41 protein-coding genes and 2 pseudogenes (2 of these 43 running past the window's edge) are annotated in these 57,671 nt (G+C 59.5%); 18 read left to right on the plus strand and 25 right to left on the minus strand.

Going from position 1 to position 57,671, the window contains the following annotated elements:
- From AC3WQS_RS23060 to AC3WQS_RS23090, 7 genes are all read right to left on the minus strand, one after another.
- Positions 1-1,051, minus strand: the 5' portion of a protein-coding gene (locus AC3WQS_RS23060) for a class I adenylate-forming enzyme family protein (protein ID WP_192712673.1). It extends 500 nt beyond the left edge of the window; 1,051 of the gene's 1,551 nt are visible here — the first part of the coding sequence; the start codon lies at positions 1,049-1,051; its stop codon lies beyond the left edge, outside the window.
- Positions 1,052-1,531: 480 nt separating this feature from the next.
- The gene (locus AC3WQS_RS23065) at positions 1,532-3,304 is read right to left on the minus strand and encodes a hydantoinase B/oxoprolinase family protein (protein ID WP_192712672.1); all 1,773 of its coding nucleotides are present in this window, start codon (positions 3,302-3,304) and stop codon (positions 1,532-1,534) included.
- A complete protein-coding gene (locus AC3WQS_RS23070; protein WP_192712671.1) occupies positions 3,304-5,382 on the minus strand; it encodes a hydantoinase/oxoprolinase family protein in 2,079 nt (692 codons plus the stop codon). Before AC3WQS_RS23070 ends, AC3WQS_RS23065 begins: the two co-directional genes overlap by 1 nt.
- 48 nt (positions 5,383-5,430) lie before the next feature.
- Positions 5,431-6,762: a purine-cytosine permease family protein gene (locus AC3WQS_RS23075; RefSeq protein WP_354541540.1), complete on the minus strand. Its 1,332-nt coding sequence runs from the start codon at positions 6,760-6,762 to the stop codon at positions 5,431-5,433.
- 218 nt (positions 6,763-6,980) lie between these two features.
- Positions 6,981-7,622: a response regulator gene (locus AC3WQS_RS23080; RefSeq protein WP_192712670.1), complete on the minus strand. Its 642-nt coding sequence runs from the start codon at positions 7,620-7,622 to the stop codon at positions 6,981-6,983.
- Positions 7,619-9,532: an ATP-binding response regulator gene (locus AC3WQS_RS23085; protein WP_192712669.1), complete on the minus strand. Its 1,914-nt coding sequence runs from the start codon at positions 9,530-9,532 to the stop codon at positions 7,619-7,621. Before AC3WQS_RS23085 ends, AC3WQS_RS23080 begins: the two co-directional genes overlap by 4 nt.
- Before the next feature lie 766 nt (positions 9,533-10,298).
- On the minus strand, positions 10,299-11,831 hold the full coding sequence (locus tag AC3WQS_RS23090; protein ID WP_192712668.1) for an aldehyde dehydrogenase family protein: 1,533 nt from the start codon (positions 11,829-11,831) through the stop codon (positions 10,299-10,301).
- Positions 11,832-11,892: 61 nt separating this feature from the next.
- Here AC3WQS_RS23090 and AC3WQS_RS23095 point away from each other — a divergent pair, with 61 nt between their 5' ends.
- A complete protein-coding gene (locus AC3WQS_RS23095) occupies positions 11,893-12,138 on the plus strand; it encodes a hypothetical protein (protein WP_492712529.1) in 246 nt (81 codons plus the stop codon).
- 284 nt (positions 12,139-12,422) lie between these two features.
- Here the strand turns inward: AC3WQS_RS23095 and AC3WQS_RS23100 are convergent, their stop codons facing one another.
- Entirely contained in the window at positions 12,423-13,793 is a 1,371-nt protein-coding gene (locus AC3WQS_RS23100) for a flavin monoamine oxidase family protein (protein ID WP_192712666.1), read from the minus strand.
- A gap of 62 nt (positions 13,794-13,855) precedes the next feature.
- Here AC3WQS_RS23100 and AC3WQS_RS23105 point away from each other — a divergent pair, with 62 nt between their 5' ends.
- The 10 genes and pseudogenes from AC3WQS_RS23105 to AC3WQS_RS23150 all read left to right on the plus strand — a co-directional run.
- Positions 13,856-14,461, plus strand: a complete 606-nt coding sequence (locus tag AC3WQS_RS23105) for a TetR/AcrR family transcriptional regulator (RefSeq protein ID WP_192712665.1) — start codon at positions 13,856-13,858, stop codon at positions 14,459-14,461.
- Between the two features lie 1,248 nt (positions 14,462-15,709).
- Positions 15,710-16,315 carry a TetR/AcrR family transcriptional regulator gene (locus AC3WQS_RS23110; RefSeq protein ID WP_192712664.1) on the plus strand — a complete coding sequence of 202 codons (606 nt, stop codon included), beginning with the start codon at positions 15,710-15,712 and terminating at the stop codon, positions 16,313-16,315.
- 1,085 nt (positions 16,316-17,400) lie between these two features.
- Complete coding sequence (locus tag AC3WQS_RS23115) at positions 17,401-19,236, plus strand: acyl-CoA dehydrogenase (protein WP_192712663.1); 1,836 nt, start codon at positions 17,401-17,403, stop codon at positions 19,234-19,236.
- Between the two features lie 276 nt (positions 19,237-19,512).
- The gene (locus tag AC3WQS_RS23120) at positions 19,513-20,202 is read left to right on the plus strand and encodes a TetR/AcrR family transcriptional regulator (RefSeq protein ID WP_192712662.1); all 690 of its coding nucleotides are present in this window, start codon (positions 19,513-19,515) and stop codon (positions 20,200-20,202) included.
- A gap of 1,343 nt (positions 20,203-21,545) precedes the next feature.
- Entirely contained in the window at positions 21,546-22,148 is a 603-nt protein-coding gene (locus AC3WQS_RS23125) for a TetR/AcrR family transcriptional regulator (RefSeq protein WP_192712660.1), read from the plus strand.
- Positions 22,149-22,417: 269 nt separating this feature from the next.
- Complete coding sequence (locus AC3WQS_RS23130; RefSeq protein ID WP_192712659.1) at positions 22,418-23,956, plus strand: APC family permease; 1,539 nt, start codon at positions 22,418-22,420, stop codon at positions 23,954-23,956.
- Positions 23,957-23,964: 8 nt separating this feature from the next.
- The gene (locus AC3WQS_RS23135) at positions 23,965-25,644 is read left to right on the plus strand and encodes an amidase (protein WP_354541539.1); all 1,680 of its coding nucleotides are present in this window, start codon (positions 23,965-23,967) and stop codon (positions 25,642-25,644) included.
- A gap of 215 nt (positions 25,645-25,859) precedes the next feature.
- A complete protein-coding gene (locus AC3WQS_RS23140) occupies positions 25,860-25,994 on the plus strand; it encodes a hypothetical protein (protein WP_354541538.1) in 135 nt (44 codons plus the stop codon).
- 762 nt (positions 25,995-26,756) lie between these two features.
- Positions 26,757-28,190 carry an amidase gene (locus AC3WQS_RS23145; RefSeq protein ID WP_492712528.1) on the plus strand — a complete coding sequence of 478 codons (1,434 nt, stop codon included), beginning with the start codon at positions 26,757-26,759 and terminating at the stop codon, positions 28,188-28,190.
- A gap of 109 nt (positions 28,191-28,299) precedes the next feature.
- Positions 28,300-28,937: pseudogene (locus AC3WQS_RS23150) on the plus strand (helix-turn-helix domain-containing protein); the annotation flags it as partial.
- Between the two features lie 85 nt (positions 28,938-29,022).
- On the opposite strand, the gene AC3WQS_RS23155 reads toward AC3WQS_RS23150, so the two are convergent.
- The 3 genes and pseudogenes from AC3WQS_RS23155 to AC3WQS_RS23165 form a co-directional block, all read right to left on the minus strand.
- Complete coding sequence (locus tag AC3WQS_RS23155; RefSeq protein ID WP_192712656.1) at positions 29,023-29,736, minus strand: helix-turn-helix transcriptional regulator; 714 nt, start codon at positions 29,734-29,736, stop codon at positions 29,023-29,025.
- 40 nt (positions 29,737-29,776) lie between these two features.
- Positions 29,777-30,154, minus strand: a pseudogene (locus tag AC3WQS_RS23160) (integrase core domain-containing protein); the annotation flags it as partial.
- Positions 30,155-31,045: 891 nt separating this feature from the next.
- On the minus strand, positions 31,046-31,696 hold the full coding sequence (locus tag AC3WQS_RS23165) for a TetR/AcrR family transcriptional regulator (protein ID WP_192712654.1): 651 nt from the start codon (positions 31,694-31,696) through the stop codon (positions 31,046-31,048).
- A 456-nt stretch (positions 31,697-32,152) separates the two neighbouring features.
- Between AC3WQS_RS23165 and AC3WQS_RS23170 the strand changes: the two genes are divergently transcribed.
- Both AC3WQS_RS23170 and AC3WQS_RS23175 read left to right on the plus strand, forming a co-directional pair.
- Complete coding sequence (locus tag AC3WQS_RS23170; protein WP_492712572.1) at positions 32,153-33,352, plus strand: saccharopine dehydrogenase family protein; 1,200 nt, start codon at positions 32,153-32,155, stop codon at positions 33,350-33,352.
- A gap of 71 nt (positions 33,353-33,423) precedes the next feature.
- Positions 33,424-33,876, plus strand: coding sequence for a MaoC family dehydratase (locus AC3WQS_RS23175; RefSeq protein WP_192712652.1), 453 nt, complete (start codon positions 33,424-33,426; stop codon positions 33,874-33,876).
- Positions 33,877-34,491: 615 nt separating this feature from the next.
- On the opposite strand, the gene AC3WQS_RS23180 is transcribed toward AC3WQS_RS23175, so the two are convergent.
- The 3 genes from AC3WQS_RS23180 to AC3WQS_RS23190 all read right to left on the minus strand — a co-directional run bounded on the left by AC3WQS_RS23180 (position 34,492) and on the right by AC3WQS_RS23190 (position 38,476).
- Positions 34,492-35,691, minus strand: coding sequence for an acetyl-CoA C-acyltransferase (locus AC3WQS_RS23180; RefSeq protein WP_192712651.1), 1,200 nt, complete (start codon positions 35,689-35,691; stop codon positions 34,492-34,494).
- A 231-nt stretch (positions 35,692-35,922) separates the two neighbouring features.
- Complete coding sequence (locus AC3WQS_RS23185) at positions 35,923-37,719, minus strand: acyl-CoA dehydrogenase (protein ID WP_192712650.1); 1,797 nt, start codon at positions 37,717-37,719, stop codon at positions 35,923-35,925.
- Positions 37,720-37,744: 25 nt separating this feature from the next.
- Positions 37,745-38,476, minus strand: a complete 732-nt coding sequence (locus AC3WQS_RS23190) for an SDR family NAD(P)-dependent oxidoreductase (protein ID WP_192712649.1) — start codon at positions 38,474-38,476, stop codon at positions 37,745-37,747.
- 251 nt (positions 38,477-38,727) lie between these two features.
- Between AC3WQS_RS23190 and AC3WQS_RS23195 the strand changes: the two genes are divergently transcribed.
- Positions 38,728-39,339, plus strand: coding sequence for a TetR/AcrR family transcriptional regulator (locus tag AC3WQS_RS23195; protein WP_192712648.1), 612 nt, complete (start codon positions 38,728-38,730; stop codon positions 39,337-39,339).
- A gap of 1,378 nt (positions 39,340-40,717) precedes the next feature.
- On the opposite strand, the gene AC3WQS_RS23200 is transcribed toward AC3WQS_RS23195, so the two are convergent.
- From AC3WQS_RS23200 to AC3WQS_RS23225, 6 genes are read right to left on the minus strand one after another with little or no spacing between them, the layout of a single operon-like run.
- A complete protein-coding gene (locus AC3WQS_RS23200; RefSeq protein WP_192712647.1) occupies positions 40,718-41,884 on the minus strand; it encodes a saccharopine dehydrogenase family protein in 1,167 nt (388 codons plus the stop codon).
- Positions 41,881-43,383, minus strand: a complete 1,503-nt coding sequence (locus AC3WQS_RS23205) for a class I adenylate-forming enzyme family protein (protein WP_492712527.1) — start codon at positions 43,381-43,383, stop codon at positions 41,881-41,883. Before AC3WQS_RS23205 ends, AC3WQS_RS23200 begins: the two co-directional genes overlap by 4 nt.
- A 57-nt stretch (positions 43,384-43,440) precedes the next feature.
- Entirely contained in the window at positions 43,441-44,235 is a 795-nt protein-coding gene (locus tag AC3WQS_RS23210; protein WP_192712645.1) for an ABC transporter permease, read from the minus strand.
- The gene (locus AC3WQS_RS23215) at positions 44,235-45,125 is read right to left on the minus strand and encodes an ABC transporter permease (RefSeq protein ID WP_192712644.1); all 891 of its coding nucleotides are present in this window, start codon (positions 45,123-45,125) and stop codon (positions 44,235-44,237) included. The genes AC3WQS_RS23210 and AC3WQS_RS23215 overlap by 1 nt, the downstream gene beginning before the upstream one ends.
- Positions 45,122-46,144, minus strand: coding sequence for an extracellular solute-binding protein (locus AC3WQS_RS23220; RefSeq protein WP_192712643.1), 1,023 nt, complete (start codon positions 46,142-46,144; stop codon positions 45,122-45,124). Before AC3WQS_RS23220 ends, AC3WQS_RS23215 begins: the two co-directional genes overlap by 4 nt.
- Positions 46,141-47,238 (minus strand): ABC transporter ATP-binding protein, encoded by a 1,098-nt coding sequence (locus tag AC3WQS_RS23225; protein WP_492741552.1) that lies wholly within the window; start codon positions 47,236-47,238, stop codon positions 46,141-46,143. Before AC3WQS_RS23225 ends, AC3WQS_RS23220 begins: the two co-directional genes overlap by 4 nt.
- Before the next feature lie 163 nt (positions 47,239-47,401).
- Between AC3WQS_RS23225 and AC3WQS_RS23230 the strand changes: the two genes are divergently transcribed.
- The 3 genes from AC3WQS_RS23230 to AC3WQS_RS23240 all read left to right on the plus strand — a co-directional run bounded on the left by AC3WQS_RS23230 (position 47,402) and on the right by AC3WQS_RS23240 (position 50,714).
- Complete coding sequence (locus tag AC3WQS_RS23230) at positions 47,402-48,028, plus strand: TetR/AcrR family transcriptional regulator (RefSeq protein ID WP_192712641.1); 627 nt, start codon at positions 47,402-47,404, stop codon at positions 48,026-48,028.
- 95 nt (positions 48,029-48,123) lie between these two features.
- Positions 48,124-49,275: a saccharopine dehydrogenase family protein gene (locus AC3WQS_RS23235; protein ID WP_192712640.1), complete on the plus strand. Its 1,152-nt coding sequence runs from the start codon at positions 48,124-48,126 to the stop codon at positions 49,273-49,275.
- Positions 49,276-49,484: 209 nt separating this feature from the next.
- Positions 49,485-50,714 carry a hypothetical protein gene (locus AC3WQS_RS23240; RefSeq protein WP_192712639.1) on the plus strand — a complete coding sequence of 410 codons (1,230 nt, stop codon included), beginning with the start codon at positions 49,485-49,487 and terminating at the stop codon, positions 50,712-50,714.
- 325 nt (positions 50,715-51,039) lie between these two features.
- Here AC3WQS_RS23240 and AC3WQS_RS23245 read toward each other — a convergent pair whose 3' ends face one another.
- From AC3WQS_RS23245 to AC3WQS_RS23265, 5 genes are all read right to left on the minus strand, one after another.
- Positions 51,040-52,191, minus strand: a complete 1,152-nt coding sequence (locus tag AC3WQS_RS23245; protein WP_192712638.1) for a hypothetical protein — start codon at positions 52,189-52,191, stop codon at positions 51,040-51,042.
- Positions 52,188-53,465: a hypothetical protein gene (locus AC3WQS_RS23250; protein ID WP_492712526.1), complete on the minus strand. Its 1,278-nt coding sequence runs from the start codon at positions 53,463-53,465 to the stop codon at positions 52,188-52,190. The genes AC3WQS_RS23245 and AC3WQS_RS23250 overlap by 4 nt, the downstream gene beginning before the upstream one ends.
- A 301-nt stretch (positions 53,466-53,766) precedes the next feature.
- Positions 53,767-55,203 (minus strand): pentapeptide repeat-containing protein, encoded by a 1,437-nt coding sequence (locus AC3WQS_RS23255; RefSeq protein ID WP_192712636.1) that lies wholly within the window; start codon positions 55,201-55,203, stop codon positions 53,767-53,769.
- A gap of 238 nt (positions 55,204-55,441) precedes the next feature.
- A complete protein-coding gene (locus tag AC3WQS_RS23260) occupies positions 55,442-55,636 on the minus strand; it encodes a hypothetical protein (RefSeq protein ID WP_492741554.1) in 195 nt (64 codons plus the stop codon).
- A gap of 485 nt (positions 55,637-56,121) precedes the next feature.
- A complete protein-coding gene (locus AC3WQS_RS23265) occupies positions 56,122-56,463 on the minus strand; it encodes a helix-turn-helix domain-containing protein (protein WP_492712525.1) in 342 nt (113 codons plus the stop codon).
- A gap of 870 nt (positions 56,464-57,333) precedes the next feature.
- Between AC3WQS_RS23265 and AC3WQS_RS23270 the strand changes: the two genes are divergently transcribed.
- Positions 57,334-57,671, plus strand: the 5' portion of a protein-coding gene (locus AC3WQS_RS23270; protein WP_192712634.1) for a hypothetical protein. The gene runs 487 nt beyond the window's last position; the window shows 338 of its 825 coding nt (coding positions 1-338); it begins with the start codon at positions 57,334-57,336; its stop codon lies off the right edge, out of view.

The following is a 57,671-nucleotide window of genomic DNA, read 5'->3' on the forward strand; positions in this document are numbered from 1 at the left end:
CGGGGACTTCGTTGCCTTCTGGGTCACGGATGGAGCAGTGCACACCGGCAACTGGGTAGCCGACCGTGTCACCGTGGTCTCTGATTTCTTCGGCGGGTAGCAGGTGAGTAGCCGAGGTGAACTCGGTGAGTCCGTAGGCGTGAAAAAGGTTCAGTTCTGGCCAGCGTTCGAAGAACTCGGCGCTCCACGCTGGCGGCATTCCAGCGCCCCCGACGATGGCGTGCCGGCAGGAGCCAAGAATTACGTCAGCGTGTTCGGTGAGCATGAGCATGCGGTAGATACTCGGGACGGAGGCCAGGTGGGAGGGAGGCCGCCGGGTCATGGCATCGATGGCGGTAGTGGTGCGGAACCGAGGCACGAGATCGACCTGACCGCCGATGACCAGCATGAATCCGAGTTGGTCGACATAGCCGGTGTTGTGGAATAACGGAACTAGGATGGTCGAGACCGCGCGCTCGCGGAACGGCATCCACGGCACGTACACACTCGCCGAATCGACCAAGGAGCCGTGAGATATCGAAGCCGCTTTGGGGTCTCCGGTGGTTCCCGAGGTAAAGCTCAGCAGGGCGAGGGTGTCACGGTCTGCTGAGCTGGGGGCGTTCCAACGGTGATCGCAGGGCATCCCAGCGAATGCGTCGGTGACGTCACCTGAACCCAGTGCGTGTATCCGAGTTCCCGATTCGGTTATCTGTGCGGTGGTGAGTACCGCGAATTGAGTGTCGTCGACGAGGACGATGCGGGGTTCGACGAGCTCGATCAGTGGGCGGAGTTGTTCGGACCCTAGGCGCGAGTTCAAGGGCACGATCACCGCGCGCATACGTAGCGCCGCGAGGAAGGCTACTACCCAGGCAGGGGTGTTGTTGCCTGAGAGTACGACCCGATCTCCCGGCCGGACACCGGCAGCGGATAGGCGTGCGGCGGTGGTGTCGATGAGTGAGAGGAGTTCTGCATAGCTGATTTCGGTGTCGAATGAGGACACGGCGATCGCGTTGGGGGTGTGGGACGCCCAGTGTTCGACGTGGTCGGTGATGCTGTTGAGTGGATTGCTCATAAAGGGCCGCCTGTGTGGTGGAAAGCTGGACGAGCGGGGATAGGGCGCCGTCAGACTCGGTGCGCAGCGAATGCAGTGAAGTATCGCAGAACTTGTATACAGCGAGCCCAGTTCGGTGCGGAACAGGTTTGCCGGATCACTTTTTTGGGGGGACTACCCTCGAAACGCATGATTCCTCTCGGTCGTTCAGAGTGAGAATTAAGTCGGCGTACGAGACGTGCTTGGTTGCTTCCTCGCGCATAAATGCATTGGTAGACAAACATTTATGCACACTTTGTTGCCGCGGGCAGCACCATTGATGGGAGAGATCTGGTCAGACAAAGCCGTCAGTAGTTCGCCTGCGAAAGCGCACGCGAACCTACGATTCCGGACGGTTCACAACCCATCTCCCCGCGCCAATCGCATTCTGCTGGCATAGAACCCGTATTCCGAACGATCGTCGTCAAAGACATAAATTTGAGGACCGTGAGGTGGAGCAGATCACGCTCCACGTAGCGCTGAGGTATCGGCGCTATCAACCGCCAGTCCCGTTTCGGTACGTACGATTGCCACTCCATAGGTGGTGCGTGCGACGTTGATGCTGACCCAGCCTTCGATGACATCATGTAACACGGCGTCCTGACAGCGGTCGAATGGGCGTCCGTAACCTCCGGCTGAACTATCCACACCGCGCACGGCCTGCCCGGGCTCGAGCTCGAACGCGGCATTGGCAGGTAGCGGTGATTCGGTGCCGTCAGCGTTCTCGATCCACGCTTCGGCACGCTGTCCGTCGTGGCCACCGAGAACCCCCTTCGGTGAGGTTTCCTGGCCGTCGCACGGGAAGATCACCGTCACCGGAGTGTCCTTTGCCGCGTAACTGACCTCTAGACTCGGCCCCCCTCTGAACTCGCCGGCGCCTCCGCTGTCTTGCCGAATCAACATGTGGCGGTACTGGATCGGCATCTTCACTTCGTCAATTTCGATGGAGTCCCGATACATCAGTCCGCTGACCACAGGCAGGCCGAAGGTGACCCATCCATCTGCTCGGGCGCTGGCAGGGCCGCCGTTGGCGGACACGATGATCTGGTTCACGAATGGTTCGTTGTCGTAGCGAGAGTCTTTGCCCGACAAGGTAGCCATAGCTGGCCCCATCCCTACAGCCGCCTCCGATACACCGAAAGGGGCGCCCAGCTGAGCGAACGAGCTGCCGATCATGTTGATGAGACGATCGGTGAGGTTGGTAGTCGCCAGGGAGCAGCTGTGCGGAAACTTCGGTATACCGACGGCCGCACCGTGTTTCAGAAGTACTTTCACTCTGCGGAAGGCGCCCGAATTCTTTGGGACTTCTCCGCCGATGGCGTTGAACAACCCGGCAAAGACTGCCGCCATCGTTGTAGCCTCGGTCATGTTGAGCCCGCAGTTCAGGTTGTCGGCGTTGTCGCGGAGATCGACCTCGATGAGTCCCTGGTCCGGGTCGATGGTGATCGTGGACCGGATCTCGAGCCCCTCGGGAAGGTAGGGATCGAATGCGTCGTGGCGTCCGGTGTTCGTCAGTGTCCGGCGGGGGAGTTTGGCGATTTCGTTGGCCATCCGCTGCTCGGAGTAGTCGAGCCAGTCGGAGATGAAAGCTTTGATTGTCTCCACTCCGTACTTCGCGCAGAGTTGCTTGAGTCGCCGCTCGGCGGTGCGGGCCGATCCCACGGCCGCCAGATAGTCGCCATACCATTGCGCGGGTACTCGGATGCGCGAGGCGCATATTTGGAGGATGTCGTCGTTGTCGGCGTAGTCGCGTTGCACCTGGACGGTGGGGAATATGAGTGCGCCTTCCTCGTAGACGTCCCTAGCTTCGGCATGGTAGGTCGTTGCCAGGGAGTTCCCGATGTCCGCTTGATGCGCTTTTGCGATCGCGGTGAAGAGATGTTCGCCTTCGAAGAACACGGGCACGAGGATCGTGTGGTCAGCGGCGTGGGATCCACCTTTGTACGGATTGTTGTCGAGGTAGGCATCGCCTTCTTTGAGATCGGGATGGCGTTCGCGCAGTGCTGCTGTCTGCAGTTGCGAGCCGAAAATGTGGACAGGAAGCCCCTCTGCACAAGCGAGCAGTTGGTCGTCAGCAGTTGTTATGGCGCACGAGAAGTCGCGCGCACTGTTGATCACTGCTGATCGGGCCGATCGGAGCAATGTGTTGGTCATTTCCCGTACGACGCTGTCTAGGCGGTTTGCCAGGACAGCGGTAAGGACCGCATCAAACGTGGTGGTGGGTGTGGAGGTCATCAGTGCGCTCCGTCTGTGTGCAGGATGTAATTGCGGCTGGGGCTGATCTGTGCGCTCATCCCCGGGAAAACTACAAGGGTGGTAGTGGGCTCTTCGATGATTGCGGGGCCCTGAATAGTGGTGCCGATATCGAAATGCTCAGGTCGGTAGATCGCCGTTGGTATCGGTTCTGTCCCGCCGAAGTAACACGACCGTTGACCGGGGGTGCTCGTCGCCTCATGAACGAGAGCGGCATGGTCTCGGGTGGAGGGAATTTCAACGGTCAGTCGGGCTTTCCAATTGATGACTTCGACCGCTGAACCGGCATCGCGAATCGCGAAAATACGTTCGTGAGCTTGGTGAAATTCCTCGACGAAGCGCGCGACATCTTCGTCCCCGGATGTGAATCGAGCGAAGGGTAGGGGCGCGTCTACATCCCACACCTGGCCCTGGTATCGAGCCTCGGCGAAGTAGTCGATGGAGGATAACCGACCTCGGAGACCGGCGCGTTCGAGGAATTCGTTGAGTCGACGGTCGAGTTCTTCGAGGGTCCGATTGACCGAATGGGTATCGAAGCGGTTGGTGGACGTGATGAACGCCTTCGCCTCTTCCTTGACGATGTCGGCGAAGTGCATTCCGGTGGCTGACAGCGCGGACGCGAGTCGGGGTAGGACGATGTTGCGGGCGCCGAGTTCGGAGGCGATTTGCATGATGTTGATTCCTGCGGCGCCGCCGCCTGCAACGATCGTGCTCTCTGCTGGGTTCAGCCCTTGGGCCGTGGTGACCTCGTGCACGGCCTTGACCATCGAATCGCTGGCGAGTGAGAGAATGCCCCAGGCGGTTTCGTACCGCCCGATGCCAAGTTGCGCAGCGAGGCGGTCCACTGCTTTCTCAGCAGAAGTGCGGTCGAGTTGCATACGGCCGCCCAGGAAGTTGTCGGGGTTGAAGTAGCCGAGCACAGTCGCGGCATCGGAGACAGTGGCGTCGACTCCTCCGCGCCCGTAGCAGGCCGGTCCTGGTTCAGAGCCTGCCGATTGCGGACCCACGTGGAGTAGGCCGCCGTCATCGACCCACGCAATTGACCCGCCGCCCGCGCCGATGGAGCGGATGTCGACGGAGGAAATCCCGAGAAGGTCCCCTTCCCATATTCCGCCCAGCCAGGTGTCTCGGGAGTACACCAGTTGCCCGTCTCGACTCACGCCGACATCGAATGTTGTTCCGCCGGTATCGCATACGACCATGTCGCCACCGAGTCCCTCGCTGAGGGAATAGTTAACTCCCGCGATGGGCGCCATTGCCGGTCCTGACTTGGCAGTATGGATCGGCGACTCGATGACCTCGTCGATCCCCATCACTCCACCCATGCTCGTCGAGACGAGTAGCTGGCCCTGATAGCCAAGATTTGCGAGATCGTCTCGGAGCTCCCGGAAGTGGCCTTGCATGAGTGGTTTGAGCGATGCGTCGATCGCGGTCGCCGAGGTACGGCGGTACTCACGAATGATCGGTGCGAGTTGATGGGACAGGGTGTAGGGGATGCCCGGCAACTCATCTTCGATGAGTAGCCCGATGCGACGTTCATGTTCCGGGTTTACGATCGACCAGAGCAGCGATACGGCAATCGCCTCGTACCCCTCGTCGCCAAGTCGCTGCAGAATTGTGCGGACCGCCGCCTCGTCCAACGGCGTCGTCACCTCAGCTTCAGAGCTGATACGTTCGGGTACGCCGAAGGTGCGGCGCCGAGGAATGTACGGGTCGGGATAGTTGTGGCTGAAGTCGTGGCCGTCGAGCTTCCCACCTTCCTTCAGTACGAGTATGTCGGTGAAGCCTTCTGTGGCCAGAAGTGCTGTCTTCGCAACATTTCGAGTAACGATTGCGTTGGTCGCACGGGTCGTGCCGTAAATGAAAAGATTCGCGTTTGAAAGCACTCCCGACAGATCGGTGCCGATCTCGCTCGCTGCCGCGGCGATAGCCTGTGAGAGTCCACGGGAAACGCGGTCGTGCGTTGTCAGTGCTTTTCCTATGGTTTTTCTGCCGCGTTCGTCGTTAATGACGACATCGATGAATGTTCCTCCGGTGTCTGCGGAGATTTGGTAGGGCATCTCGAAACTTCCTTTGGCGAGGCGAACGTTGTTTGGGTTTGGGTTTAACTAATTGGCGAGGGCTGGTAGTAACGCACTGCGGTTACTGGCGAAAGTGCGCATCGAGCCGTAGATGGTCGCCGCGAGAATCGGTGTGACGAGGGCGCCGATACCTGGTCCCCAACCGATCCCTGACTGCAAGATCACCAGGCCCGCGGCGGTAGACACTGTCCAGGCAACGATTCCGGGGGGATAGAACCGGGCGAACCGCGACTCGGGGGTATGGGCGGGATCCGCACTCTCGCCGTGTCGGCGTGTCATCATGATGTGGGTCAACGCTATGCCGACCCAACCGGTGATAAGGACAGCCTGCCACGATAGTGCTACCAGCAGATATTGGACGACAGGTAGCAACATCATGAGGTAGATCGCCGCTCCGGTGACGATCGCCCACACCCACATCGGAGCAGAGATTCCGAGAACCCGTTTTCCGATCGACTGTAAGTTCGTGATCGCCAGGTGATAGTTGGCCGTATTGATACGGGTCTGTGAGACGAAAATGATGAGCAGTCCGACGACTCCGAGCATTTGAACGAGTCCGGTAGCAACACCTGTTTCGGTGGCCGCGATGCCAGGAATGGTGAAAGTGAGAAAGATTCCCACGACTGCGTTGACTCCGAATGCCAAGGCGTAGAAGAGATATCCGAAGGTGTATCGCTTATGGAATCGAATGTCCTCGGAACGGCCCATCGCGGCAAAGTCCATCGTATACATCATGAGTACCCACACGCCGATATAGGCAGCGAAGGCGGCGAGCCACCCTGGGCCACCGGATGCGACGGGCAACGCGGGCACGCTGTGTGTTATCCATTCCGAATCGGTGCCGTACTTGAAGCCCGCCCATACGACGGCCAGCAGCAATCCGCCCCAGTAAATCGGGAGCAGAATTCCATTAATGCGGTCCAGGAACTCCCGGACCCGACCGACCACGAGGGGCGTCGAGTAGGCCACGACGATGGCGGACCACAGGGGCAATGGTCCACCGAACTCCGCTTGGAATGCGAACGCGACAATTGATCCCTCGAACACCGCGTAGTACAGCGCGGTAACACCGAGGATCAGCGACGCAATAGAGGCTCCGCTGCGCCCGAGGATACTTCGTGAGAATTCTGCGACCGACACGTTGTTCCGTAGAGCGTGCTCGGCAATGACGCGGTTGATAACACCGTAGACGACGATAGTGAGCGCCAGTCCTATTAGGGCATTCATCGTCCCGTAGGCGAGGGCGAGCGCCGCGCCGAGATAGATGAAGAACATTGCGCTGACGATGCTGTACCAGATGGAGTTCAGGGATTTTCTATTCATCAATGGCGGGGAATGCTGGCCTACCGTGATCGACACACGCAACTCCTTCAGAGGTGGACGAGACTCGCACGTACCGACGGAGAGGCGGACCACGCTATCGGAAAGGAGACTCGGCAGATCAGGTTCATTGTGATCTGGAACACTGATCAGGTACGTGTCAACAATGACGGGTGAAGTGCCCGCGGCACATCATTCGATGGGCCGGATGGCTGGAGGAGAGACGCCGACTAAAAGGAGGAGATCCGATCCCATCCTCAGGTCAACAGGCCTCGACGCATCCCGGCGGCGACCGCGGCTCCCCGGTCGCTGACTCCGAGCTTGTCGTACACATGCTGTAGGTGCGTTTTGACCGTCGTGACTCCGACAAAAAGCTCAGCGGCGATATCCTTGATAGACAGGCCGTCCGCAGCGAGCCGTAGAACGTCGAGTTCGCGGGCCGTCAGCTTGGCCCCCTCTGGCTCGGCGTGCCGGCGGCGGAGTTCCTCGGCGAATCCTGTCTGTAAATCTGGCGGGATCACAGTGGCGCCGCCAGCTACGGCGAGCACGGTATCGCAGACTGTCTCCCCGGAAACCACCTTGAGCAGGTAGGCGCGGGCGCCAGCGGCAATCGCACGGTAAACGGTGGCGCTGTCCTCGAACGCCGAGATGATGATGCCTCGTGTCGGCATGCCGTCGCGCTCGAGTGCCTCGATAATCGCGATCCCATCGAGGCCGGGTAGACGAAGATCGAGCACTGCGACGTCGGGGACGGTGCGGCGCAGATCTTTTAGTGCGTGGGCACCGTCATTGGCGACCCCGACTAACTCGATGGAAGGGTGCTGCTCGAACAATCGCGCCAACCCATCCAGATAGACAGGATGGTCGTCTGCGACTAGAACGCGCGTACGTCCGCTCACGAGATCACCCCGTCGACGGCCGCCCGCACAGTCTCGACGAGGTTGTACACGTCGATCGGTTTGGTGAGGTAGGCAGTGGCTCCGGCGTCGAGTAGCCGGTCGATTCGGGCGGGCAGGGCGTCGGCGGAAACCACGATGACGGGGATACGTCGTGTCCGATCGTCGGACTTGAGCTCCGCGAGTACTTGCTCACCCTCCATGTCGGGCAGGTGCATGTCGAGCAGGATAACGTCGGGGCGGCTTTGCCGGGCAAACTCGATCCCCGCCCCACCTGTTGGAACGCAAACCAGATCGGCGAGGGCGCGTCGTCGTAGAACTTGTTGCACGAGTTCGATGTTGGCGGGGTCGTCCTCGATATACAACGCCCGAACATTACGCAAGACTGAGTGCAGTTGGACTGCGTCGCTGTCGGCGGAAGTTTGGGTGGGCATGTCGCCGGCCAGGGAATCCTCGATTGCGGGAAGTTCGACGTAGAAGACGCTACCGCGCCCCTTCTTCGTCCTTTCGACACCGACGGTTCCGCCCATCGCTGTCGCGATGCTCCTGGAGAGAGTCAGTCCCAGGCCGGTGCCCTCTACCCCAGTGCCGTCAGCATCGAGCCGCTCAAACGGTGTGAAGATCCGTTCGAGATCGGCAGGGGCGAGGCCAGGTCCAGTATCCGTGACCAGAAACTTAATCCGTCCATCCAAGGGGCCGCTGAACGAGGCGGTCACCATCCCACATTCACGGTTATATTTGACGGCGTTACTCAGTATGTTGAGCAGGACCTGGGTGAGTCGCTGTGGGTTTGCAAGCACCACTGTATGCAAGCCGTCGTGGAAATCTCGCGCGAGTTCGATGTGCCGGGCCTGGGCGAGTGGCCGCACCAGGACAAGTGCCTCCTGGAATGCCTCGACCGCACCGACCGGCTCGATCGAGAGGTCTTGCCCGTGATCCTCGATCCGAGAAATGTCGAGGACTTCGTTGATAAGTTTGAGCAAGTGCCGACCGGCCTGGACAATCCGGTCGGCCTTCTCGCTCACCTCTACGTCGCCGGCCAATTCGAGTTGCAAGAGCTGGCCGAAACCCAAGATGGAGTTCAGCGGTGTGCGAAGCTCATGACTCATCCTGGAGAGAAACTCGCTCATGGCCAGGTTTGCGCGTTCCGCCTCATCCTTTGCGGCGCGGATCGCGCGCTCTGCCCGGCTCCGGACCGTGATATCGGTGGAGATCCCACCAACCGCGTAGAGTTCGCCATTCTTGCGACGCAATGGGAACTTGGTCGACAAATAGATTTCTCCATCCGGTAGCAGCTCTTCGAATTGCATACTGTGCCCTGCCTCCCACACCCGACGATCGTTGTAGGAGTAGGTGCGGCCAAGTTCTTCGCCGAAAATGTCTACGTCGGTCAGACCCGTCACGTCTTCGCGGCGGACCCCATGCTCTCGCTCGAAGAAGCTGTTGATCAACAAGTAACGTCCGTCTATGCCCTTGAGGTAGATCAACGCGTCAACAGCATCGGCAATCGCTTCCAGACGCTGCTCGCTTTCCCACAGTGCGCGTTCGGCGTGCAGGTCGGCGCCGCCGTGCGGACTGAGCTGTACCAATGCAGACCCGCCGGGAAATGGCAGGACGTCCGTCCGCAGTGTCACTGCGATCCGTTGGCCCGTCGGCCTGACTACGACGGCATCGACAATGGCCCCCGATTCACCGTCGCACACGAATCCCTCGATAATGTCGGCTACCGGTACCTCTGCAACGACAGGACGATCCGCCAGTCGACGCAACGCGCCATTGGCGCGGATCACCCGCGCCTGCGTCCCTGCTAGATCGGCTACCAACGCGGGGGTGAGAGCACGCTCGAAGGCTTCGACGAATGGGTCAGACTCGCGGGACCGATTTTCGCGCTCCGCGGGGCGCTCCTCAGACATTGGGCAACGGTACCCGTGGACGGCATGGTGTGCCTATGCCTCTTCAAGAGCGCGCGGCTGTTTTCCTCGGGAAACGGACCCCTCGCTTCGCCGCCATCATGCCGGGCGCGCGCTCAAGAGCCCGCTCAATTGTCGAGTCCACACTGACGTCTCACCCGATCGCTCCCGCGGTGACCCGCACACGAGCGTTGTCAGCGCAGAAGCAGTAAGCATATCGTCTGTTGCGGCCATATCGTGTCGGCATCTCTAGCCAAGGTGGTCCCGCCCGGGGCGCGCATGGACGGGCGTCGAAACGGCGCAAACTGCGCCAACCTGGTGACGGCCAGCTCCACCCCCGATACAGAGTTACCCCTGGCGGCGAGCGCCGATGTTCAAGGTTGCTTGGTTGCTAACCCCAATATCGGAGACCTCACGTGTACGACAGCATCGCAGGCCGACAAGCGCTCGAAATTCCGACAGAACAACATTTTTGAACCATGTCTCAGTCGAAGCCGGAGCTCTCCATGGGGCGACAAACCGGTGTGCGAAAATGCGACTTCCCTGCCATCACCTCGAGCTTTTAGTGCCGTCATGTGAAAAGTGCCGCTGACTCGCGCACCTCGATGGAACACGTGCAATGGCCAGTGCACTCCCGGCTTCTGGCCGGAATCGATGAGTAGTTGATTTCGCCAGCTGTAGATGCTTTCAGTGATATCGAGATTCGAGGCGACTCCTGTTGCAACAGAGCTGATTCCCGATAGTCGGTCAGACAGTGCTGACTGAATCGCTATCGGTGATCGAGGCCGAATCGGCGTCGGCCCTTAGCTGCTGCAGCCCGCATGAGACCGAGCGCGAGTTTGACTCTCGAAGGCGTGTACGGGTACCAGTTCAGCTCTCTGTCCTGTAACGGAATTCGCGGCGTGGTGATGGCCTGTTGGCGGCAGTATTTCAGGATTCCGCTCTGGCCTCCCCAGCGAGCACCGACTCCTGATTCTTTCCAGCCGCCCATAGGCAAGGCGAAGTTGAACACGTTGGCGTACGCATCATTGATATTGACTGCGCCGGAGTCGAGTTGACGAGCGATCCTGCGCCCACGCTTGTTACTTCCAGTCCATATGGTCGCCGACAAGCCGTATCGCGAATCATTGGCCAGCTCAATGGCTTCCTGTTCGTCACGCACTTTGATCACCGGCAGCGTCGGCCCGAAAGTTTCCTCGCGTATACACGACATCGATTGCTCGACGTCGGCAAGCACTGTTGGTTGGAAGAAGGTACCGACACCAGTGGGAGCGCCGCCGGTTACCGCTCTCGCTCCGGCCGCGATTGCCTCGTCCACGTGGCGCTGCACGAGATCGCGCTGGCTCTGGGTTGCGAGTGCGCCGACATCGAAGTGGTAGCCGCGATCATCTTCACCCAACCGCAGTTCGTTGACGTTCTTCGCGAGTTTGGCGAGGAACTCGTCGTATACCGGTTCTTCGACATATACCCGTTCGATCGAGACGCACACTTGGCCGGCGTTGAACAATCCGCCCCAGGCGATGCCATTGGCTGCGCGATCGATGTCAGCATCGGCGAGCACAATTGCCGGGTCCTTGCCGCCGAGTTCGAGGCTGTACGGAATGAGTCGACCAGCGCATTTCTGGGCGACAATCCGGCCTGTGCCCGTGGAACCGGTGAACTGAACGTAGTCGACGTTGTCGACCAGGGCGGCCCCGGTGGCCCCGTAGCCGGTGGCCACTGCCAGAACCGGCGGAGCACCGATCTCGGCCCACCCTCGGGCAAATTCGATTGCGGACAGGGGCGTCACTTCCGAGGGTTTGAGTAGCACAGCCGCTCCTGCAGCCAGGGCGGGGATCACATCGAAAGCCGGCATGAGGAACGGAAAGTTCCACGGCGTGACCACACCTACTACCGGATACGGCCGGTATACGGTTTCGAGTTTCTTCAGCATTCCCAGTGGGCCGTGTGGTCTCGGGTGCTTGTCGGCGAGAAACTTGGCGGCGTTGCCGGACCAGTAGTTGATCAAGTCGGCGGTAACGACCGGCTCGAAACCGGCATCCGCGCGAGACTTGCCGGTCTCGGACTGCAGCACATCGTTGATGCGCTCGGCGTTGTCGAGCACCCAGTCCTGCAGTTTCAGTAACCACCGCTTGCGTCCCTTGGGGCCGAGCGCCTCCCAAGCCGGCTGTGCGTGCCGTAGGGCGCGGACTTTTGCGGCGACGGTGTCGGGCGCATCGTTCGGCACATGTCCGACCAGAATGCCGTCAGCTGGGTTCCGGACTTCGATGGACTCGGCCACCTCGGGTATTTCGGTCTTCATCTGGTACCTGCCCAGTGGTCGGTGATGTTGTTAAGTGGATTGCTCATGAGGGTCCGCCTGTGTGATCAATATGAACGAGTGGGGTTGTGATGCAGTCGGATTCGGAGTGGAGGTTGTCGAGTGCGGCGAAAAATTTTCTCCAGCGGTCATCGGCGCTCACAAGTTCGCTGAACTTGCCGGGTTCGGTGGCCGTGCGGACCGCGTGAGAATCCATGTGTCGATCTCGCCGGTGGAAGACCAACCGCGCTTCATCTCCAACTGTCCGATCCTGATCACCGATCTACCCACGCCAAGCTCCCAGCTCTGAGTTGGACCCGCTGGACCTGGAATCAGAATGCGAGTCGGATACGGAATAGGGTTATTAGAGCAGCGCGCTCACACAACGGTCAAGGATGTGTGTCCCTGTTTGACGCCGGTTCTTGAGAGATGACGCACAGGTGCTTCCGGCGAGACCGTGGCGAGTCTGCAGCCGCGAGGCCGCCACCTTGCTTGGTTACGCGTCAGGACCGCGTGAGTGCGAGCTGACGCGGCCCTGCGACCTCGGGACCCATCCAGCGTGAGCACGCAAAACTGACCTCGATCCGGCGTGCGTCAGCTGTCTTTCTGCGCTCGGCGCTCGATGCCTGACGCCTCTCGGGCGGCGCGCACCCCCGATTCCACCGCCCCATCGATGTATCCGGTCCAGCGGGTGGCGGTTTCAGCGCCGGCCCAGTGAATGGGTCCGACAGGTTGACGCAGCGACGAACCCACCGACGTCAGAGTCCCGGGCCGGGTATATCCGCCGTATCCACCACGCGAATAGTGCTCCGAAACCCAATCCTGCTCGATGAAATCGATCGGTTCCAACGCCTGTGGCCCGAAGTACGAGCTCAGATCGCCCAAGACACGGGCACGACGCTCGTCGGCATCGAGCTGTAGCGCGTCGTCTGCCGCCGCTCCTTCCAGGAAACCCACCAACACCCCATGGCCGCCGCCCGGCAGTGTGTTGTCGTACACCACTCCGAAAGGTCTGTTCGCACTGGTGACTTGACCGCTGAGTCCTGCGCTGCGCCAGAAGGGTTCACGGTAGACGATGTTGTATTTGATCACCCGTCCCATCGGCATGTTCGCCAACAGTTTCGCGCGGTCAGCGGGAAGTTCAGGGACATAATTGATCTCGGCGGCCAGTGGCGGCGGAACGGCAACGATTACTCGACGGGCCTCGAGTACCCCACCGCCGGCAGTCTGCACACGCGCGCCATCTGTGCTCCACTCGATCTCAGTCACCGCACTTCCGAGTCTGACTCGGTCACCGAGTCCCGCGGCAAGCCCCAGCGGGATTTCCTGCGTTCCGCCGACAACGCGATCCTGCTGCGCACCACCTCGCGTGTTGATGAGTGCGTCGAGACCGCCGGCGGCCTCGATGTATGCCAGTACCCACAGCGCAGAGAGTTCCCTGGGTTCAGCGGAGAAGACCGCCTGGGTGATCAGGCGCATGAGGGCGCGCCCGTCCTTGGTATGGAAGTGCTTCTCGAGCCAGGCGTCGAAAGTCATCTGGTCCAGCTCTTCGGCATCACGACTGAGCCACGGATAACCGTTGACGATTCTCCGAGAGGCGTTGCCCACCCTCCATTGTCCGAGCGCGATGTCCGCCAGGACTATTGGATTGAGGCGCGGAGTGCGGCCGGGGTAGGTGCGGCCGCCGAGCTCCGCGATGTGTTTACCGCCGTTTCGTGTGGGGTGTAGCGAAAGTCCTAGTTCACCGATCAAAGCCAAGACCCTGTCCTGGCCGGGGCCGATCCATTGACCGCCGATCTCAATTGGCGATCCGTCGGGAAGGACGTCGTTCAGGACTCGCCCACCAACTCGATCTCGGGCTTCGAGTACAACGACGTCGAGTCCCTCTCGGGTCAGATCACGGGCCGCCACAAGACCCGCAACCCCGGCGCCGATCACGACTACGTCGACAAATTCTCGTTCCATGGCCAACTCGCTTCCATACCTTATGTATCCGACATACAAGTTGTATGTGATATACATAGGGTATGTCAACAGCTGCCAGTCGCCGAGATGAATACAGCCAGAGCACTCGCCGGGCTCTCCTCGACGCCGGACTCGAACTATTCGTCTCCAGCGGGTACACATCCGTGTCGGCGGAGCAAGTGGTTCGAACCGCCGGACTGACCCGAGGCGCTTTGTACCACCACTTCGACGGTGGCAAACGAGGCCTCTTCGAAGCAGTCTTCGAGGAACAGGAAGCCGCAGCATCACAGAAGATCTCCGACGCGATCGGCTCTCGCACCGAGGTTTGGGAGCGGCAACTTGCTGCCGTCGACGCCTTCCTGGATGTATGTTCCGAGAAGAACTACCGAGAAATCGTTCTGCTGCAGGGCCCTGCGGCGCTCGGATGGGAGCGCTGGCGGGAACTCGACGAGCAATACCTGAGGGGTCTGGTGCTCGACTCCATCTCGACCCTTCGCACCTCGGGACTGATCGAATCGCATCCAGACACCCTCGCAACGGCCGCTATCTACGGTGCGATCACCGAAGTATCCCTCGCAGTCGCTCACGCACCCGACCCAGCGCTGGCCCGTGAGCAGGCTGCACACCTGATCCGGGACCTGTTCTCCGGAATCCGCACGAGATACTGACATTTGGACGACGCGACGTCCAACAGGTCAGCCGTGCCACAGTGCTTCAAGCCTGTCGCCCGTTCATGCACAAGGAACGATGACTCGCGAAAGGGGCATTACATGCTCGCCTAGAACCGTTGTCGAGAACTCTCAACCAATGAAGGCGTGTTTCAGTTCGCATTTGTCAGACTGTGAACTCGCGACCGTGCTGGTTTCCACAATGCGACGAACTCGTCGCTGATTGGGCGCGGTGGTGCAGGGCCTGGCGGCGTCCAGACGGGGCCCACCACTTGCAAATGCCCCGGTTTCCGGACAACTCGGACCCCGATTCAAGCCAATTTCCCTGCACGGCAGAGGAAATAGTACTTGCTGTATCGCTGGGATTCCGTGGCTCGTCACTTTTCAGGGTCGTTGTGGGCCTCACCGGGCGAACCAGGCGGCCGGACGGAAGCGCCTCTGCATGTAGTCACGAACCATGTCGGATGCTGTACGGCGCAGCCTTGAGTGTGCGTTTGCATTGTTGCAAATCAAATCGTTCGGATGTGTCTGCGAATCGACCAATCCGCGAGCAAGGAGTTTTGATATGGATTCATCCGGAACCAAGTTTGAGCAAATCGGAGCAATCGCCAGTCTGCTTTCCGCGGGGGTGGCAGTAATCGGCGGAATCGCTGGCGTTGCAGCACTGTTGGCGTAGATTGCTCTTCGAAATCGAGGCTCTGGTTGTGCCATGGCGCCCGACGGCCGGGCAGCTATCCCTCTGTCCGTTTCATTGGACTGCCCAGATGGCCGGCGGGCGTATTGCTGAATCGAACATTTACGACTCCGTCAGCGTGTGTCGAATCCGGCGACTAGCGCGGCCCCAACCTCCCTCGACCCCCGGTAGTCATCTGCATCTCACAATTACATGTGACTTGCGACCACCTGAACTCAACGGCCACCAGAATTCGGTGATCCGGCGCGGTGATGTCAGCTGAATCGGATGGGAACGCACAGGAACCTCGGCTGGGGTCCTCAGATGGATTGGCCGCAGATCCGCTGGTCAGAACCCCGCCGTGTTTGGTAACCCGACTCACATCTTCTAAATCCGAATCAGACACTGATTTTCATTGAAGTCCTCCGACTGCCTTGCTACGATTCGAGCGACAAGCCGGAAATTTTGTGGGAAGGGCCGATGTGTCACGAAGAACTGGCGGTAATGTCTACGCGCCCTACCTGCCCTGCGGTTGGTAGGTCGAGGTGGACGCCCCGGTCTCAGATTCGCAGGTAGTGCCTAATCGGCGCATTCCGAAACAAAGACGCAGCCAGATCAAAGTTTCTCAAATCCTTGATGCCGCTGCGGAATTGCTCGAAAAGATGCCGATCGACGATCTGAGTGTTCGGGTGATCACTCAGCACGCTGGGGTGGCACCTCCAACTTTTTACGCATACTTCAGCGATCGTGACGCTGTTCTCAGCGCGCTCGGAATGCGCTATGTGGAGGAAGCTGCTTGGGTGATGGATCAACTCGACGACAGGACCTTTGCGACGTGGGAGGATGCTGTCGATGCAATGGTCGACGCCTACGTCAATTGGTTTCGAGTCAGGATCGGGTTTCGCGCGTTGTGGTTCTCCGGCCACCTCGACGTTTCCGTAGTCGCCGCTGACCGTATGGGCAACTCCGCGATCGCGGATCGAACTCGTTCCGTCCTGGAACGTGCAGTGGGCTATCCCCTCGACATACCAAGGTATGTGTCTCGATTTAGCGTGGAGTTAGCTGACCGTCTCCTCCGCTATGGATTTGAAGAAGAAACCAACGGGAGTGAACTCGTTTTCGACGAAATCAAACGCGCACTGCGCGCGTATGTGTCGACTTACATGCCGTCGCAACGCTGATTCTCGGGTTTGCGCGCATAGCCCCTATCCTTTTGGAAATTTGAGGCGCCCTGCCGATCTCGTCAAAATGAAATGAAATCACTCGACGTGCAGCCGGGCATGTTTGGCTCCTCGGCGAGCCTGATAGCGTCAATCGGATTGGCAGGGTGCAAGTTTGATGATTGCGTGGCCGGAACGACCATTTGATGCTGAAATTGCCACCAGATCTTTGTCCCTCGCAGCTGTGGCGCGTAGCCCAAGACAGGATAACGGGCCGATCGAATCGGTCCCACGACTTGCGGTCAGGACGAACGGAATTGCGCAAATTCCCGACAGCCCTCACGAATTCACGGAAGGCTGGTCATTTGTCGGTGCATTCGCCGGTTTCTTCGGCGCAAGAGTTGGCCGCCGACAACACGTCACCCTTGACTGCCTGCCGCGTGCGCCACCATCGAACGACTGAGGAGTAAAGCAACATTCGGAGCCCGCCAACCATCGACTAGACGATGGAAAGCGTCAACTGTCAGACAGTGTCGATTCTCGTCTCAATCTTGGTGGTCAGGAGGCAAACGAGGAGGTGCTCGTGTCGATACCGCGGAAGAACATGCAGACAAAGTGTCGCCGCGACCAGCGGTGCCGTGGAAAAATCCGTTGCCCAGAAGTGATATTCACCGTGGGCGCACCTCCCATGCGACTTACTCGAACCGGTGGTCTTCGACTCCTACGACACCCGCGCCGGCCGTTCGCTCTCGCCGTTGCGGCATGTGAGGCTCCCTCGATCGACAGCACCTTGAAACTCGTGCGGTTGAGGTCACGCTTTGTCGCAGACTGGAAGTCGTTGAATGCGCAGACACCGGGAAACCTGTGGACGGGACTGAGTGTCTGGCCGGCTTTTGATTCGAGAGCTGTGTGTTGTCCTAAGGATTGCTACTGCGACCGACGACTTCGTCGAGGAAGATTTACCCGTGAGGAAAACTGTGTTAGTTTTACTTTCTAGTCAAACATGCGGTGTCTGCTCCGTGCCGCGCTGAGAGACCCCTCGGCTTCGACATCGGTTCGACTTTCTCAATCAACTCCTGGTAATTGCCGCCTTTGAAGGGACAAACATGGGCCACTACAAAAGCAATGTTCGAGATCTTGAATTCACTCTGTTCGATGTCCTCGGACTCGGATCGATTCTTGAGTCCGGCGCATTCGGAGACCTCGACGAGCAATCAGTGCGATCGATGCTCGAAGAGGCGGCGCGACTCGCCGAAGGCCCCTTGGCCGCTTCTTACTCCGATGCCGACCGGAACCCCCCCACTTTCGACGTGCAAAGCCACTCAGTGCTGTTGCCTGAGTCGATCAAACAGTCCCTTCGAGAATGGCAAAAAGCGGGCTGGTTCCGAGTCGGCCTACCCGAAGGAATCGGGGGAGTACCCGCCCCGGCGATGTTGGCCTGGGCGATCAACGAGTTCAGCCTGGGTGCCAATCCCGCCGCCCATATGTACCTCACCGGCCCCTTCATGGCGGGCATCCTCTACGAACTGGGAACCGAACAGCAACGACATTGGGCCACCCTGGCGATTGACCGGAACTGGGGAGCAACCATGGTGCTTACCGAACCAGACGCGGGATCGGACGTCGGCGCCGGTCGCACCAAGGCGGTCGCGCAACCGGACGGAACGTGGCACCTGGAAGGAGTCAAACGGTTCATCACCTCCGGGGACTCGGATGACCTGTTCGACAACATCCTTCACTTTGTTCTCGCCAGGCCGGAAGGCGCTGGTGGAGGCACCAAGGGACTGAGTTTGTTTCTGGTACCCAAGTTCGTTCTCGACCCTGTAACCGGCGAGTCGATGGAGCGAAACGGTGTCTATGTCACCAATGTTGAGCGCAAGATGGGATTGAAGGCGTCGGCCACCTGCGAGTTGACGTTCGGTGCAGACTCTCCTGCCAAAGGTTGGTTGGTTGGGGACAACCACGCGGGTATAGCGCAGATGTTCAAGGTGATCGAAGAAGCGCGCATGATGGTCGGCACCAAGGCTATCGCGACACTGTCCTCGGGCTATCTGAATGCGTTGGAATACGCAAAGACTCGGGTGCAAGGTTCCGATCTGAGCCGGAGTGCTGAAAGAAACCCACCCAAGGTGACGATCACTCATCATCCCGATGTGCGACGCTCCCTGATGGCACAAAAGTGCTACGCGGAAGGGTTACGGGCGGTGTACCTGTACACCGCCGCACACCAAGATCCGGTATCGGCGCACAACGTCAGCGGGATCGACGACGACGTTGCCTTCCGTGTCAACGATCTGTTGCTACCAGTGGTGAAGGGCGTGGGATCCGAGCGGGCATACCAGTACCTGACGGAAACTCTGCAGTGCTTCGGAGGCTCAGGCTTCCTCCAGGACTACCCGATCGAGCAATACGTTCGCGATGCCAAAATCGACTCGCTGTACGAAGGTACTACTGCCATTCAGGCGCAAGACTTTTTCTTCCGCAAGATTGCCCGGGACCGAGGTGTAGGACTTGGGCACGTGCTCAACGAAGTCCGCAAGACCGCAGAGAAGAGCCTCGAAGGGACAGACGAACTCGGACGCGAGCGCGCTCTGCTCGGCGCCGCATTGACCGACATCGAGGCGATGACCGCGAAAATGACCCAGTACCTGTTGAGTGCGCAAGACGAACCCCGCGAACTACACAAAGTCGGACTTGGTTCGGTGCGTTTCCTACTCGCCTTCGGCGACTTGATCATCGGCTGGCGTTTGTTGGTGGCAGCAGAGGTAGCCATCGCTGCACTTGCCGGCGATTGCAGGGAACAGGATCGACCGTTCTATCTCGGCAAAGTCGCCGCCGCGTCTTTCTTCGCCAAGAGCATGTTACCCCTACTCAACGGTGTCGCACAGACCGTCAACGATCTGGATCTGGAACTTATGGATCTCGACGAATCCGTCTTTTGACATCGCTGTCGTGTTTCAGGAGTCCGCAACACTGGCACTGAGATCAACATTCTGACGGACGCTGCGACGTGACGCGGCCTGCGTGAGCGCTTGACTCGCCTACCTTTCCTGCTGTCAGAACGCGTTTCGATGGGATGCAGTCTTCGTGTCCGACACGGCCCCTCCGGGGTACATCAGGGTCCAGGATGGCGGATGGTGCGCTGCTGCCCTCTACCGGGAGCGCTGTCACCGTGGCCTGGTCAAGGGCGTTCGGAGGCGCTGGGTAAAGTGAAACAGGTGGATTCCGAAGGTGTACGACTTCGCACTAGCTCACGTCCCCGTCGCAGTCAGGGCAACAGGCCTTCCGACAACTTACTTCTCGACGCGGCGTGTGAGGTCTTCCACGAAGTCGGCTTCCATGCGGCGGCGATGGAGAAAATCGCGGAACGTGCCGACGTCTCGAAGCCGACTTTGTATGCCCACTTCGGCAACAAGGTGGATCTCTATCAAGCCTGCCTTGAGCGTGAATCTAAGATGTTGCAGAAATGGCTGTTCGCCGCCTACGAGTCGGCCATTGACCTCAACATCGACGGGCAGGTCCACGCCGATATGCTCGCGTTGTTCGAATACGCGGCGGCGCACCCTGCGGGGTTTGGCCTTTTGTTCGACGACGCCACGTCCGGACCCAATACGACAGTCCGTGACAGGCTGACCGATAGTATCTCGGCTCGTATTGCCGAGAAGATGCGGGCATATTTCTCCCGGCGCTCACTGACTGCTCCTTCGGACCGCAGTATCGAGTTACTCGGTTCGATGCTGGTCGGAGTGGGAGTGCACGGCGCGCGGCAAGCACTCGTTTCCGGCGCCAACGCAGTTCTCGTGGGGGATCTCGCGTCGTCGTTGGCAAGCGCAGGACTGCGGCACCTCGACCGCGCGACCGTCCTCGCAATAGATCAAGAGGAAAATTCCCAAACGCAAGAAATCTGACCTGTTCGGAGCTGTGACATATCGGCGAGTTCGTTCGTTGGAGGAATTCGGCGTCGTAGACGCTTCGGGTCAGGGTGGGTTTCCTCCGCGCTCTTGCGAGAATCGAACGGCTTCAGTGGGAGATTCCGAAATTCTGAACAACCTAGTCATGCCGCGACAAAAATGAAATCCTGATTTCTGTCATTATGGTGCGTCTAGGCAACACCCCGGAACCTGTCGGTGGGGTCAACAGTCGAACGTAGGTGTCCAGGTCCGCCCGATTCGCCTTGTATCGCAGCATCATTCGTTTTGACATGCAAGTTCGCGACCAGTGCGTCAAGTTCGGCGGGCTGTTCGAGTGCAGCTTTTACCGACGAATTCTCAAACCTCGAACTCACAGGAGACTGGCTGAAAACACATGACTACCAATCGGACTTCGTACTCGTCGGGAAATGACCCTTCTCGGCTGGCAAAAGCAATATTCGATGAACTCTCGCGGCGCTATCATGAGGAAAGGCATCAGAAGATCGTGGCCGAAATATCTGACCAGCTTGTGCGTTATCGCCCAGCAGAAGCCATGTCGCTTCTCAATCTAGCGTTGAGCTGGGCGCCCTATGGCGGGGTTCCAGAGGAAATGGTATTCGAACAATACGGAACGACGTTGTCCCGCTTCGTGGACCAGATGTGGACCCTCGTGCACCATCTCGACTGCGATCGTCAAATCGTAGATAAATTGGCCGCGGCATATCCGAGGCATCAAAATTTTTTTGCAGATTCAGCTCGCCGAGCTTTGCTCTGAGGGCAAACGCGACCGCAAGAGTGATCCGTGTGGCGACCTTCGGTGAAGGCGACCCTATGTTTTTCGATAAGGCGACGGTTGCCTTTCAGTTTCTCCGCGAGGATTCGGCGGTATTGTCGCGGGAGAACAATTCTATTTCTTTTCCCGGGTCGGGGTGAACAGGTTACTTGCTCACTTCTGCAATTCCGAAGAAAACTGTTCGACGCACGCAGTGCGGCTCGGATATTGCGAAACGCACTATGCGTGTCTGCGCGCGACAGGCACGCCCTACATCGAGAGCTGGGACAAGTCCATCAACGGAAGGTCTACGCCTAACAAGGCCAGGCTCAATTAATTGACAACAAAATTACCGAAAATGTGGGGGAGGGGTATCGCTTGTTCACGGCAGTGCCCCTCCACTGGCATTTTCCCAACTGTTTCGCGAGTCGTCGAGTTCGAACCTGGTCGTCTGACTTGGTCAGGACGAGCGATGACGTTAACCTTGTCGTAGCGGCAGATAATAGGACAGCTGGATCAGCTCCTATGAGGAATGGACATTGGTTTCTGCTCGAACTTTGGAGGCGCAATGGCTCGGATACCGGCAACGCAGCGACGCCAAGATCTGGTCGAGGCTGCATTTCGGGTGATGGCACGCGATGGCATATCGGCAGCGACTACACGCGCGATCTGTACCGAAGCTGGTGTTCCCCAGAGCGTCTTCCACTATTGTTTCCACACGAAAGAGGATTTGCTACGGCAACTGGCACGCTCGGTCGTTGTCGAGATGGGTTCGCCGGCGCCGAAAACTACCGCGGCCGACCTGGAGTCTTCGCTCGCTCAAGCCTTTGATTATCTACTCAGGTCCGCTCTCGAGCGACCTGATCGCCAGCTCGTATTGTACGAATTGACGACGACGGTGTTACGCGATCCCGGACTGGCCGAACTTGCCCATTGGCAGTACGACCAGTACTACGAAGCGATCAACGCCCTGTTGGGTGATCTTGCAGAGCGGTTCGACTTTCGCTGGGCGGTGCCGACCGAAACTGTGGCGCGGTTGTTCACGGTCTTGATCGACGGCGCGATCCTTTCCTGGTTGGCGGATCGCAACACTGAGCAGACCCGGGCAATTCTGGCCCTCGCGGCCAAACAGCTCGCCGCGCTTGTCGACGAACCTTCGCGCACAAGCTAACTCGGCTCTCCTCCGCCAGTCTCGGCGAAACCCGTGCCACTCCACATGCTGTGGAGTGGCCTTTTCGCGTGGCCCGACCGCCAAGGTCGTCGGTGCGCGCGACGAGTGCAGCTAACGCGAACGTAACCGCTTGGAAACTCATTCGAGTCTCTTGGGCGCAACAATTTCCGTTGATCCGACTTGGTCAGTTGACATGTTCGGGTGACTAAAATTACGCTGCATGAACCAGTGACCTGTATCACTGATGCATTTCAACAGAAAGCTTGTCCATGACACCCTCTGCAGACTCGAATCGTCAGCTGGCCGGAGGCCTCTCAGCCTCGAAGATCGTAGTGATGGTCGTTGCAGCCGCAGCGCCTATGGGGGCAGTGCTCGGAATCATCCCGATGGCGTTCGCACTCGCGGGCGGGCCTGCTACACCGGTGGCGTACCTCATCGCGGGTGCAACGCTGCTGCTCTTCTCGATCGGATACAGTGCGATGAGCCGGCGCATCTCGACGGCGGGGGCCTTTTACGTTTACGTAGCCAAAGGCCTTGGCCGCATACCTGCAGTAGGCGCGTCCTATCTGGCGATAATCGCCTACAACGCAACCGCTTTGACGATCGTTGCGGGACTCGGCTACTTCGGTGACCTCATCATCGGAGGCGTGCTCGGAGTTTCCGTGCCGTGGGTTGTCTACGCTCTCGCCGGTGCCATCATCATTGCGCTGTTCGGCTATCGCCAGGTGGATTTGGCGGCACGCGTTCTCACAGTTTTGCTGGTTCTGGAAGTCGGCGCGCTGATCGTCCTCGATCTCGCGATGGTTGTCCACAAGGGGTGGGACGCATTCCCGCTGGAAATTTTCGCCCCTGATCCGTCACTGAACTTGGGAACATTCGGCCTGGCCGCGATGTTCGCCTTTCAGTGTTTCATCGGCTTCGAGTCGACTGCCCTGTACCGGGAGGAGGCGAAGAACCCTCGAAAATCCATCCCACGCGCCACATATACGTCTGTCGGCATCATCACGGTGTTCTACTTCCTGACCACCTGGATCACCGTCGGAGCAGTCGGCACCGACGAGATTCGCAGCTTCGGTGCGGATAACGCAGGCGACATGTACTTCGTTCTGAGTTCGGAGTTCGCCTCGGAATCGCTCACAGCCGTCATGCAGGTAGTTCTGTTGACGAGCTTGCTCGCCTCACTACTTGCACTCCACAATGCATCGAGTCGCTACATGTTCAACGCTGGGCGGGAGGGGTTGCTCCCTCGCTGGATCGGTGTCCCTCACCGCACGCAGGGCACGCCGTCACGCGCAAGCCTTGTCCAGACCGGTATCAATGTCGTCGTAATCATCATTTTCGCGCTCATAGGAGCCGATCCTTACTACGGGTTCGGAACGACAATGACCGGATTGGGCACCCTAGGGATTCTGCTGCTCCAGGTTCTTGCTGCGCTGGCGATCATGCTCTACTTCATCAAGAATCGCGAGAAGCTCATCTACATTGTTGCGCCTGCTCTGGCTCTCATTGTGTTTTCTGTCGTGGTGGCCCTCACCATCGGCAACTTCAGCATCCTCACGCAGATGGATTCGTGGGTGGTCAACGTGATTCCGTGGGCTCTCTTCGCTGTCGCGTTGCTTGGGATGGGTTACGGGCTATGGCTGCGCACATACAAGCCGAGGATTTACGCACAGTTAGGTGAAGGACCCGAATCTGAAACCCTCAGGCCGGTGCATACGCCCACTTCTCATGACGGATCCTCTCCGCAGCAGGTGCTTCTTGCCGGTGATCCAGCCAAGGAATCCGCTGGCACAGAACCCACATCATGAAGGAAATAATGACGCACTTGACCGAAGCAGACGGCTCACCGAATTCTCTTACATTGGGGCGCCGCAGTTTTCTCGGGCTCGCGGCAACCGTCTCTGCCACCCTGGCGATGACCGCAGCCGCAACCACCCCCGCTGACGCCGAAGGATCGATCGAGTTTCCATCGTCCTCCGGGGGGCTCCCGCACAGTTCCGGATCTCTCGCCGCGGACGAGATCACACAACTCGATGCGGTCAGCCTCTCGCTGGCCATTCGCGACCGCCACGTCACATGTGTCGAGGTGATGGCGGCTTACCTCGATCGGATCGATCGCCTCAACCCGCATGTCAACGCGATCGTCAATCTCCGCCCACACGAGGAATTGCTCCTCGAAGCAGCGGAGAAGGACGCGCTACTCGAGGCCGGCAACTACCAGGGGTGGATGCACGGCTTTCCGCACGCAGTCAAGGATGCTGCCGATGCGAAGGGACTCAAGACGACTTACGGGTTCTTTCGGCCGCCCTTCGACACCGAACCCGCCACCGAGGATTCGGTTTCCATCGCCCGCATCCGCAGCGCGGGGGCGGTCATCATCGGCAAGACGAATATTCCCGAGTTCGGTCTCGGCTCGCACACGTACAACTCGGTTTTCGGCACTACCCGCAATCCCTACGATCTCACCCGAACCGCTGGTGGCAGCAGCGGCGGAGCCGCCGCTGCCCTCGCTGCACGCCTGGTCCCCGTCGCCGACGGCAGCGACTTCATGGGATCACTGCGCAATCCGGCCGGGTGGAACAATCTTTTCGGTCTTCGTCCTTCTTTTGGTGCAGTTCCCATCGCGGCCGCAAACGCGTTCACCAGCCACGGCGCAGTCGAAGGGCCGATGGCTCGCACGGCGAAAGACCTTGCCCTGCTTTATGACACGATGTCCGGATACGATCCTCGGGCTCCGTTGTCACTGCTCAGGCCACAGGGGCAATCCTTGGCCGATAACCTCGATCGAGATTTTACCGATGTGAGGCTGGCCTGGATGGGCGACCTCGGCGGCTATTTGCCCACCGAGCCCGGCGTCATTGAGATGTGCGAAACAGCACTGGCAAACATGGACGCCCTCGGCGTCTCCGTCGAATCCGTATCAGCGCTACCGAAGTCGACGGGCTTCAACGGCAGTGACGACCTGTGGCCCCTGTGGCTGACCTTTCGCCACTGGCACATCGGAGCCGAAATTGCAGACCTGTACCAGGTCCCTGAGATGGCGGCAGCGCTCAAAACCGAGGCCCGCTTCGAAATCGACGGTCTCCTGCACGGCCCGACCGGCCAAGGCCCGATTTCAGGATTGGACATATGGAACATGTCCCTCAAACGCACCGCCATGTACCGCGCATTCCTCGAACTCTTCGACACCTTCGATTACATCGCGCTACCCACGGCACAGGTCTTTCCCTTCCCAGTCGAAACGCACTGGCCGGCAACAGTCGATGGGGTCTCGATGTCGAGTTATCACCGATGGATGGAAACGACAACGATCGCTACTCTCATCGGCGCACCCGCGATCAGCATCCCTGCAGGATTCAACGCAGACGGGCTGCCTATGGGACTACAAATCCTGGCCCGCCCGCGTGCGGGGGATCTCCAATTGCTCCAACTCGCCCATGCGTGGGAACAACAAACACCGTGGGGACCGAAATCCGCCATACCTGATCCAACCTGATTGCGTCACTGCGCAACTCGCCAGCGCCGTGCCAGGAAATCCCGATCAACTGTCTGAGTGGCTGAACAAGATATCAAACGAACCAGCACGACCTGGTCGGCCCGTGCGACCACGTATGGGTCAACTCACCACCACGTCTCACGCGGCTCTGTCACGCGTGAGAAAGCAGATCCCGCGCTTCGCGGTTCTGCTCACACTATGAAAAGGAGATTGAAATGGGTTCATCAGAGTCCGATATGCAGACGCTCAACATCGTGGCTATGATCGCAGGAACAGCAGGCGCTGTGCTCGCCGGAATCGGAGCCGTCGCCGGCTTCGCAGCCTTCGCAGGAACCGGGGCCCTCAGCTAACAGTCCATCCCTTTGGCTGGACAGGCCAGAACACTCCACACCAAAGCCCCAGGTTTCGAACGATCCATCCGAAACCTGGGGTACGGGCCGTTGCTCCATCGCGAATTTCGCTGCAGGGCAATGAGTTGTATGGTTAGCCGGGTATTCATCGAAGGGCCAATTTCGCTCGGCCTCATGCGTGTCGCAGGGGCTGAGGGATGAGCCGATTCGGTCTCGATCAGCGATCACAATCGGTTCAGTCACTACGACTTTGCGCGTGTCCTATTTTCGGGAGTCGTTCGCTGCGCCCCGGCGGCAGTGCCCGTGGCGCAGCGGCCCATTTCCCGCACCCTTACCTCGGTACTGGCTGCGTCGAACATGTCCAACATGGGCGAGTGTGTCGACATTGACGCGCCGGACCAACGATGCATTCCTGGTCCTGGAGCGCCTCGATGCCGGGCATGAGGTTGCGTTGTCGGCGATGGCAGGCGTCGGGTGAGTGTGCTGTTCAGCCCGGTGCGATTCGCGAGTATATGAGGAGCGTTCAGTGAGGCGAACAGCCGAGCCAGGTTGCTACATGAGCAGGGGTTGAATCGTTGCCGCAGACTTCCGCATCTAATCTACGTGCGGCCATCTCGACGATTTGCCGCTTTGGTGCTGAACGCCTGCCGCGGGGGAGGACTGAAACCAGGTCCGATGCGTGGTATCGGTCACATGACCGATGGTGGCCGAGTTTGGCGCTTCCTAGCCTGAGAGCATTACCCCTCCGGCGAAGGAAATCCCATGACCGAACAGAATCTGCATTGGCTCTCCGCTACCGAGATGGCGGCGTCGGTCGCGTCGAACAGTCTCTCGCCCAACGAGATTGCCGAAGCGATGATCCAGCGCGTCGACGCCGTCAATCCGTCGATCAACGCGATAGTCCAGTTCGATCGCGAGCAGGTGACGCGCGATGCGGCCGAACTCTCACGGCAGCAGGAATCGGGCGAGAAGCTCGGCCCGCTGCACGGCGTGCCGTTCACGATCAAAGATCTGACGGCAGTGGACGGGCTGCCGACCACGTTCGGGATGAAGCAGGCGGCCGACAACATCGCGACGGGAAATGCCGTCGTCGTGGACAGGCTGCGTGGCGCCGGCGGACTGTTCCTGGGAAAGACGAATACTCCCGAAAGTGGTTACTACGGTGGCACGGACAACCACCTGTACGGGCCGACGCACAACCCGTGGAAGCTCGGCAACAGCGCGGGCGGGTCCAGTGGCGGTGCGTCGGCTGCTGTGGCTGCAGGCCTCGGGCCACTTGCCGAGGGCAGTGACGGTGCGGGATCGGTGCGTATCCCGTCGGCGCTCTGCGGGGTCGTCGGGTTGAAGCCGACCACCGGCGTCATCCCGCAGACCATCCTGGCCGGGCGCTTCTACAACTGGGCGTATCACGGTCCGATCACCCGGACTGTTGCCGACAACGCGCTGATGCTCGACATCATGGCCGGGCCGGACAATGCGGATCCGCTCTCGATCGAGCGTGCGGAGACCTCGTACGTCGAAGCGGCGAAGGGCGACGTGAAGGGGCTTCGCGTGGCGTGGTCGACGAATCTCGGTCTCGGCCATGTTGATCCGGAGGTGCTGGCGGTGTGTCTCGACGCGTTGTCGGCATTCGAGGAATTGGGTGCCCGGATCACCGAGGCGACCCCGCAGTGGGGAAATCCGTCGGAGTCGATGTGGAACGGCATCTGGGTTCCGGGTTTCGCTTCCGAATACGACTTGCTCGACTGGGAGAACCAGCGCGGCGAGGTCGACGACAACCTGATCGAGATCATGCACGAGGCCGAGCGGCTCACCGGTGTCGACGTCGGGCGGGCCGACGCATTCCGCGGCGTCATGTGGGACACGTGGACGACGTTCATGAACGACTACGACGTGTTGGTCTCGCCGACCTTGGCTTCGGCCACGTTCCCGCTCAGTCAGTTCGCGCCGTCGTGGCTCGAAGGTGCGTCGTTGCGTGAGCAGTTGCTCGATTGGCTCTTCACCTACCCGTACAACATGCTCAACAATCCGGCGATCACCGTGCCCGCTGGATTCACCGCCGACGGTCGACCGGTGGGGCTGCAGATCGCCGCACGTCACCGCCAGGACGCAGTGGTCCTGCGGGCTGCCGCGAACTTCGAAGCGGCACGTCCGTGGGCGGACAAGAAGCCGGCCGATTCACTGGCAATGGCCTAGCTGTTGTCGGTATGGGCGTTGCTGACGCGGGAATGAAGTAGACGGGCTGGCCCTTCGCGGCAGGATGGGAGTTGCGAAACAGACCATCACGAGCAAAGGGACCAGCCCTGTGCCACATCGTGATGCTCCGCTGACTGACGAGGAAAGAACGACGCCTCGTCGAGCGGTGCCGAACTCGTCCGATCGCGCACGTGGCGGCCGAAATGGGTATCTCCCGCCAATGCGCTTCCACCTGGTCAATCGGTATCGCAATTACGGCGAACTGGGATTACAGGACCGATCCAGCTCGCCCAACCACCACCCGACCGCCACAGCCGCGGAGGTCGTGGCCGGGATCAAATCCATGCGACGGACCCGGAAATGGTCGGCCTCACGAATCACGTTCGAGCTCCGCACCGACGGCATCGTCCTTGGTCGCCGGCCGGTCACGAAAATCCTGTTGGGCCTCGGCTTGAATCGTCGCCGGTTCATCGATCCGAAAGGCGAAAACAACCGAAAACCGCAAGTCATCAGCGCGAAACGATCCGGCCAGATGGTGACGTCGACATCAAGAAAGTTGGGAAGATCCCCGACGGCGGCGGATGGCGCGTTCACGGTCGCGGGTCCGAGCAGGCCAAGCGATCGAGGCGACGCGAGGCGCGATCGAAGCAGCCTCGCCTCGGTTACATCTACCTGCATTCCGCGATCGACGGCGTCACCCGTTTGGCGTACACCGAAGCCAGGAACAACGCAACCGCCGCAACAGCCCGGCCGCAAACGTGAAACGCAAGTTGTGAACAGAATGGGGGAGGCAAAAATGGGTGATAGTAGGGCTCCCCTCGCACAGCGTCACTCAGGACTCGATCAGACCCCACTTGGCGGCGCGCACCGCTGCCTGAACCCGTGAATTGGTTCCGGTCTTGACGAAGATGTTCTCGAGGTGGGTGGCGACGGTGCGACGGCTGACGAACAGCTCCTCAGCGATCTCGACATTGCCCGCACCCTTGGCCACCAATTGCAGTACTTGAATCTCCCGTGGGCTCAGATGGACACGATCGAGCGCCACCTGGTCTCCCACGACGCGCGAGCAGGCTGCGCTGGACGCCGCCACCACCTCCCGTACGCGATCGACGACGCCGGAATCCGCGAAGCTCATGTGCAGTAATCCGGTCACCTCACGGCCTGAGAACCCCAATGCGACCGACGCGCCCTCGGCGTACCCGGACGGCCGCAGAACGTCGGTGACCATCTCGGTCTGCTCGAATCGTGGCACGTCCTGCCAGAAAACCGGCACACCTGAGGCCTCGCGAACAATGGAGAAATCGCGGTCAGTGACGAAGTCGTCGAGCAGGACCTCGAGCACCCTGGCGTCGTATCCGGAACTCGCCAGGGCCCGATGCCGTCCGGTCGACGGGTCTCGGTAGGTGACCGCGGCAGCCGAGTACGCCAGTCCACGTGCGCGGAGTTCTTCGGCGCACAGGCCGAGAATGCCGTACGCCCCGGCCGCCGGCGATCGCGGCGCGAACATGTCAGGTCCAGCGCCGCGATCAGGCAGTACAGACGTCATCAGACCAATCTAGCCAATTGTGTGAGCTATGTGAGCTATAGGTGTACGAGGAACGGTCGTTGGTGACGCGGTGCCGGCCGTAAGAGGCGGGCGGTCGTCCTCCGCGTGCTGAATGCGGTCGATGGTAGTTGCAGTGAATATTCCACACCTCGACGGCGATGCGGCGTTGCTGCTCGCTGGTGTACTCACGGGAGTACAACAGTTCTTCGGCGAGGATGCGGTTGTACCGTTCTACTTTCCCATTGTGTTTCGGGGTGTACGGCCTGATCCGTTGGTGTCGAGAGGTTCCGAGCGAAGCTGTGAAATCTGTTGCCCGGTAGCATGATCCGTCGTCCGTGATCATCCGTTCGATCCGGGTGATTCCGTGTGCGGCGAAGAAGAGTCGGGCGTTGTTCATGAAATCGATCACCCCGATCGCAGACGATGAAGAGGTTCACAACGTCGTTGCTGCCAAGCGGAGCTCCCAGCGAGGGTGCCATCGAGTTGCGGATGAGTCGTTGGTGAGCGTGGGTGCAGTTCTGATCAGTTGCCCAATTTTCCTAGTGGCATTCGAGGACGGTCGGTATGCAGGTGCCAAATGCGTTGTTGAAAAGTGAGAATAGCGTGCGCGTTGCTTGACCAGAGCATTCCCGCTCGGTGATCGGGACGGCGTAAAGAATTTTTCCAGATGGTCGTTGCGCAGTGCTGGACAATGGAAGAAGGTGAAAAATCCGGCATGTCATTTGGCGTCGGCGGTGGTTGGATGAAACAATCGAAGGGTGAATCTCACAATGATCGGCCGCGCATGTCTGGGAGTGTGAGGTGCACGGGCATCTGGTGGATGCTTGCGAGTTTTTTGGGAATTTTCGACAGTGAAGAGCAAGAAGGGCATTTCAGTACTGGCCCGCTCTATGTCGAAGGTCTGAAAGTTGGGTTCAGGTATAGACGGGAGCTACCACTAGGTATTCTTGCAGTGAGATCTAATGTTGGTGGCGGAAGCTGTCAGAGTTAGTGAACTCGTTCGTTGGGGTCGCCGCTGATGGGCGACTGCTTTCGCTTGCCAGAGTCGTGCCGCGCACCTGTCGATGGAGCCGACAGCCCCGGACGAGACGCCTCGCGGCATTACTTGAACTGTTCCGTGCGATGAGGTCCAGTCTGCCTGGTGAGGCCGTTGTCGGGGCAATATTGGCTGGCGGCGGCGCTGTGTTGGTATCAAAGTTGAAATTTGGAAATTCTTCTTATTTTGAGGGATATTTCCCTGATCGAAGAGTCTTCATATCGGGTACCGCGGCTGCCAGCCGTAGAGAAGACATCTCAGCGAATGTCTATTTCATTCTGGCATATGAAAGTGTGGTGTGTCGTCGTAGCCCGCTGCCTGCAATACTGCTGTTACCCACGAATGCGGGATCGATCGATCCTCGGTCAGGCGGTCCATCAATATCGGGTCTAGAATGGCATGCAGGCTCGATCCGTCTGCGATAGCTGCAATGTCCGCCGCTATTCGAGCCGAGTCGGCCCCAGGTGGTAAACCACCCGATTCCGTGATTCGGTCAACGCATCGCGCAATGACTCGACGCCAGTTTTCAAGATACCGGCGCATTTCAGCTGAGAATAGATCGTCAGTCGTCGTTGCGGCCCGCGCGTAGTAAAATAGGAATATTCGTTGAAGCGCTAAGCGCGAATGGCCCACAGGTAGAGATTCATAGATGATCTCAGTAATCTTGTCGAGATCCGAAAGTGACGTATCTTGCGAAGCTTTTCGAAAACTCTCCCCTGCAAGCTCGGCGGCCCGGCGGAGTGCGAGTAGTAGCAATTCATCTCTGCTGCCCCCGTAGTGGCTTAGTATGCCCGTCGACCACCCCGAGACGCGGGCGACCTCACGCAAAGTCACGCCGTCGATCCCCACGCGGGCGATGAGATCGAGTACCGCATCAGCGATCTCCTTTCGGCGCTCGTCGTGATCCACAATTTTCGGCACCATCCACCCCTCATGGCAAATATTTTCGAACGTTCGACTTAGAAAACCCTAGTGGGCGGCGGTGACGCGCGGGGTCCGGGCTCGGGTCATCAGTCACCGCCAGTGCTTTGAGGCATTCCACTTCATACTAGATTTAACTTGCACGTGTGATATATAATCGGACTACGTCTCGCTGGTGGACGACGGAGGTTGTGCCAACGGGCGATGGTGTGCAGCACGGTGATCGGTTCATGGGGTGGTGCAGGTTTGTTGCGCTGCGACTGCGGGGCGGAGCCGTCAGTCGGCGACCGCGGATCTCGCCCGAGCCTTCTATGACGGGTGCTGTACAGCCACAACCCGCCCAGTGTTACCGCGGTCCGCGCATGAGCGTGCATTCGTGGCCGCACACTGCGCGAATGCAGAACCGTAGAGATCGAATTCTCTTTCGAGCCCTTGCCAATCAATGGAGGTTTGCTGAAAATGTCCCAGTGTCTAGATCGCACTCTGCGAGTGGTCGTGATCGGAGGTGCAGGACAGATGGGCCGGCACACAGTCCGTGCGCTTGCCACTTACGACGAGATTGAACGAATTGACATCGCTGATCTTGATATAGATCGGGCATCGAAACTCGCACGCGAAGTTGGTCCCAAGGCATTTGCGGTCCAGGCGAACGCTACGGATCGGGACGATCTCGAACGCGTATTCCGTGATGTTGATGTCGTACTCAATACGATGGGTCCCTTCGCTCGATTCGGACGTCTCATCCTCGAGACCGCACTAGAGATGGGGTGCAACTACCTCGATATCGACGACGACTGGGAGGCCACCGTTGAAGCATTCGAGCTTGACGGGCTTGCCGCCGATCGCAATTTGACGGCAGTGATCGGGCTTGGAATGAGCCCCGGTATCACCAACTTGCTTGCTGTAGAAGCCGGCAAACGACTCGACATCGTCGACACTGCGCTTACTGGGTGGAAGCTAGCCAGTAGTGGGGTCGTGCCCGAAGCCGCGTATGACATGCCGGGGGCGGGATCGGCTGCGATGCAGCATTGGATGCTTCAGTGCAGTGGCACGGTTCGGAGTTGGCGCAACGGAGAGCTGACCGATGTGGCGCCACTGGAGCGTGGAATTGTCAACTTTCCCAGTCTAGGTAAACAGACAGTTGTTTCTTGCGGACATCCAGAGCCGATTACCCTTCCTCGGGTTTTTCCTCACCTCATCGAATCAAGCAATGTGATGTCAGGCCCCGATTGGCTCTTCGAACACGTGGCGGAAATCGCGAGATCCTATGACCGCGAAGAGATCGACCTATTCGAGGCAGCGAAGTTGGTCGCGAGCGCTGAACGACCCGCAGACCCGTCGCTCACGCCCAAAGACCCGTTCCCACGAGTATGGGCGTATGTGGAGGGACTCACCGGTTCTGAGCGGCGGGCGGCTGTGGCCTACCTGACAGCATGGCCGCCCTACGTAATGGGGGGAATGACTGGATATCCCCTCGCGGTCGGGGCCAAGATGCTCGCGCTGGGACAGATCGACGCCAAGGGGGTCTCAGCACCTGAGCAAGCTGTCGACCCTCGGACCTTTTTCGCGCATCTCGGCAGCCTGACAGATCCGATCAGGCCCAATGTTGATGAACTGCTTGTCGTCGAGATGGCCGAGCCGGGCTACGTGCGGCTGTGAATTTGTACCCGCGGGAGTGAAGTAGCGGCGAAATTTGATACGACGAAGTGTGAAATTGGAGAGCGAGACTCATGAGAAATTTTGGCAATCTTGGTGAATTTGCAGCAGCGGTCGGTGAGGAGCTCGGAACGAGTGAATGGTTGACGATCACGCAGGCGCGTGTCGATCAATTTGCTGAAGCGACGGATGACCACCAGTGGATCCACACAGACCGTGAAAGATCCGCCGAGGGCCCGTTCGGTACGACTGTCGCTCACGGATACCTGACCCTTTCCCTGATCCCACGGTTTGAGTCGGAGATCTTCACTGTCGAGGGTCTGTCGATGGCGCTCAATTACGGGTCGGAATCTGTTCGGTTTCCCTCACCCGTGCCGGTGGGTTCACGAGTACGAGCGATTGCCTCACTCGAGCATGTGGAATGGGGTCAACACGGTTTGCGTGCAACTGTCAAGTTCGTCGTTGAGAGAGAGGGCGAAGAGAAGCCAGTGTGTGTCGCACGCACCTTGTCTGTCCTCGCTGAGTGATTGGTGAGATTGAGGGTCGCCCAGAGTGACGAGTTGAGCGACGCTCACTGCTGAGACCTGACGATTACGCGGTAGAGCAGCGATGGTTACCTGGGTGCGACAACCGTGGCCGGGCATTCGAAAAGTGGTCATCCGCCGCCACAGTCGGTGTTTCGGCTGTCTGGGTGACGGTACCAATCCGAAAAATGCTGATGCATCGCTGCAATCTGCAGAATCCAAGAAGGGTCGAGCTGGGATCGCCCGGGCCGCTTGTATTTAGGTGGACTGTCTCAGTCTATCGCCGCGGACAGGTGGCCGTACATCTCGCGAACTGTCAGGGCAGGACAAGGGTCTGCCAGTTCGACGCAAACGAATATTGGGTAGACAGGCGGCGCTCCGAGTTGCGCGCAAGAATCTAGCAGAGGCATGAATTCCATCCCTGGAACAGTCTCGGTTCGATCTCGTATGCGGGTGATCGCCCTGTCGCGCGATCACCCGCACCCAACCGTTCTCGCTGCGGCGGGAACCATCACTTGAATCGCCCTTTCCGACTGAGCGTGACGGCGCTAGCCGGTATGGTGCGACGTCCAGCCTGATGTTTTGCTCGTCGAGGGCAACCGTGGATGAGGTTGCCAGTTAGGCTGTTTCGAAAAGTCCTGCGGCCCCCATACCGCCACCGACACACATGGATACGACTGCGAATTGTTCGCCGCGGCGCTGCGCTTCGAGTAGTGCATGGCCAACTGCGCGCGCACCGGTCATTCCGTAAGGATGGCCGAGGGCAATTGCGCCACCATTCACATTGCATTTTGTCGGATCGATGCCGATTGTGTCGCCGCAGTAGGCGGCTTGGGCGGCGAACGCTTCATTGAGTTCCCAGACACCGATGTCGTCCACCGTCAGGCCGTGTTGCTTGAGCAGCTTCGGTATCGCCGCGATTGGGCCGATACCCATTTCGTTCGGGGCACAGCCAGTGACTGCAATCCCGCGGTAATACCCAAGAGGGGTAAGGCCATTGGCTTTGGCGAAGTGTTCGTCGACTATGACGTTCATGGATGCGCCGTCGGATAGTTGAGAGGCGTTGCCTGCGGTGACAGTAGGAGCATCCACGACTTCACCAGGCTTCAGGACGGTTTTGAGTCCGGTAAGCCCGTCGAGAGTGGTCGACGGGCGCACCCCTTCGTCTCGCGTGAGAGTGACCTCGATTTCTCGCTGCTCACCGGTGACCTTGTCGACTTCGATCTTGACAACGGTGATCGGAGCGATCTCCGCGTCGTAGATTCCGTTGTTTTGTGCTTGTGCGGCACGGCGGTGAGACTCAAATGCCATCTGGTCCTGGCGATCCCGGCTTACGCCGTATCGCGTTGCTACAATCTCGGCTGTGTGAAGCATGGGCATGTAAATCCCGGGAGCATTCGCTTCGAGCCAGGCGTCGCGTGCGCGATATTTGTTGACATGCGCATTTTGAACGAGCGAAATCGACTCGACGCCACCGCCAATGGTGGCCCGCATGCCGTCTACCAGAACCTGTTTTGCGGCGATTGCGACAGCCATAAGTCCGGAGGAGCACTGCCGATCTACGGTCATTCCGGGGACAGCTACCGGGAGGCCGGCGCGGAGTGCCGCCTGCCTGGCTATGTTGAAGCCGGTCGAGCCTTCGGGAAGCGCGCAACCGAGGATTACATCTTCGATGTCGGAGGGGTCGAGGCCAGCGGTACTCAGTGCGTGTTTGATCGCATGTGCTGCGAGTTCTTGACCTTGGGTGTTGTTGAACGCTCCTCGGTAGGCTTTGCCGATGGGGGTACGTGCTGTGGACACAATTGCCGCACGGGTCATGATCTCTCCTGTATATCTGGTACGTACGATTTGATGTGCTTCGGGTTGGTGGACAGATGTTTTCGGGTGACTAGCTCGGTTGTGGCGGAACGCACAGTGATATGAGGAGGCCGTCGGGACGGTGGCCATCCAGACTTGCGACCCCTTCCATGGGTTTCGGTTTCTTTGCCCTGTGATGATTCGAGGCGATGAGGAACTCGTCGAGAGCTCATGTGCAATGCCTCATCCGACTCAGAACCAGCTGGGGTTCATGTCGAGAGTGGTCCGATCAAGGCGCGCCAACAGATCCAATTGCGGTGCGACTTTCGGTAGCTCATGACGATAGAAATAGCGGGCGGCATGGCGCTTTCCGTCGTAGAAGTCGCCGTCCTTGCCGACGACCGCGGTGAGCTGTTCGAGCCACATCCATGCAATCACTGTGTGTCCGAATACCTCCAGATACACCGACGAGTTCGCCAACGATATCGCCGCGTCATCCGTCGAGCGCAAGATCGTCGTCACCTCGACCATACGGTTCCACGCCGAATCGAGTTCGTCCGCGTAACTCGCTGTCTCGCCCCCGAGAAGCCTGCTGCGTTCGATGGTCGAGGCAACCTTTGATCCGAGCAGGACCAAGCCGGCACCGTCGCGCATGGTGACCTTACGACTCAGCAGGTCTAGTCCTTGAATGCCATGGGTACCTTCGTGAATCGGGTTCAAGCGGTTGTCGCGGTAATGCTGTTCGACGTCGTAGTCGCGGGTGTAGCCGAATCCGCCGTGGACTTGAATGGCGAGGCTGTTGGCTTCGAGGCACCATTGTGATGGCCAACTCTTCGCGATCGGGGTCAGGATGTCGAGGAGCAAACTTGCTTCGTCAGCGGTTGCTGCATCTTCGACGGTTTCGTGCTCGTCAACCAACCTGGAGCAGTAGAGACCAAGGGCCAGAGCGCCTTCGACGTAGGACTTCTGTGCGAGCAGCATGCGGCGGACATCGGCGTGGTCGATGATCGGAACCGGCGAAGAAGACGGGTTCTTGGCTCCGAGCGGGCGTCCCTGGGTTCGTACCTTCGCGTACTCGAGCGATTTCAGATAGCCGACATAACCGAGTGAGGTGGCGAGGAAACCGACACCGATCCTGGCCTCGTTCATCATATGAAACATATACGACAGACCCCGGTGTTCCTGCCCCACGAGGAATCCCACAGCGCCGGATTGTCCTGCCGGGGAATGTGTTCCATCGCCAAATGCCAGCAGCGTGTTGGTGGTGCCGCGGTTACCCATCTTGTGGTTGAGGCCCATCAGCGTGACGTCGTTGCGTTCACCGACACTGCCGTCTACGCCGGGAAGAAATTTCGGGACGATGAACAACGAGATGCCTTTGACTCCGGGGCCGCCGCCCGGGGTCTTTGCCAGCACCAGGTGCACGATGTTCTCGGTGAGTTCGTGGTCACCTCCCGAGATCCACATCTTCGTGCCGGTCAACTTGTAGCTGCCGTCCTCCTGCGGGATCGCCCGGGTGGTGATGTCCGCCAGCGACGACCCAGCCTGGGGTTCGGAGAGGCACATCGTGCCGAAGTACCGGCCCTCGAGCATCGGGCGAAGGTAGTCGTCGATCTGCTGTTCGGTGCCGTAAGCCGCGATCAGGTTGGCGTTGGCAATGGTCAGGAACGGATATGCGGCGGTGCCTGCATTGGCGGCCTGGAACCAGGCCATCGCCGCCCGCGCCACAGTGGCGGGTAGTTGCATACCTCCGACGCTCTCGTCGAATTGCCCCGCCATCAGCCCCGACGCAGCGTAGGCGGCGAGGGCGGTTTTGACCTCGCCGATCATGTCGATGGTGCCGTCGGAGCGCAGGGTCGGCTCCTGAGCGTCGGCCTTCTTGTTGTGCGTGGCGAAATGCTTGTGCGCGATGTTCGCGCTGAGGTCGAGCACCGCATCGAAAGTATCCTTCGAATGTTCGGCGAAGCGTGTGCGGGAGGTCAGCGAGGTGACATCGAGCCATTCGTAGAGCAGGAAGTCGATGTCGCGCCGGGAGAGTACATCGGTCATGGGTTCATCCGTTCGGAAAGTGGTGTCACATGGAGACCCCGCCGTCGACCGGAAGGACGACGCCAGTGATGTAGCCGGCTTCCTCGGAAGCCAGGAAGCAGATGGCATCGGCCATCTCGGAAGGGTCTGCGAACCGTGAGATCGGTCCGGTGAGTTCGGCGATCTTGTCCGCGGGAATCGATGCGGTCATCCGCGTGGCGGCGTTCGGCGAGATGGCGTTGACAGTGACACCGAACGCCGCCAGTTCCTTCGCAGCGGTCTTGGTGAATCCGATGATCCCGGCCTTCGCGGTGGCATAGTTCGCTTGGCCCCGGTTGCCGTGCAGTCCGGTGTACGAGGTGATGTTGACGACGCGCCCAAACTCCTGCTTCCGGAAGTGCGGTACACATGCCCTCGTGAAGCGAAATGTCCCGCCGGCGTGGACGTTCAGGACCTGATTCCAGTCGTCGTCGGTCAGCTTCCACAGCACCTTGTCGCGCAGGATGCCCGCGTTGTTGACGAGGATGTCGATTCGGCCGGTCTCGTCGATCACGGTGGAGACGACCCGTTCGACGTCGTCGGTGTTACTGACGTCGGCGGGGATACCGATGGCGCCGACGTCACGGGCGGCCTTGTCGAGTTCGGCCTTGTCGAAGTCCACCATGAAGACGGTGGCTTTGGCTTCGGCGAAGTGGCGTGCCAGTGCCTGGCCGATGCCGCGGGCTGCGCCGGTGACGATGACCGATTTGCCGGTGAAGTCGTAAGTGATGTTGCCCATTGATGTTTCCTTCTCCTGGTTCAGATGCTCGACACCGATGGATGCTCAGTCCGCCTCCGGCGTACCGGACTTTGAGGTTGCCCCGAGGCTAATCTGGGGTTCTGGAGCGGCCTGCTCGTGTTACATCTGCGAGGGCGGTGGGTCACGTGCGAAAGAAAAATATGCAGATGCATATTTTCTATGCACTTGCATATACTGACCTTGTAGACGGATACCTGTCAAGGCCCAGCCGATCGAGAGGAAACCCGGCGATGAGTACGCCCACGCACCATTGCGTCAGTGAGGTGGGTACATCAAAGGCCGCCGCACGTATACGCGCGGCGGCAATCGAGGTATTCGCAGCTAAGGGGTACGGTGCGACAACCACTCGCGAGATTGCCGCGAATCTGGATCTCAGTGCCGGGGCTGTCTATCCCCATTACAAGACCAAAGAGTCTCTACTGTTTGCCATCAGTCTGGAAGGACACGATGCAGCGCTCATCGCCGTTGAGCAGGCTGATCAGCCCGCCGCATCACCGGTGATCAGATTGGCCGCCATCGTCGCCGCCTATGTGAAGTGGCACGCAGACAATCGCGCGCTCGCGCGAGTCGTGCAATACGAACTGCGTTCGCTCTCGAACGAGCATTTCAATGTCATCGCGGACATCAGGCGGTCGACATCGAGGGTGTTCACCCGAGTTATCGAGGCTGGTGACGCGTCAGGTGACTTTCAGACAGTCGACGTGGAGGCAGCCGCACTCGCTATCACCTCGCTTGGGGTCGACGTCAGTCGATGGTTCCCGTCCAACACCTATTCGGAGCCCGACGCACTTGCGGCACGCTACGTAGAATTGGCTCTTCGGATGGTCGGTGCGACCCCTTGACTTCCAGACGTCGACAGGCAGTGCCAAATGGGTTCCAGCGCTTAGGTGTTCGTCGGCGAACGAAGCATGATCTTGATAGTGGGGTTTCTACATTGAGTCCGATTTCGCACGGCGGTGTACGTCCCACAGGCCCTTCGACAACTCTTTCGGGCGTCGGGGAGCTGACACTCGATATATACGTGGAGGATCATTCCTCCGAATCACTGGCAAGTGTTTGGGCGAGCGTTTGTCGGGAGAGGTCGATGGTTGTCGGTGGGAGACAGTCTGTCTCCGCAGTTCGAGATTGCCGCATCCCGATCGTACGGCTGATGGGTGAGCTACAAGCGCGTTGCTCGCCTGTTCCTGGTAGCTGAAGAGCCGGAGTCGTATCTGTTTGTCACCCCAAACCGGTGGAGAAAGCGCTGCGGTCCGGTTCAGGTCGTATTGTTCTGCCTCCGACGGCCTGTTAGCCCTCGAAAGGTTCGCCAGAGGACCGTCCGAAATTGAGGCCGATTGAGGCGCAGGAACATTCGAATGTGCGGTCCGACAGTGTGGTGCGTAACTCGGGCGTGTGCGTAGATATCGGGACGCAATGATCGACCGTGGGTCGCGAAGATGTTGGTGCGTTGTGGTTCGGTGCCCCGACGGACACGAACCCGGGCAAACCCGAGTCAGAGCAATTTTGCTCGCTGAGGATGTAGTGGAACAAGGGCAAGAGGCCGGGTGCCTGCGTGATCTAACTACATCCAGCGGACCCGTGCGACTGTCTCAAAGTCCTTCGGAGGCATCATAGTATGGGCCTTCAGGCGTCGACCGACTAGGCGCTTGCGGGTCCGTGGACGAGGGCTCGGCAGCGAACTCTGCCCCCGACTGGCGGGGGATCTGCATCGAAGCTACCGCGACTCGACGTCATGAGCGCCGTGCACTACTCTCGCGCGTACTGCACCGTCGAAATTTCAAGTTTGGGATCGATAGACGGCCCCCAACAGTGTTGCAGTTGTCGAGGCATTTTTGGGTAAACGACCGAGTTCCGGCGTCCTTCCGGGAACGCAGCGGCGACGAATCGTGCGACAAAGTTGGCGATTCGTTGAAAGTATTCGCCCACCGTGTAAGTCGATCGACAATGATGGTGCGACCATGCTCGATGGCCGCACCATCGCTCGCCCACAGCGTGAGTGTTCGCTCGTGAATCAGTCAAGTGGGCGGGTGTTGATCGGTTGATGAGGTGAAGGGTCCACCGGACAGAGACGCGTTCTCAGATATCCGTCTGCTGTTTGCTTCGATGAGCCGCACTACATCGCAGAGCGCGCGCAGTCCCACATCAACCTTCTTCGCTGACAACGATGTTGAGATGGTTCGCGTCGAATGGGACCTTTCCCCGCCATTCTGCGCGAGAGAATCAACCCTCGACTACCTCGGTCACGATCAGGAATTCGTCGAGTGAAGCCCCCGGGTCGGTGCTCACGGCACGCAGCGACTCGAAGAACGCCTCAGGTGTCCCAATGTCTTCGGGTGCCAGAACCCCGGCAGTCTGCACGTCTCCGCGCAAAAGGGCTGCGGCTGTCAGAGCGGCCGGATATCCGGTGTTTCCTCCCATGCGGTGAGGCGGCAAGGACAGCAGATGGGCGGCCACTGTCGTTTGCTTTCCGTCGCGAATTCCCGTGACGTGGGCCCAGACCTTCGGGAACTTGTCCGGCGGTGTGGTCCCGTCTGCGTGACGCTTGTTGGTTGACATCGCCGCAACGGCCTCGTCAACGCTGAACTCTCCAGAGTCGACTCTTGCTGCGGTCTCGACGAGTTGATCGAAGACGAACTGTGGCCCGGACATCACGTTGAGCGACTCGCTAACCATGCCGATCCGGGTGGGCAACGTGATCGGCTCAGGGTGGCCGAGTGCGTAGACCCGTTGTTTGCCTCGATCGGGGTAGTCGACCTCGATGACGTCGAGGGGAGTGACGTCAGCCAGCCCACCGTCGCGCCAGACCCGGATGGTTCCGGTGACTTGTTCGATCCAGTGGTAGGTCGCAGCGGATCCGACCCTGCCTGCGTCGAAGATCTCCTCGTGCTCGGTTGTGACGGCTGTAAGTGACCACCCGGTGAGCATCCGGTCAATGTTCGAGAATCCGCGCGCTGCACGGATGGCGAGCATGTTGGTGATCCCTGGGCTCAGACCGAAACCGATGACGGCTGTCACGTTCGCGGCACGTGCCTTCTCGTCGAGCGCCAAGAACGATTCGGTCGCTTGCCAGTCATCGCAGACATCGACGTAGTTGCGGCCGTTCTCGATAGCGGCCGTAAGAATCGGCAGGCCGAACCGGTCGAAGGGGCCCATCGTATTGACAACCAGGTCGACGTCGGAGAGTGCCTGGTCGAGTTGGACGCGGTCGGTCGCGTCGAAGGCACGGGCTTCGCCTCGTTCTCCGAGTTCGCTCGCCAGCAGTTCAGCTCTCTCAGCGGCAATGTCGCCTATGATCACGGTTTTCACTTCGGGCAACGTGGCAAGCAGGCGGACGACGTGGCGACCGATCTGGCCGACACCACCGACGACGAGGACGCGGGCGCTCATGCGTTGTCTCCCACTGTGTCTTTTGCGATCACGGTGGCTCTGAGCACCGATTTGTCGATCTTTCCTGTGGAGCCCTGTGGTAGGGAGTCGATCATGATCACCTCTCGTGGGCATTTGTAGTGCGCCAGGTTCTGGCGCACGAATTCGATGACGTCGTGGACGTCGACGTTGGCGTCCGTCGGAACGACGAATGCAACGATTTCTTCACCGTGGTGGGCGTCCGGCCGGCCCACGACCGCGGCGGCGCTGACGCCGGGGTGGGCGTGGAGCACCTCCTCGATTTCGCGGGGGTAGACGTTGTAGCCGCCGCGGATGATGAGTTCCTTGAGTCGGCCGACGAGATAGGCGTAGCCATCCCTATCGATCCACGCGATATCGCCGCTGTACAACCATCCTTCGCGTAGGGCCTCGGAGGTTTGGTCAGGGCGGTCGAGGTAGCCCTTCATGATGCCGTGGCCCCTCAGGACGAGTTCTCCGGTGTGGTCCGGGCCCGGCGGCAACTCGTGGCCGTCGAGGTCGACGACGCGCATCTGCATACCCCACAACGGCCGGCCGATGGATCCTTCGCGATACGGGAACGGGCCCCCGTTGACTGTGCCCGCGCTACAGGTCTCGGTCAGGCCGTATCCTTCGAGGTACGTCACGTTCGGGAAAGTCCGTTCGAGGTCTCGAACCATCTCCATCGGCATCGGCGCGCCACCGCTGACAGCGATCCGGACGCTGGACAGGTCTCGGGTGCCGTCGTCTGCGGCTATGAGTGCGTGATACATCGTGGGCACGCCGAGTATGACGCTGACGCCGTGACTCTCGATTGCGTCGTAGACGGTCTGGGTCGAGAACCCGTTCATCAGGTAGATCGTCTGAGCTCGCGAGGTCGCGGAGTGAAGGACGCCTGAAAGTCCGTAGATGTGGAACAGCGGTAGGGCCCCCAGCAGCACGTCGTCAGAGGTGATCCCATAGGTGTCGCCTTCGAGGAGCACAGTGAGGAACAATTGCAGGTGCGTGAGTTCAGCGCCCTTGGGTCTTCCTGTTGTTCCACTCGTGAAGATGATGAGCGCTGTGTCGTCTCCGTCAGTCTGAGCGATATCGACGAGGGGTCCGACCTGGGTTTCCGTAGCCATCAACTCTTCGAGGTTCCACCGTTGGATCCCCGCCGGTGTGTCCACCTCGTCCTCGCCGAGCACGATGAGATGCGAGACCGTCGCGTCGTGGACGATCGTTGCGACTTCCCGATCGCTGAGGAGCGGGTTCATCGGCACGATCACTGCACCTCGTCGCAGCAAGGCGAAGTAGTAGGGGAAGAAGGCTGGGATGTTGGGCAAGCGAAGCGCGACTCGTGTGCCAATCCCGATGCCTCGCGATGCCAGGACCCCCGCCGCGCGGTCTGCCCAAGCGTCTATTTCGGCGTAGGTGTGGGTTGCCGCGTCGGTGACGAGGTATGACGCTTCGGGTGAGATACGAGCTGATTCCGACAGAATCGTCGACAGGTTGAATTTCACGGAACTCTGTACTCCAGGGGTGATGTGGTGTGTCAGGGAATAGTGGTGATGGTGGCGTCAGTGAATCGTTCCGACGACGGAGGCGAGTCTGCGGCGCAGGAGCACTGCGGCAACGACACCGACGAGCAGCGTGACGGCGATGAGGATCGTCGAGATCGCCGTGATAGTTGGGTCAATCTGGTTGCGCAATGTGGAGAACATCTTCACCGGAACGGTGATGTGGGTTCCGGCGATGAAAGAGGAGATCACGACTTCGTCGAAACTGACGATGAAGGCGAAGAGCCATGCGACGAATGCGTGTGGGGCGATGGCCGGCAGTACCACCCGCGTCAGGATGATCCGTTGCCTCGCACCGAGACTCGAGGCTGCTTGCTCGATGCGCACGTCGAATGAAGACACTGCGTTGACCATGACAAGGACGACGAACGGCAGCGCAAGCGTTGTGTGCGCGATAATGAGGCCGGGGACTGTCCCTATGAGTCCGACCTTGGCCCACACGAGGTAGATGGCAACGCTCAGGACGATCGTGGGTACGACCATCGGACCCATCGAGGCGGCTCGCAATAACGTGCTGAGCCGCCCTGGCCATCGTGCGATGGCGTACGACGCCAGGGTGCCGGCCACTACGGCGATGCAGCTGGTGCACAACGCGACGACGAGTGATGTCTGCAACGCTTCGAGCCACATCGGATCCGACAGCAGTCGGTCGTACCACTGCAAGGAAAACCCCTCCGGCGGGAAACCGACGCCCGAACCGGCCGAGAACGACATCGGCACGACGATGAGGACGGGTGCTACCAGCCACACCATGACCAGGAGCGACCAGAGTGAGAGCGCAAACCGTGAGATCATCAGGAGTCCTTCCTCACGAGCTTCGAAACGATGCCGACGAGTGCGGTGGTGGCGAGCAGCAGCACCGAGATCGCCGCGGCCAGAGCCCAGTCCGGTGACGTGTTGACCAGATAGGCCAGAAGAGTGGCAAGCATCTGGACACGGCCGCCGCCAAGGATGGCTGGGGTCACGTAGAAACCGAAACCAAGGACGAAGACGAGGAACGCCGATGAGACGAGGGTCGGAACAGTCATCGGGAAATACACGCGCCAGAAAGCCTGGAAGGGCGTGGCGCCGAGGCTACGCGCCGCGAGCACGAGCCGATTGTCGATCGCGCGCATGGTAGCGATCATCGGAAGGATGAAGAACGGCGCGAGGATGTTCACCGTGCCGATGAGCACGCCGGTGTCCGTGTAGAGCAACTCGAGCGGCTGGTCGATGAGACCGATCTTCGCCAAGGCCTCGTTGACCAGGCCTTGCTTGCCGAGCACGATGGTCCAACTGTAGGTCCGCACAAGAATGCTCACCCAGAACGGGAGCACTACCGCGATGACGGCGATGACGCGCATTCGGGGGCCGAGCCTGTTCACCCACAGGGCGTACGGGTAGCCGACGAGAACGGACAGTACAGCGGTCCAACCAGCGATCTTCGCCGTGCTCACGATGATGTCGAGGTAGAGGTGATGGGTGAAGAACTTCGCGTATGCGGCCGGCGAGAAGCCGTCACCGTCATTCAGGCTCTGGGGAGCCAACAAGGCAAGAGGCAGGACGAAACCCATGAACAGCACGATCAGGGCGGCCGCCACGAGGGCAATTCGCTGCCAATCGCGGGCGGCCGGTCTCGTTCGTCGGGCGCGGGCCGTCCAGCCCGGCCCAGCGGCAGGAGGGGACGACGTCAGGACGTCGTTCATCCGAGACTCTCGAGCTTGAACTGCTCCCAGCGCTCGTTGACGGCGTCGCCGTTCTCGGCCCACCACGCGTAGTCGTAGGTTGCCTGGGTGGCTTCGTTGCTGGGATTGGCGGGCATCGACTCGATGACGTCCGCACTGAGGTGATCGAGTAGTTCCGGGCTGGGTCCAGCAAGAGGAATTATTCCGGCCGCCTTGACCTGGTTCTCGACTTTGCTCATCTCGTGGAGCAACTTGTTGGCGTACTCGACGTTTTTCGCACCCTTGGGGATCACGATAAAGCTCTGGTCACGCACCGCGTTATCGAAGCTCGTATAGAAACCGTCTTTGGGATAGACGTTGTCCCACGTCGCGACGTACACCGCTTCCTTCGACTCAAGCAGTTGTGGCGTTTGGGAAGCCGCATCCCACAGGATCAGGTCATCGGCGATTTTCTCGAGGCTCTTGAACGCTCGATCGATGTCGATGGGGTAGAGATCTTGAGGCTTCACTCCGTCAGCGAGCAAAGCGATCGGAAGCGCATATCGGGCATAGGCCGGGATCGCTCGCTTGCCGGGCACTGCGGAGGTGTCCCAGAACTCTTGCCACGTCGTGATCGGTTTGGTGTCCTTAAGCGAACCCATATAGAGGGCAAAAGTCTGATAGCCCAGCCCGTACGGCGTCTTCGCTGCTTCATTCATCGGTTCGGGATCGATGGCTTCCCAATCAAGCTTCTGGATGAGGTCCGAGTCGACAGCGAGTTGGACGGCCGAGCCACCCAGTTCGTAGAGGTCGGCGGTGACATTGCCCGACTTGACCATGGCCTCGAGCTTCCCCATGTCGGGAGGAGTCTCCTGAACGAGCTTGACGCCGGTGGCTTCGGTGAATGGGTTGCCGTAGGCGACCTTGATCGATTCGCCACTGGCGCCGCCGGTCTCAACCATGCGAATCGCATCGGGGGTGCCGCCGGACCCGCCACTGGAACTACAGGCGGACAGTGCCATTGCAGAAACTGCTACCAAGGTGATGAGCCTGAACTTCATACCTTTTCTCCTTCAGTGACGAGTTCGACGGGTCCGGACCGACCGTCGAAGGTGGTGGGCTCCATAAGCCAAACCGATTCGGGGGACCATGAAAGGTGCACGAGGGCACCTCGATCGATGACGGAAGACGCGTCGTGCGAAACCGCGATCCACTCGTGGCCCGTCTCGAGGTCCAAGTGATATCTGATCGCGCCTCCGAGGTAGATGGCGTCCCGGACAGATGCACGAACCATTGCGCCTTCGTCACGTGTCGAAACGCTGATCGATTCCGGACGTAGCGTCGCGACCCTGTCGATGGAACCTTCTGCCGACAAAATTTCTGCCGGCTCGCGGCACGGCATCCTCAGGCCACCGGAGACGACTGCCCAATCCGGTCCGTGGCGCTCGATACGCCCCTCGACCTGGTTGGAGGTACCGAGGAAACTCGCAACGAACGGTGTCCTAGGTCGGCGATAGAGGTCGTCGGGACTTCCGATCTGTTCGATCGATCCGTCGTTGACGATGGCGATGCGATCAGAGAGCGTGAGCGCTTCCTCTTGGTCATGCGTGACCATGACGGTGGTGATGCCCAGTTCGCGTTGCAAATCACGCAACTCAACTTGGACCTCTTGTCGTAGTTTGCGGTCGAGGGCACCGAGCGGTTCGTCAAGCAGCAGCACCGTCGGCCGGATCACAAGGGCGCGGGCGAGTGCCACCCTCTGCTGCTGGCCCCCCGAAAGTGCCCCGATGGGACGTTGACCGAGCGATCCCAAACGCACCATGGCGAGGGCATCTGCAACCTTGGACCCGATTTCGCTCCGCGGAGTCTTGCGGACCTTGAGTCCGAATGCGACGTTCTGGGCGACAGTCATCGTCGGGAAGAGCGCATAGTTCTGGAATACGAGTCCCATGTTCCGGCGGTGACTCGGCGTGTGGGTGACGTCGGCACCGTTGATTCGAATTTCCCCGAATGTCGGGGTCGTGAGTCCTGATATGACGCCTAGCAAAGTCGACTTGCCTGAGCCGCTCGGGCCCAGCACGGTCAGAAACTCGCCAGTCTCCACTCGAAGATCGACGGCGTCGAGGGCGTCCACCGTGCTATAGCGAACGCTCACTTCTTTTACCTCGATGGCGCTCATAAGTGGTCTCCTCTAGTTGCTCAATTCAAGGAACATTGATTGACTTAACGTTCATTCAATTCAACGGTGGCCTACAGTAAGCCATGTCACATCAGCTGACGTCAAGCAGTTGTTCAAAGTTTCAGAGAGGACTCACTCCATGCCCAAGGAGCCCAAGACGGCCGTGGTTGCTCTCGAGAGCGAGGACACTCGCGAGCGCGTTCTCGATGCGGCGGCGCGATTGTTCAGCGAGCGTGGATATGAAGCGGCGTCGCTCAAACAGATCGCCGCAGCCGTCGGAGTCTCTGCGCCAGCCTTGTATTGGCACTTCGAGTCGAAGGCCGTCCTCTTGCACGCCGTGATCGACCGGAGCCTTCGACGATTCACTCGAACGATTCTGGCCGCGCAACAATCCGCGACGACGCCGCGCGAGCGCTTGGCGGCGCTCGTACGGGCCTACGTGCTCAGTCAGCTGCGCCAAGTGGCGGATGCGGAAGCATACTCCAATCTCTACGCACCCGGACATCTGATGTCCGTTCTGTCCGAAGAGTCTCGCAGTGAATTCCGTGCCTTGGAGAACCAGACCTTCAACGCCTTGCGTGACACCGTTCGCGAGGGGGTGACCCTCGGTGTGTTCACGACCGACAGTCCGACGTTTGCAACCCGCGCGATCGTGAGTATTGGCGAGGACTCCGCGAACTGGTTCGAGTACGACGGAGAGATGAACGAGGAACAGTTCGCGGATCGGGTTGTCGGCCTCGTCGAGCGAATCGTCGGTGTCAGCTGACCCCTGTTCCGGCTGTTGACGGAAACACCTCCCTTAATTAACCTTCATTAAGGGAGGTGTCTTCGCCGGCCCACACCTAGTCAGAAGAGGTTTTTATGAAGATCGTCGTGTTCGGGGGCGCCGGTGCCATGGGCGCCAAAGCCGTGGAGACTCTGGCATCTATGCCCGAGTTCACCGAGATCGTTGTTGCAGATCTCGATGTGGACCAAGCGAAGGCTGTCGCAGACGCGGCCGGTGAGCACGTTCGTGCCGACCGAGTCGACGCACTGTCCGCCGATCTGTCTGTGATCCTCGACGGCGCGTGGGGGGTACTGAGTACCCTCGGTCCGTTCACCAGGTTCGGCAAGATTATCCTCACCGCCGCTATCACAGCCGGCTGTCACTTCGTTGACATCATGGATGACTGGGAGCCCACCCTCGAAGCATTCGAACTCGACTCGGCCGCACGTGAAGCGGGCGTCACAGCTCTCATCGGGATGGGTGCGAGCCCTGGGGTGTCAAACCTGCTAGCCGCCCGGGCCGTCACCTACCTCGACGAGGTGACCGAGATCGTCACCGGGTGGCCGATCCAGACCATCGCGCCCATCTCAATCACACCTGACCGCCCCAACGCGGCGACTGTCCACTTTGTCATCCAAGCATCCGGCTCGATTCGTGTGACCCGGGACGGCAAGCTGCAGGACGTGACCCCGCGTGAAGTCATCGAACTCGAATACCCCGGCTACGGGCTAGTCTCTGCACGCACTTTGGGTCACCCCGAGGCCGTGACGCTCCGCCGGACTTACACGACGCTCCAGTCGAGCCTCAACGTGATGACGGGGCACCCGTGGTTCTTCGACCGCGTCGATTCGATCATGGAACGAGTCGACAATCGTGCACTCACCCACATCGCCGCCGCAGCGGAGATCGAAGCAACACTTGATGAATCACGGACGGCACTCGCCGATCCGAGGGACCCGCACGGCCCAGGCCTGTGGACGTGGGCCAAGGGCATCAAGGACGGCCAACTCCACGCGGTCGGTGCACAGCTCACTCGGTTCCCGCGTGGTGGCATGGCAGGCTCAACCTCGATTCCCGCCGCGATCGGCCTGCAACTGATAGCCCGGGGCGCGGTCACCGATCGCGGCGTTGTCACCGCCGAGGCGGCCATTGACGCTGACACCTTCTTCTCTGAATTCGATGCCTATTGCAACGCGCCAGATCCGCTCACGCCGTTGGTTCAGATCACCAACGCTCGGATCGTCTGATATCGCCGAACCGTAATGCAGCAGCTTGGGCGCCTGGACTTGGATGCGACGGCATCGTCGGGGTGCGGTGAATTTGCCCTGTCTGCTGTCTACTAATTCTGGATCGCACACTAGCTGGTGTGCCTGATAGGGATTCGCCGATGGCGTACGAACACCTTCAGCCGATCAGGTGTGCAAGTTGCATTCGTCCCCGCGGCTAACCTGCCCCCATGGATGAACCAACGGCCATATCAGCTGACATGTTCAAGTATTGGCATGTCGACTACCAGAACGGATCCGTCCGTGTCGTTTACCAAGACGGGCAGGTCCTCGATAGCGAACTCGAAGCCAGGTACAGGCCGATCAACTCCCAAGTCGAGGGGTCGACCTTCGACTGGGAGAAGTGGTGGATCTATACGACCACGACCAGGCACGACCTCATCCTCACCGAAGGGTTCAATCCAGCATCCCCACCGCCTCTCAACGGCCGACCGGCCGTTTACCTTGACCAAAACCGGTGGCGAACCGTCGCCGACGTCCTGCACGAACCGGCTCGCGTGAAGGACCTCAGCGAGCGACGTGCAGCTCAGGAGCTCATCGACCTCGCCAACGATGGGGGCATCGTCCTGCCCCTCTCAACTGGACACCTGATCGAGACCGCCGGGTTACATGGCGACCGACGCTACGAGATCGGCATTGCGATGGCCCGTCTGGCCAGCGGGTGGCAGATTCGGAACCCGCTCGATCTGTGGAAGCACGAAGTCGACCGGTCCATGCGAAGGCGTTTGGGCAGTATAGAGAGTGCACCCGTACTACATCCCATCGTCACAGAACCCGGTGCGCTCTTCGGCAGCGACTCCTCCCTAAGTATCACCGACGAGACCCCAGACCTGGACAAGTTAATGACAATGTTGACCATGCCGAGCGTCATCCTGGATGCGCTCGTGGACCCCGAGCGGATACCGAAGAACCCGATCACTAAATGGGTAACCCATCACGCAGCCATCACGGCGCAAATCCACGCAGAGCATCTACCCAAGGAGCAACGTCGCCGACTCGCTAGACGTCGCTACTGGAACGAAAACATCGGCTACTACACCGCCGCATACCGCCGACTGGCGAACTCGACAGACTTCCCAATGTTCAGCGACGCTGAGTTGGCGCGATTATTCGCGAATTCCCCCATGGTCGGATTAATGTCCGAACTCTTTATCCGCCGGTTTATCGACCACATGGGCAAGTGGAAGCGGAACGACTTGGTCGACATTTTTCACCTATCCAGCGCCGCCGGCTACGCGCAGTACGTGTGCGCCGAGGCTCACACCGGCACGCAACTCCGAGACGCCCAGCGAACGCTCGGGCGCCCCGAAACCGTCTTTACTACCCTTGACGAACTGCTCACCGCCGTTCGTAGCGACGGCGCCCGAGCCGATTCCGAGAGAGCCAGAACCGAGCGTTGAACAACCAGGGCTCTGCATCAAGCCCTTCACTCACACGCGGCGTCCGCCTTGGTGATCCCGAGTTGGCGTTTCGCAGAACGGTAGATTGATGCTCGACACGGTCCCGACGTTGCGCTCGCTGCCCCGACGGTTTGTGGCCTGTTGGCGACCGACCAGTGCAGGCCGACCCGGCCTAGTCAACGCCCACGCGTCCCTCCTAGCGACCCTGACGCGAAGTCAATTACAGACCGTCGAGTCGGCCGAGGCATGACTGAAATGTATAGAAGTGTCGACCGCCTACAGTCACGTTGAGGGACGGTCCGGGCGAATCCCCCGAACACGATCACTACCTCGACTTCACGCTCTCAGGATCGACGAATTCCTCTCCCAGCAGAATAGAGCGTGCACGCGCAGTGAATCCCGAATCAAGGTCCGAGGTAGTCACGAGAAAATTGACCACATCGGCCGCCAACTTTGCCCCAACTTCATCGTAGAGTGCACCCGTGTCAGTAGGCGCTGAAATCTTTTCCTTGAGCGCAGCGGTGAAGGCTCCCACTTCGAGCAACCGCAACGCGGAAAGTATATGAGCCGGTCGACGCTGCAGACGTGCAGTGAGCTCCAGCAAACGGGAGTGATACGAAGGAAGCGGATCAACATAAACATCCTGCGGAATTGCACCGTTCTGGCTCAGATGCGCGAGCATCTTTGACAGCTCTTTTTTCTCGGAAAAACCGTTCGGGCCACCTAAGATGTATTGTGACAACCCGAGGTCCAGATCGCTTATATACGCCTTTCGGATGTTTTCGATTGCGTGCGTGAGGCTGACGGTATACAACCAGGCGAAATCGATCACTAGGGATACATGGTGAGGATTTCTCGGCGAGAGCAATCGACTGGACAAGCGAAGCTGCTCCACAATCTGCGTGAGACTTCGGTATTCTTCTCCCACCCAATAATCAAACTCTCGATAGTCACGCAGCTCTCTCAGCCGTCCATCCAGACCACTAAATGCGTGGAGAACTTTTTGGGTCTTATCGCGATCAAACAGCCAAGACACTGGCCCGGAATTCAGCGGAAGGTCGCTTGGATGAAATGCTTCCGCCTGAGCTAGCTCCTTGCTATTCAATGCTGTTATGTGGAGTCGATTCGCGAGCTGTCTCGCTGCGTGTGACACGTCGGTCTCGCGCAACATATACGCTGCGTCGGCAGCGAATAGATCCGCGACTCCACGAACCCAGAACATTCGGCCGGTAGATCCCTTGGCAGTGGTTTTACAGTCTACGATGGCACTTTCAACTCGGTAGCCACCAGATATCGTAAGGCCAAGCACATCAAGATCTGTAAACGACTCCGCCCCAGCCGACCGACGAGGGCTCCCAGCCGAAGCAGTCGCAACTCCGCCCACGCTCCGGAGTTGAACATCGATACGCGTTGTGTATCCCATGCGCCACAACAACCGGCGTGCCGCGACTTTGAGCCCCAAATCGAGTTCACTCACCGTGCGCCTCTCCCCAACGCTTTATCGATAACCGCCTGCCAGGACTTATCATCAATGTTAGGCTTGTTCTTCATTCGATTGAGGGTCTGCATCGGCGCAGTGTACGGCGCGCCGAGTTCCAATATCTTACGAGCTTCGTCCCCGCCGCCACGACCCTCAATTTGCTGACCCTGAGACAGCAAGTCTCTCGCAATTCCGAGCGCTTCCCTATTATCAGTGGTGTCGATGAAACGCGGTGTCACCCATGTACCCCCATGCCTTAAGTCGGGCCCAAAGGCAATGAGGCCACTGCGGTGCATCAGGCGATATTGACGTTCATGCTCCCCTCGCGGATTAAGATATCCACGATTTGGGTCGAGTAGTTTGTCAATGACATTAATCAAACCAGCGGCCGACAAATTATTGTAGCCGCCAAAATGCTGCCCACAGCGGAGGCAAGCGACCACAGCGAGAGCCTTCTCCAAGACTGGCTTCCTCGACCTCAGTAGCGTTGAGTCCAGGCTGTAAGGGAGGGTAGCAAAGGGTTGCAAGGTTCCTCCGGGCAACTCAACGGCAGGCGCGAGTATCAGACCCCTTCCAACTGCGTCTATGAGAACTTTGTTCGCCGACTCGACAGGCAGACCTTGCTCACCAACGACGGCCGCGAATGCGTCCGCTATTTGCGCTGGTCCGTGATCCCGTATCAACTCTGCCAGTAGAGCTGGATTCTCAAACCCAAAGAATGGCGAGTATGCGACTAACCCGCCCGAGACTTCGATGGTCTTGATTAACTGGGATTGTGCTCCGATTTCAATTAATCTCGGGAGGTCCGTGGAGTCCAGACCCGCCCGGCTTGCAAGTTCCTCCACCGGGACCGGAGATTCAGCCAGTCGATCGACAGCAATAACCATTTGCTCTTCGAGGTCCGTCGGCTGCTTTTCACGCCACGCTTCCCCAAGGCGGCCGTACAAATCGTCGTAAAATGGGACAGTTTCAGTGAATCGGACAACCCGATCAGATTCGTAGACGACACCCTGGATAAATTCCAGATCCGCGAGAGATCTTATGACGTTGTCAAAAGCATACGGACTCACATCCAATTGCTCGGCCGCGACCGCTCGCAGTGCTTGCGCGTCACTAACAACGTCCAATCCGCGAACGAGTGCCGCCACACTGGCTGCCATTCCGATCATCTGGGTCCCGGCGAGCGGAACTAGGACTCCCGAATTGGGATTGACATTTCGTAGTCCAGCATGAACATCTTGACAGCGCAACCCCTCGTCAAACTTGTCCACTATTTATTCCTGCCCTCTCGTGTCGGCGCCTCGCTAGGCAATAGGTTAGATCACTGTCAGTCCGGTTCACCGACAGCCACGCGGTGCACCGCTACGCCAGAAACTGCTACTCCCGGGATTCATGAACCCGGCCGCCAGAACGCTAAGCGCTCCCGGGGACGAGGGGATGGAGGCATCCATGACGGAATTCAGCCGGAACCATCGGCCAGAAGTGACGCTGTTGCCCTCGCGTGGATCATCGCTCGGTAATGGCCGATATTGAGGCACTGCCTAGGCGAACCGTAGACACCCCCTTCCCCGCCTAGGGGCGGTCACGTGACGCGGGCGGGGAGAATTCGTCCGGCCACACTGTGAGCGCACTCCAGTAAATGTGGCTAAGGTTTGCACGTTCAATCTTTGCACCTGCGAGATTTGCAGCGTGCAGGTTCGCGTTGGTCAGGTTCGCTTCGGTGAGATCGGCGTTCGTTAAGTCCGCGTCAACTAATGTTGCTGCGGTCAGGTTCACGGACCCCAAATCTGCGCCGGATAACTTCGCTCCGGTCAAGTTTGCTCCAGATAGATTCGCGTCAGATAAGTCCGCACCGGACAACTTTCCACTGGACAGATTCGCACCAGACAGGTTCACAGTGAACATGACGGCATCTAGCAAGTTCGCCGAGGTCAGGTTCGCTGAAGTCAGGTTCGCACCAGATAGATGAGCCCCGGAGAAATCCGCGCGGGTCAGGTTCGCGCTCGACAAATCTGCGTCAACCAGGATCGCACCCGTCAAGTCCGCGTGAAACAATTTCGCACCAGAAAGATTTACCCAAGTCAAGTCCGCGGATACCAAATCTGCGCCACCCAGGTTCGCTGACGTCAGGTTCGCACCGGTCAGAATCGCACCGGATAGGTTCACACTCCGAAGGAATGCTCCGGGAATGTCTGAGGAGGTCAGATTCAAGTTGGATAGGTCCGCACGGCTAATGGTGCAGTCGAATCCTTTCCAGCTTTTCGGATCCGAGGTCTCTTCAGCTGAGCGGTTGTGCAACGCGAGGAGGATAGTCTTGCGCACTTCCAGCTCGCCCGTATCTGGCAGCATGGCCGCGATCAGTTCTGGAGTGTGAGTGTTGGGGGTGCGAAGGTAGGCGCGGAGTAGGTCGATGGCGACTTGTTTCTCATTGCGGTCGTTCTGTTGCTGCCAGTCGTCGGCAAGGGATGCGAGGGCGTAGACGCCAGCGAGCCGGATAGCAGCGGATTCGTGGGCGAGTTGTTCGGCGCAGGTGGTGTATCGAGATCGTAAGTCTCGTATCACTTCTCGGTGATGGTTGCGCTCGTCCGTCTTCGTTTGCTCCGCCCGACTAAGCTCGCTTTGTTGTCGCTGCTCCTCAAATTGCTTCTCGTGTCTCGCTTTCTCGTCTGCCGCGACGCTTTTCGCGTGTTCAAGTTCGGTTGCCGCATGTGTGAGTTGTTCAGCGGCGGTTCTCTCCGCACTAATTCGAGTGTTGTGTGCGGATCGGAAAGTGAGGACACCGGCCCCGAGAACGCCAGCTCCACCGAGGATTGTCGCAACGGGCTGCGCGACCCCCGAACCTCCGGAAAGGATCGCAAATCCCGACACTATAAACAAGGCGGCACTCACCGTAGCGAGCGCGGTGCCTGCAAAGAACCCGATCCGCGTGCCGCGCGATCCAGGTGGCGGCTCAAGAACTGGCGGCCTGTCTACTCGCGAATCTCCATGCGGCGAATCTGTTGTCATCATTCGGATATTGTGCGATGCCGACAGTCAGTAGGCGGCGCCGGAGCGTCATCCGGCGTCAGCATCACCGAACCCGCGCATCGTTTTGGGGCCGGATGAAGCGACTCACAGTACTGATGAATCACAAACCGCCTTTCCCAAGGCATGCGATTTTGCGAGAGATGATGATCGCTTCGGGCTTCCTCTACCACCGGCAACGAAGCGCGGTTGTTTCGGATGCTGCAGACAGAGCGAACCTCGCCTACAGCAGCTCGTCTGCCAGGCCAAGAGCCGGCACCAAGATCGCGATCTCGATGACTTCGACATGCGCTGCTGGTCCTCCGGTGAACTCGGCGATGGTGAACTGCTCCGCCAGGTCCGATCTTCTCCTCGGATCTCTGTCGAATGTGGGGAGAGGCGCGGCCCAAGGTCCACTCGGCGGTGGATTGTGTGGCACTAGAGACTTCTCGGACGCCCAGCGGAGTTGGGCGAGGGAGCGGCACCTGGCCAGACCCTCATCCGTTGCGGATTGACCTCCGACGGATTGTTTGGTCAGACGAGTTCGGTGATTCAGAAGAAATTGGTGATGGCCTCGGATTGAGTCATGCGTCCACCGACTTCGATCCGCGGTCGACGCTCGAAGAGCCCCGAGCCTGAAAACTGCGGCAAGTTCTGCACCTTGATCGACTTCAGACCTGATTCATTGCTGCACTCGCAATGCCGTTGCTGCACCCCCTAATGCCGTAGCCACCGGAAGACGAAAGGAAGCCGCACAAGCTTTCCCCAGCAAATGCGCCTGCCCGCATCCCCTACAAGAACTACAAGGTCACGAGCGAAACACTATGCAAGAAAAAGGGTTTGAAGCATTCGAAGCTACGCGGCGGATGTCGCGTTAGCTCGAGCGAGGGCGCTGCCCGTGATTGCTGACGTCTGTCTCTGTGTTTACTGGCGGAGGCTGATGCTCTGCTCGTCCAGGTAGGAGTTGAGTTCGAAGAACTGGAGCAGTTGCTCTCGCATCACCTCAAAGTTCGCGCCACTGTCCGGCCGAGCTCCGCACTGGAGGTGTCCAGCCGTCGTGGCGATGCCTGCCAGTTCGGCCAAGTTACAACCGAGCGCCATCGCGAGAGCGAGTAGCTCGTTCGCCTTCGCCGGCTGGGTGCCAGCGATGATGCGCGAGAGAGTGGACGGGGAGATACCAGCTTTGTCGGCCAGTTCGCGTCGGCTTGCGATTTGGGCAGCGAGCCTCGCCTTCTCGATCCGCGCGCCAGTCGAGAGTGCACTCATCACAGATCACCTCCTCAATCGCGTACTCGGCGATCAAATCAGAGTATGTGCGCCGGCACCATTGCAGCAAGAAACTTCGCTAGATTGTGAGCCGCGACGTCCCGTTTGGCCTACCTTCTACGAGCGTCAACTTCCAATCCGGTCAAGTCAGTCGCGGCCCAGAGCCAATCATGGAGCCGAACCGGAACAGGACCCCACCCGATCATTGATCGGGGCGGTGACACACGCTTGCCCGACAGCAATCACGCTGCTCCACCACATATTTCGAAATATTGCACACCTAATTCGACGGTCGAATCCATTGTGGAGTACCGGGCCGAGCCGGTACTCTGTGTGACATCGGAGGTGCGCCGACCAGAAATTGAAACACGGCGAAAGGATGGCGCACTCGATGATAGAACTTCCGTCGGCTCATTTTGGGCGACGCACGACGAGGAACTTCGAGCCGGACGACACCGTGCGGGTTGAGGTCCGACTGCCCGCTAAGACTGCCCAACGCCTCTACGAGCGCGCACGGCTGTCCCAGCGCACGCTCAGTGCAGTAACTGCTGAGGCTCTTGACGCTCTTGAATGCGAGTGCTCGCGACGAAGCCGTGACGGTCCCTAGCCATTCTGGGCATGGAAAAAGCCGGGCGCCAACCCGGCTTTTCCTCAAATCTCAACAGCGGTGGTCGCCGCTGCCTCACCCAAACTCACCTTGTTGACTTGGAGGTTTGTTATGTCTATTTCAGCCTGCCCATCGGGCGTTGTCAAGGTTCTATTCGTTGCGGATCGACTCCTTGAAGCGGCAGATCGACCTGTACTCGACCACTGTGCCGGGCTACCAGTCTGGGGTCCACGATGAGATCGCCGCTGGTACCAGGCACTTCTGTGAGTGCGCGCCGAGGAGTTCGTCGCTCACCCAAACAGATCACTGCGCACCTCCGCCGCGCATTGCCCCGCCGGGATGCGCTCGACGCACTTCGCGATCCACAAATCCGGGCCAAGGCCGTCGCCGAATGCAGCGTGATTTTGTGGGACGGCGCAGACACCCGCATCGCGCCGGTAGCAACCCTGACGAGAACGAATGTCGAGTCCGTGATGCCGGTGCGCCGGCTGGGGTCACATATGCATTCACGCTCAAACCTGATGATCCATACTGCCCGTTTTGCTGGCCTACCAGCCGTAGTATGGGCCGAATCCAAGCTCGAGCAACTCTGGATGATGGA

Source organism: Rhodococcus sp. FW305-130 (genome assembly GCF_058788335.1).

Bases quoted from the DNA above. Each gene is read 5' to 3' on its own strand.
- AC3WQS_RS23170 (WP_492712572.1), top strand. From the start codon at position 32,153: ATGTCCCAGTGTCTAGATCGCACTCTGCGAGTGGTCGTGATCGGAGGT.
- AC3WQS_RS23115 (WP_192712663.1), top strand. From the start codon at position 17,401: ATGGGCCACTACAAAAGCAATGTTCGAGATCTTGAATTCACTCTGTTC.
- AC3WQS_RS23230 (WP_192712641.1), top strand. From the start codon at position 47,402: ATGCCCAAGGAGCCCAAGACGGCCGTGGTTGCTCTCGAGAGCGAGGAC.
- AC3WQS_RS23085 (WP_192712669.1), bottom strand. From the start codon at position 9,532: ATGTCTGAGGAGCGCCCCGCGGAGCGCGAAAATCGGTCCCGCGAGTCT.
- AC3WQS_RS23265 (WP_492712525.1), bottom strand. From the start codon at position 56,463: ATGAGTGCACTCTCGACTGGCGCGCGGATCGAGAAGGCGAGGCTCGCT.
- AC3WQS_RS23165 (WP_192712654.1), bottom strand. From the start codon at position 31,696: ATGGTGCCGAAAATTGTGGATCACGACGAGCGCCGAAAGGAGATCGCT.
- AC3WQS_RS23220 (WP_192712643.1), bottom strand. From the start codon at position 46,144: ATGAAGTTCAGGCTCATCACCTTGGTAGCAGTTTCTGCAATGGCACTG.
- AC3WQS_RS23105 (WP_192712665.1), top strand. From the start codon at position 13,856: ATGTCAACAGCTGCCAGTCGCCGAGATGAATACAGCCAGAGCACTCGC.
- AC3WQS_RS23180 (WP_192712651.1), bottom strand. From the start codon at position 35,691: ATGACCCGTGCGGCAATTGTGTCCACAGCACGTACCCCCATCGGCAAA.
- AC3WQS_RS23145 (WP_492712528.1), top strand. From the start codon at position 26,757: ATGACCGAACAGAATCTGCATTGGCTCTCCGCTACCGAGATGGCGGCG.
- AC3WQS_RS23175 (WP_192712652.1), top strand. From the start codon at position 33,424: ATGAGAAATTTTGGCAATCTTGGTGAATTTGCAGCAGCGGTCGGTGAG.
- AC3WQS_RS23200 (WP_192712647.1), bottom strand. From the start codon at position 41,884: ATGAGCGCCCGCGTCCTCGTCGTCGGTGGTGTCGGCCAGATCGGTCGC.
- AC3WQS_RS23215 (WP_192712644.1), bottom strand. From the start codon at position 45,125: ATGAACGACGTCCTGACGTCGTCCCCTCCTGCCGCTGGGCCGGGCTGG.
- AC3WQS_RS23155 (WP_192712656.1), bottom strand. From the start codon at position 29,736: ATGACGTCTGTACTGCCTGATCGCGGCGCTGGACCTGACATGTTCGCG.
- AC3WQS_RS23070 (WP_192712671.1), bottom strand. From the start codon at position 5,382: ATGCCCTACCAAATCTCCGCAGACACCGGAGGAACATTCATCGATGTC.
- AC3WQS_RS23130 (WP_192712659.1), top strand. From the start codon at position 22,418: ATGACACCCTCTGCAGACTCGAATCGTCAGCTGGCCGGAGGCCTCTCA.
- AC3WQS_RS23190 (WP_192712649.1), bottom strand. From the start codon at position 38,476: ATGGGCAACATCACTTACGACTTCACCGGCAAATCGGTCATCGTCACC.
- AC3WQS_RS23135 (WP_354541539.1), top strand. From the start codon at position 23,965: ATGACGCACTTGACCGAAGCAGACGGCTCACCGAATTCTCTTACATTG.
- AC3WQS_RS23240 (WP_192712639.1), top strand. From the start codon at position 49,485: ATGGATGAACCAACGGCCATATCAGCTGACATGTTCAAGTATTGGCAT.
- AC3WQS_RS23255 (WP_192712636.1), bottom strand. From the start codon at position 55,203: ATGATGACAACAGATTCGCCGCATGGAGATTCGCGAGTAGACAGGCCG.
- AC3WQS_RS23100 (WP_192712666.1), bottom strand. From the start codon at position 13,793: ATGGAACGAGAATTTGTCGACGTAGTCGTGATCGGCGCCGGGGTTGCG.
- AC3WQS_RS23125 (WP_192712660.1), top strand. From the start codon at position 21,546: ATGGCTCGGATACCGGCAACGCAGCGACGCCAAGATCTGGTCGAGGCT.
- AC3WQS_RS23235 (WP_192712640.1), top strand. From the start codon at position 48,124: ATGAAGATCGTCGTGTTCGGGGGCGCCGGTGCCATGGGCGCCAAAGCC.
- AC3WQS_RS23090 (WP_192712668.1), bottom strand. From the start codon at position 11,831: ATGAAGACCGAAATACCCGAGGTGGCCGAGTCCATCGAAGTCCGGAAC.
- AC3WQS_RS23140 (WP_354541538.1), top strand. From the start codon at position 25,860: ATGGGTTCATCAGAGTCCGATATGCAGACGCTCAACATCGTGGCTATG.
- AC3WQS_RS23210 (WP_192712645.1), bottom strand. From the start codon at position 44,235: ATGATCTCACGGTTTGCGCTCTCACTCTGGTCGCTCCTGGTCATGGTG.
- AC3WQS_RS23195 (WP_192712648.1), top strand. From the start codon at position 38,728: ATGAGTACGCCCACGCACCATTGCGTCAGTGAGGTGGGTACATCAAAG.
- AC3WQS_RS23065 (WP_192712672.1), bottom strand. From the start codon at position 3,304: ATGACCTCCACACCCACCACCACGTTTGATGCGGTCCTTACCGCTGTC.
- AC3WQS_RS23185 (WP_192712650.1), bottom strand. From the start codon at position 37,719: ATGACCGATGTACTCTCCCGGCGCGACATCGACTTCCTGCTCTACGAA.